Consider the following 55,368-nt stretch of genomic DNA (forward strand, 5'->3'; position numbering starts at 1 on the left):
GCCACCGGCGTGCCTTTCACCTTCCTCGACGTCAAGAGCCAGAGCATCCAGGGGATGATGGTCGACGCCGCCCAGGCCGTGGCCAAGGCCGGCGGCTTCGAGGTGGAGATCCAGCAGACCACCTTCGCCGCGCTGATCCCCTCGCTGACGGCGAACAAGATCGACGTCATCTCCGCCGCCATGCTGCGCACCCCTGCGCGGGAGAAGGTGGTGCAGTACTCCGACCCGGTGTTCAGCTACGGCGAGGGCCTGATCGTCCGCGCCGACGACGCCAGCGCCTATACCCGCATGGAGGACCTCGCGGGCGAGGTGGTGGGCGCCCAGGTCGGCACCGTGTTCATCGACGAGCTGAACAAGCGCGGCATCTTCAAGGAAGTGCGCGGCTACGACTCCATCGCCGACCTGATGCGCGACCTGGCGCTGGGGCGGATCAAGGCCGGCTTCGCCGACCGCCCGATCCTCGCCTACCAGCTGGCCCAGCGCACCCAGGACAAGGTGCGCCTGGTGCAGGGCTACCAGCCGGTGATCATGGGTGATGTCTGCCTGATCGTGCGCAAGGGCGATGCCGCGACCCTGGAGCGGGTCAACATGGGCATCGCCGCGATCAAGGCCGATGGCTCGCTGGACCGCATCATCGCGAAGTGGAAGCTCGACTGACCGCGCTCGCGGCCCGCCGTCGCGGCGGGCCTTTCCCTGAACCCATCCACGGGTAGCCTCCATGTTTCTCCAGAACGCTCTGGACTTCCTCCCCATTCTGCTGAAAGGGGCGGTGGTCACCGTGCAGGTCACGGCCGGGTCCTTCCTGCTCAGTTCCATCATCGGCCTGGTCTTCGCCCTGATGATGGTGTCGAAGGTCCGCGCCATCTCGCTGTTCGCCATCGCTGTGGTCAACGTCATCCGTGGCCTGCCGATCATCGTGCAGCTCTTCTACATCTATTTCGTGCTGCCGGACTTCGGCATCCAGCTCAGCGCCTTCCAGGCCGGCGTCATCGGTCTCGGCATCGCCTACTCGGCCTACCAGGCGGAGAACTTCCGCGCCGGCATCCAGGCCATCCACCAGGGGCAGATCGAGGCGGCCGAATCCCTCGGCATGCGCGGCGCCATGGTGATGCGCCGGGTGGTGCTGCCCCAGGCCTTCCGCATCGCCCTGCCGCCGTACGGCAACACCCTGGTGATGATGCTCAAGGACTCCTCGCTGGTCTCCACCATCACGGTGGCCGAGATGACCCGCGCCGGCCAGCTGATCGCCTCCTCGACCTTCGAGAACATGACCGTCTACACCCTGGTGGCGCTGCTCTACCTGGCGCTGAGCCTGCCGCTGTCCTACGGCCTGCGCCGGCTGGAAGCGCGAATCGGCAAGAGGAGCAAGCCATGATCGAGATCAAGCAGCTGCACAAGAGCTTCGGCAGCCTGGCGGTGCTCGAAGGCATCGACCTGAACATCGAGAGCGGCGAGGTGGTCTGCCTGATCGGCCCCTCGGGCTCCGGCAAGTCCACCCTGCTGCGGTGCATCAACGGCCTGGAGACCCACGACCGGGGCGAGATCCTGGTCAGCGGCCAGCCGGTGGACCGCCATCACGACAGCATCCATGAGATCCGCACCCAGGTGGCCATGGTGTTCCAGCGCTTCAACCTGTTCCCCCACCGCACGGCTGTGGAAAACGTGATGGAGGGGCCGATCTACGTGAAGAAGGAAGACCCCCGCGAAGCCCGGCGCCAGGCCGAGGCGCTGCTGGAGAAGGTCGGCCTCGCCCACCGCATGAACGCCTACCCGGACGAGCTTTCCGGCGGCCAGCAGCAGCGCGTGGCCATCGCCCGCGCCCTGGCGATGAAGCCCAGGGCGATCCTCTTCGACGAGCCCACCTCGGCCCTGGACCCCGAGCTGGTGGGCGAGGTGCTGGCGGTGATGCGGCGCCTCGCCGACGAGGGCATGACCATGATCGTGGTCACCCACGAGATGGGCTTCGCCCGCGATGTGGCGGACAAGGTCTGCTTCCTCCACAGCGGTCGCATCGTCGAACAGGGCCCGGCCCGCGAGGTGCTGAGCACGCCGAGCCACCCGCGCACCCAGGATTTCCTCAAGCGCCTGCTGAACAGCGGCGAGGTGCCGGCATGAACGCGCCCCTGGTGCCCGCGCTGCCGTCCTCGCTCTGGGCGGCCACCGCGAAACCCGCTGTCGCCACCCCGCCCTTGAACGAGAGCACCCAGGCCGACGTCGCCATCGTCGGCGCCGGCTACACCGGGCTGGTCACCGCCCTGCACCTGGCCGAAGCGGGCGTGCGCGTCTGCGTGCTGGATGCCGGCGAGCCGGGCTGGGGCGCTTCCGGGCGCAACGGCGGGCAGGTGATCCCCGGCCTCAAGTTCGACCCCGAGCAACTGATCGCCAAGTTCGGCGCGGCTCGTGGCGAGGCGATGATCCAGGCCGCCGGTGGCGCCGCCGACGAGGTGTTCGCGCTGATCGAACGGCTCGGCATCGACTGCGATGCCACGCGCAAGGGCTGGATCCAGCCCGCCGCCTCGGCCGTGGCCATGCGCGGCCTGGAGCAGCGCGCCGGGCAATGGCGCGCGCGCGGCGTGGAGGTGGAGCTGCTGGACGAGCCGGCCGTGGCGCGGCGCATCGGCAGCGTCAATTACCTCGGTGGCTGGGTCGACCCGCGCGCCGGCAGCGTCCAGCCCCTGAGCTACGCCCGTGGGCTGGCGCGTGCGGCAATCGAGCGGGGCGCGATGATTCATGGCCACAGCCGGGTGACCGGCCTGCGTCGCGAAGAGGGCGGCTGGATGTTATCCACAGCCGCCGGCGCCCAGGTGCGGGCCGAGCGCGTGCTGCTGGCCGGCAACGGCTACACCGACGGCCTCTGGCCCGGCCTGCGCCAGACGCTGATCGCCGCCAACAGCTTCATCGTCGCCACCCAGCCGTTGCCGGCGCACCTGCGCCACAGCGTACTGCCGGGTGGCGAAGTCTGTTCGGATGCGCGGCGCCTGTTGCTGTACTTCAAGCAGGACGCCCAGGGGCGCCTGTTGCTGGGTGGGCGCGGTCCCTTCCCCGAGCCGCGCCAGGCCAGCGACTGGGCGCATCTGGAACGCTCGCTCACCGGGCTGTTCCCGCAGCTCGCCGGGGTGCCCATCGAATACCGCTGGAGCGGGCGCGTGGCGCTGACCCAGGACTTCCTGCCCCATGTCCACGAACCGGCGCCGGGGCTGTCGATGCTGCTGGGCTACAACGGTCGCGGCATCGCCCTGGCCACCTGCCTGGGGCGGCACATGGCGGCGCGCCTGGCGGGGCAGGGCGGGGATTTCCCCTTCCCGATCACGCCGCTGCGGCGCATTCCCCTGCACGGCCTGCAGCGCCTCTACCTGGGCGCGGGGATCGCCTGGTACCGCCTGCTCGACGCCCTGCTCTGACCGGCCGGTGGCTGTCGCAGGACGGTCATCGGAGCTTCACGACCCTGCCGTCAAAGCGTCATGCCGCTGGCCGATGCTGGTGCTCCCCGCACTTCGTCCTGGGAGACCTGACATGCCTCGACACCATGCACAGCGTTTTGACGAGCCGGCCATCGACAGCAAGACCCGGCGCAAGCTCGAAGACCAGCGCCGGATGCAGTTCCGCCGCGCCATCGAGGAGCGCGCCGAACAGCGCCGTCTGCTGGCGGACCTGGATGACTATCCCGACCTGATCGCGATCAACTACCTGTTGTCGTCAACGGCAGAGCGCCGTCGAACCGCTGGGAAAGCGTGCTGATCTGGGCGCGTTCTTCGCGGATAAAGGCCATCAACGCCTGGGCGACCGGTGACAGCCGCTTGCCCTTGGCGTGGACCACGCACCAGCTGCGGTAGAGCGGCAGCTCCTCCACGGGCAGCTCGCGCAATACGCCGGTGGCCAGTTCCAGGCTGACCGCGTGGCGGGGCAGCAGGCCCAGGCCGAGCCCGGCCACCACGCATTCGCGCAGGGCATCCAGGGAGGCGACTTCCTGGGTCTGGGCGAAATGCGCGCGCTTCTGCTGGAAGTATTCCTCGCAGGCCTTGCGGGTGCCCGAGCCGGCTTCGCGGATCAGCAGCGGGAAGGGCTCCAGGTCCTTCAGCGTCAGGCTGCGCGCGTGGCACAGCGGGTGGTCCGGCGGCGCCACGGCGATGATCGGGTTGTTGAGGAACGGCAGGAACTCCAGGGCCATGTCCTGGGGCACCAGGGACATGATCACCAGGTCGTCGCGATTGTCCGCCAGGCGCTTGATCACCTGGGCGCGGTTGACCACGGTCAGGTGCAGGCTGACGTCCGGGTGGTGCTGCTTGAAGGCGGCGAACAGGTGAGGCACGAAATACTTGGCGCTGGATTCCACCGCCAGGTTGAGCTGGCCCTGCAGCGAGCCCTGCAGATCCGAGAGCTGCATGTCGAGGCTGGCCAGGCGCTGGAAGATGTCGCTGCTGGCCACGTACAGCGCCTCGGCGGCATCGGTCTGGTAGAGCTTCTTGCCGACGTATTCGAACAGCGGCTGGCCCACCAGCTCCTCGAGCTGGCGGATCTGCAGGCTGACGGCCGGCTGGGTCAGCGCCATCTCTTCCGCCGCTCGGCTGTACGAGCGGCTCTCGAACACGGCACGGAACACCTGGAGCTGGCGCAGCGTCATGCGCAGCAGGGTCTTGCGCATAGGTGGAAGCCTCGGAAAAGGGGATCGCGGCGCCGACTATAAGGCTTTCCTAATGGATACCCCAATAATTATTGATTTGGGTTATCCCAGGGCTGGGCGTAGGTTAATCACGCACCGCTACAGCACCGGCGGTCACTCGCCGAACGGCCCGCCGTTCGCCTGCCCACTTGGTCGAGGGAACGCTCGTGATCAAGAAAATCCTCATCGCCAACCGGGGTGAGATCGCCGTCCGAATCGTGCGCGCCTGCGCCGAGATGGGCATCCGCTCGGTGGCCGTCTACTCCGAGGCCGACCGCCACGCCCTGCACGTCAAGCGTGCCGACGAGGCCCACAGCATCGGCGAGGACCCGCTGGCCGGCTACCTCAACCCGCGCAAGCTGGTGAACCTGGCCGTGGAGACCGGTTGCGACGCGCTGCACCCCGGCTACGGCTTCCTCTCCGAGAACGCCGAACTGGCAGAGATCTGCGCCGAGCGCGGCATCCGCTTCATCGGCCCGTCGGCGGAAGTGATCCGCCGCATGGGCGACAAGACCGAAGCCCGCCGCAGCATGATCAAGGCCGGCGTACCGGTCACCCCGGGCACCGAAGGCAACGTGGCGGACCTCGAGGAGGCCCTGCGCGAAGGCGAGCGCATCGGCTACCCGGTGATGCTCAAGGCCACCTCCGGCGGTGGCGGTCGCGGCATCCGCCGCTGCAACAGCCGCGAGGAGCTGGAGCAGGCCTACCCGCGCGTGATCTCCGAGGCGACCAAGGCCTTCGGCTCGGCGGAGGTGTTCCTGGAGAAGTGCATCGTCAACCCGAAGCACATCGAGGCCCAGGTGCTGGCCGACAGCTTCGGCAACACCGTGCACCTGTTCGAGCGCGACTGCTCGATCCAGCGCCGCAACCAGAAGCTCATCGAGATCGCCCCCAGCCCGCAGCTCACCCCCGAGCAGCGCGCCTACATCGGCGACCTCTCCGTGCGCGCCGCCAAGGCGGTGGGCTACGAGAACGCCGGCACCGTGGAGTTCCTGCTCGCCGAGGGCGAGGTGTACTTCATGGAGATGAACACCCGGGTGCAGGTGGAGCACACCATCACCGAGGAAATCACCGGCATCGACATCGTCCGCGAGCAGATCCGCATCGCCTCCGGCCTGCCGCTCTCGGTCAAGCAGGACGACATCATCCACCGCGGTTTCGCCCTGCAGTTCCGCATCAACGCCGAGGACCCGAAGAACAACTTCCTGCCCTCCTTCGGCAAGATCACCCGCTACTACGCCCCCGGCGGCCCCGGCGTGCGCACCGACACGGCGATCTACACCGGCTACACCATCCCGCCCTACTACGACTCGATGTGCCTGAAGCTGATCGTCTGGGCGCTGACCTGGGAAGAAGCCCTCGACCGTGGCCTGCGAGCGCTCGACGACATGCGCGTGCAGGGGGTCAAGACCACCGCCGCCTACTACCAGGAGATCCTCCGCGATCCCGAGTTCCGCAGCGGCCAGTTCAACACCAGCTTCGTCGAGAGCCACCCGGAGCTGACCCAGTATTCGATCAAGCGCAACCCGTCGCACCTGGCCATCGCCATCGCGACCGCCATTGCCGCCCACGCGGGCCTGTAAGGGAAGGATGCAGAACATGAGCAAGACCCCGGAAGCCAAGAAGATCACCGTCACCGACACCATCCTGCGTGACGCGCACCAGTCCCTGCTGGCCACCCGCATGCGCCTGGAAGACATGCTCCCCATCTGCGACAAGCTCGACCAGGTCGGCTACTGGTCGCTGGAAGTCTGGGGCGGCGCCACCTTCGACGCCTGCGTGCGCTTCCTCAAGGAAGACCCGTGGGAGCGCCTGCGCAAGCTCAAGGCCGCGCTGCCCAACACCCGCCTGCAGATGCTCCTGCGCGGGCAGAACCTGCTGGGCTACCGCCACTACAGCGACGACGTGGTCAGGGCCTTCGTGGCCAAGGCGGCGGTCAACGGCATCGACGTGTTCCGCATCTTCGACGCGATGAACGACGTGCGTAACCTGCGCGTCTCCATCGAGGCGGTGAAGGCCGCCGGCAAGCACGCCCAGGGCACCATCGCCTACACCACCAGCCCGGTGCACACCGAGGCCGCCTTCGTCGCCCAGGCCAAGGCCATGCAGGCGATGGGCGTGGACTCCATCGCCATCAAGGACATGGCCGGCCTGCTCACCCCCTTCGCCACCGGTGACCTGGTCAAGGCCCTGAAGGAGAGCGTCGACCTGCCGGTGTTCATCCACTCCCACGACACCGCCGGCGTCGCCAGCATGTGCCAGCTCAAGGCCATCGAGAACGGCGCCGACCACATCGACACCGCTATCTCCAGCATGGCCTGGGGCACCAGCCACCCGGGCACCGAGTCCATGGTCGCTGCCCTGCGCAACACCCCCTACGACACCGGCCTGGACCTCGCGCTGATCCAGGAGATCGGCATGTACTTCCACGCCGTGCGCAAGAAGTACCACCAGTTCGAGAGCGAATTCACCGGCGTCGACACCCGCGTGCAGGTCAACCAGGTGCCGGGCGGGATGATCTCCAACCTCGCCAACCAGCTGAAGGAACAGGGCGCCCTGAACCGCATCAACGAGGTCTTCGAGGAGATCCCCAAGGTGCGCAAGGACCTCGGCTACCCGCCCCTGGTGACCCCGACCTCGCAGATCGTCGGCACCCAGGCGGTGTTCAACGTGCTGGCCGGCGAGCGCTACAAGACCATCACCAACGAGGTGAAGCTCTACCTCCAGGGCCGCTACGGCAAGGCGCCGGGCGAGATCGACGAACAACTGCGCCGCCAGGCCATCGGCAACGAGGAAGTCATCGACGTGCGCCCGGCCGACCTGCTCAAGCCCGAGCTGGACAAGCTGCGCAAGGAGATCGGTGCCCTGGCCAAGAGCGAGGAGGACGTCCTCACCTTCGCCATGTTCCCCGACATCGGGCGCAAGTTCCTCGAAGAGCGTGAAGCCGGCACCCTCAAGCCCGAGGAACTGCTGCCCATCCCCAACGGCCAGGGTTCGGCCCCGGTCGGCGGCGAGGGCGTGCCCACCGAGTTCGTGGTCGACGTGCACGGCGAGAGCTACCGCGTGGACATCACCGGGGTCGGCGTGAAGAGCGACGGCAAGCGCCACTTCTACCTGTCCATCGACGGCATGCCCGAAGAAGTGGTGTTCGAGCCGCTCAACGACTTCGTCGCCGGCAGCAGCAGCAAGCGCAAGCACGCCAGTGCGCCGGGCGATGTCAGCACCACCATGCCGGGCAACATCGTCGACGTGCTGGTCAAGGAAGGCGACAGCGTCAAGGCCGGCCAGGCCGTGCTGATCACCGAAGCCATGAAGATGGAAACCGAGGTGCAGGCGCCCATCGCCGGCACCGTCAAGGCGATCCACATCGCCAAGGGCGACCGGGTCAACCCGGGCGAGGTCCTGATCGAGATCGAGTGATCCCGAACCAGAAGTCCCCTGGGGAGCCCTCGGGCTCCCCTTTTTTGTCTTTGCCCGGGCCGTAATATTTTCAATGGCCGCCATGCAGATAGCCGTCTGGCCGGGCCCTGGCCGCCGACGTCATGCTGGGCGCCCATCAGGTTCAACCCAGGAGGATCACCGATGAAGACCGTTGCCCAGATGCTCCACGCCAAGCCGCTGCAGCAGGTGCACACCGTCGGCGCCGAAGTGCCGATGCTCGACGCCCTGCGCCTCTTGGCCGAACACAATATCGGCGCCTTGCCGGTGGTCGAGGATGGCCGCCTGGTGGGCATCGTCAGCGAGCGTGACTACGCCCGCCGTGGCGTATTGCAAGGGCGCTCGTCGGTGGTCACGCCGGTGCGCGAATTCATGACCGAGGCGGTGCTCACGGTGAACGGCCGGCAGAGCATCCGCGAATGCATGGCACTGATGACCGACCGCCACCTGCGCCACCTGCCCGTGGTGGAGGACGGCCAACTGGTCGGCCTGCTGTCCATCGGCGACCTCGTCAAGGAAGCCATCGCCGAGCAGGACGCGCTGATCCAGCACCTGGAGCAGTACATCCGGGGTGAGGTGACCTGAGCCGTGTCGCCGGAACGTTAATGGTCACGCCCCGTCTTCACGGTGACGCGGCACGTCCTGCATTTCGGGTGCCTTGGACCCCAGGGCGGCGAGGCGTTTCCCTGCCTGGACGCGTACGAAGGTCCTGACGACTTCGTGGAAGATATCGGCCTCGTCCATATCCGGATCGGCCATTTCCAATGCCTGCTGGTAGAGCGTGTCGTCGAGGGTGACGGTGATCCGCATGTCTCGGTCTCCCATCCGTGTGTAGGGTGGATGACGCCTTTTTCATCCACCGGCGGTGTCGCCTGGAGCTCCGCAACGGTGGACCGGTGAAGCGGGGTCCACCCTACGCACGCCGGTTAGGTCGTGCGGGCGGTGGTTGGGGCCGCGGCGCGGCCCCTGGCGACTGGAGTCGCCCCTGCAGGTCCGTCACTCCACCCGTTCGCCGCACAAATCCAGGGCGAACCAGCGCTCGACGTCGGTAGGGGCGAGGCCGGCGCCGATCAGGGCGAACAGCTTGGCCAGGGCGGCTTCGCGGGTCATGCCCCCGGCCGAGACCAGGCCGCTGGCCGCCAGTTGGCTGCCGGCGGCGTAGACGCCGAACTCGACGTGCCCGGCCGGGCACTGGCTGATCGCCGCCAGTACCACGCCGCGCTGGTGCGCGGCCTTGAGGACGGCCAGCAGCTCGGTGTTGTCCGACGGGCCGGTGCCGCTGCCAAAGCACTCCAGCAACAACCCCTGCACGCCGCAGTCCAGCAGCGCCTGCACGTGGCTCGCCTGCAGGCCGGGGAACAGCGGCAGCACCGCCAGGTTCACCGGTACGCGGCGGGTGTTGAAGCCGAGCAGGGCGGGCAGGGCGTCGGCGCGCTCGCCGCTGCGCTGGCGCGGCAACACGGTGAAGGCATCGAAGGCATCGCTGCGCAGCTTGCTCACCCGCGCGCCATGCATCAGCTCGCCATTGAAATACAGGTGCACGCCCGGTTCGACGCCCGCCTGCAGCGCGGCCAGGGCGCCGCACAGGTTGGGCCAGGCGTCGCTGCCTTCGGCGCCGGCCGGGAGCATGGCGCCGGTGAGCACCACCGGTACGCCCAGGCCCAGCAGCAGGAAGCTCAGGGCGGCGGCGCTGTAGGCCAGGGTGTCGGTGCCATGCAGCAGCAGCACGGCGTCATGGCCGCCTTCGACCACCGCCTCGACTATGCGGTCGCGCATCGCCAGCCACTGGGCCTGGGTCATGTTGGCGCTGTCGAGCAGCGGCAGCATCTCCTGGAAGGCGAACTGCGGCGCCGGCGCACCGCTGCTGGCCAGGTGCTCGCGCATGCGTGCCTCGAACCCGCCGGCGGGCGCCAGGCCCTCGGCCGTCTGCAGCATGCCGATGGTGCCGCCGGTATAGAGGACGAAGAGGTTGTTGACTGCGCTCATGCCGTGCCCTGCTCACTCGGGAATAAAACGGTGGGCCAGCATAACGCTGAATCAGGCTGCCATCGCGAGCCGATCCCACCAGAAAAACCTTTGCCTGATACGAAGATGCCGCTTCCCCGCAGGGCGGAGAAGCGGCATCCGGTGCAGCGCGAAAGAGCGCTTAGCGGTGGCTTTCCGCCAGGCCGGCGGGGGCCTGCTGCGGCGCACTCTCGGACGCCTTGGCGACCGGCCAGGCGGCAGGGTCCAGGTCCAGGTCGGCGAACTTGCTGGTGTCGAACACCGGGGTGTCGATGCCGGCCTTGACCTGGGCGTCGTAGTCACGCATCAGGCGCATGCCGACCTTGAACAGCAGGGTGATGGCCACCAGGTTGACCACCGCCAGCAGGCCCATGGTGACGTCGGCGAAGCCGAACACGGTGGACAGGTCCTGCATGGAACCCCACAGCACCAGGGCCATGACCAGCGCGCGGTAGACGATCAGCAGGGCGCGCTTGGAGCTGAAGAAGCTCAGGGCGTTCTCACCCAGGTAGTAGTTGTAGACCAGGGTGGTGAAGACGAAGAGCAGCAGCGCCATGCTCACGAAGATGCGGCCCCACTCGCCCACTTCGGCCGCCAGGGCCGCCTGGGTGAGGACCACGCCGGCCATTTCGCTGCCCGGCTGGTAGACGCCGGAGAGCAGGATGATCAGCGCGGTGCTGGTGCAGATCAGCAGGGTGTCGATGAACACGCTGAGGGACTGCACGATGCCCTGCGCGGCGGGGTGCTTGACCTCGGCGACGGCCGCCACGTTGGGCGCGCTGCCCAGGCCGGCTTCGTTGGAGAACAGGCCGCGCTTGACGCCCATGATGATGGCCGCACCGACGCCACCGGCGAAGGCCGGCTCCAGGCCGAAGGCGCTCTTGACGATCAGGGCCAGGGTGGCGGGAACCTCGGACAGGTTCATGCCGATGATCACCAGGGCCATGAGGATGTAGCCGCCGGCCATCACCGGAACCATCACGTCGGCCATGCTGGCGATGCGCTTGATACCGCCGAAGACGATCATCCCGATCACGCCGACCAGGGCGATGCCGCTGATCCAGGTGGGCAGGCCGAAGGTGTCGTGCAGCGAAGTGGCCACGGTGAAGGACTGCACGGCGTTGAAGCCGAAGCCGAAGGTCACCAGCAGCAGGAACGAGAAGATCACCGCCAGCCAGCGCTGGCCGAGGCCGTGCAGGATGTAGAAGGCCGGGCCGCCACGGTAGGTGCCGTCCGCTTCGCGGCGCTTGTACAGCTGCGCGAGGGAGCACTCGAAGTAGCTGGTCGCCATGCCCAGCAGGGCCACCACCCACATCCAGAAGACCGCGCCGGGGCCGCCGAGCATGATGGCCACGGCCACGCCGGCGATGTTGCCGGCGCCGACACGACCGGCTACGGAAAGCATCAGGGCCTGGAACGAACTGAGCTGGCCTTCCTTGCGCTGCAGCGCCTGGCCGAAGATGCGGAACATGTCGCCGAAGTAGCGCAGCTGGACGAAGCGGGAGGCGAGGGTGAAGAAGAGTCCGAGGCCCACGAGGACCACGATCAGCAGCTTGCCCCAGAGGAAGTCATTGAGCAGATCGAGCATGGCGTTTCACCTGATCCAGTTTGTTGTTGTTCGGAGCGGCAGTGGATACGAACGTCACTGCGCCTGGAGGGTGGGCATGTTTGAGGAAGCACCCCGCCCGGGGCAATTTCGCAGCTTGTAACCACTTGTTGCGAGTTGACGCTATAATCGCGCCGCTCGCGTCAACTGGAGGGCCGGGAATTGTCGAACAATCTAGGTGCCAACCTCAAGTTGCTGTGCAGCCATTACCGCTCTATCTCCGAGGTTTGCCGCAAGCTTTCGATCAATCGGGCGCAGTTCAACAAGTACCTCAACGGCCAGAGCGTACCCACGGCTTACAACCTCAAGCGCATCGGCGATTTCTTCGGCGTCGAGGACTATGAACTCGGTATGCCGCCCGAGCCGTTCGCTCGCCTGATCGGCGCGCGCCGTCCCCACGACAGCAGTGTGCCCAGCGACGACCCGTTGTTGCAGCTGCTGCGGCCGCTGCGCGAGGAGTCCGGCAACCTGTCGCGCTACTGCGGCTACTACTTCGAATACTCCAACTGCATGTCGGTGCCCGGCACCATCCTGCTGTCGCTGGTGCATCTCTGGGAGGAGCGCGGCACCTTCCTCTTCGAGCGCCAGGAACGCCAGGAGCGCTCCAGCAGCACCGACGTGCAGGCCGAGGACTGGGTGCGTTGCCGCTACCTGGGCGCCGCCTTCCAGCTGCAGGACCGGGTGTTCCTGATGGACTACGAGTCGCTCACCGTCAACGAGATGAGCCAGACCATCCTCATCCCCAGCTTCAAGAGCCGCATCACCCGCCTCAACGGCCTGAAGACCGGCGTCTCCAGCGGCGACCGGCGCAACCCCGCCTGCACCCGCGTGGTGTGGGAATACCTGGGCCCGGAGATCAACCGGGTCAGCGCCTACCGCCAGGTGATGCTGTACCGCCCCGACGACCCGCGCATCGACGCCGACATCCGCCAGCGCCTGGATGTCGCGCCGTTGAAGAACGGGCTGTTCGAGATCGAGTGAGCGCAAGACCGCGGCACCGATGGACCGTCCATTTTCCGATCAAGGACCGAACCTCATGATTTCGCCTTCCCCCTCTGCCGCGCGCGGCGCCCTGCTGGCCTTCCTCCTGCTGGGGCTGACCGGCTGCGGCAGCCTCACCGGCAAGGGCTACCTCTTCACCCGCGACAGCCAGCCCCTGCAACTGAGCGAGGACGCGCAACTGCGCCAGGGCCACATCGAACTGGAGTTCCACCCCGACCCGATGTGGTCCGCCGACCTGCGGTTGCACAACGAACGCAGCGACTTCAGCGTCAGCGTGCCGTCGAGCGCCTATCAGGGCCGGTCCTTCTTCCTCGCCAGCCGGGAGAGCGGCCTGCGCTACGACATCCAGGCGCGCTGGCGCGAGTCGAAGGAGGACAAGGTGGAGCGCGACAGCAGCGAGAACTGCGTCGCTCCGGGCTTCTGCAGCAAGACGGTGCGCCGCCTCAAATGCGCCGGCAAGACCTACCGCAGCGGCACCGATCGCTATGAGAAGCACCTGGGTGACGAAGGCTGCCAGGAGGTGCTGGTGACCGAGAACGGCAACTTCCCCGACTGCCCGGGCACGCGCTCCGTGCGCAACCGCTATCAGATCTACCGACTGCTGGTGAGCCTGGAGTTCACCGAGCCGGCCAACAAGCGCCAGCCGCTGGCCGAGTTCGACGGCGAAAGCCAGCGCAAGGAACGCCTGCTGGAGACCGTGGCCCAGGGCGCCTGCCGCACCTATTGAAGAAAGCGCTTCGCGGGTTGTAGGGGCTCGAGCCGCATTCCGAGGCACGCCGCACCCGGCGACCGTAGGGTGGACCCCGCTTCACCGGTCCACCGTCGCGGTACTTCAGGATGCCTCCCTGCTCGGCCAGTGCGCAGTGCCCCCTGTGGGAGCGGCTTCAGCCGCGAAGAATCTGCCACCCGAACAGCGTGGCAGGTGGCGATTGACTCCATTGCGAATGAATTCGCCCCCACGGGATTAGCAGTGGTGCTGGGTTGGGCTCCGCTCGGTGGATAAAAGAGCGTTATCCACCCTACCCAGCGGGATGCTCCTCGGTTCGGGCGACGCTCGAGGCCACCTGTGGAAGCGGCTTCGCCTTCAGAACCCCATCTGCCACTGGGCGACGATGGCGTGGTTCTGCGCGTTGCCGCCCAGCTCGCCGCTGTAGCCCAGGCCCACGCTCTGGGTGCTGCTCAGGCCGATGTCGAAGCCGGCATCGAGCAGCAGGCTGTTGCGGTCCAGGGCGCTGCCCTCGACGCTGAAGGCGCTGCCGCCGCTGAGGAAGGACTGGCGGGTGCTGCTGTCGACGTTGCCGTACACATGGCGCCAGGCCACCGACAGGCGTGGGGTGAAGGCCATGCCGTTGTCCAGGGTGTCGAGGCGGGCGATGCGCACGCCGAAGGTGCTGGTGAGGTTGCCCTGGTCCTGGTCGTCCACGTGCAGGGCCGCGGCGCCGCCCTTCTCGTCGTAGCTGTCGCGGGCGTAGTACTGGTAGCCGATGCCGGCGAAGGGTTCGGCCTGCACATTGCCGCTGCCCATGGCGTAACCCACCTCGGTGAAGGCCTGGACGCTTTCGGCGTCGTAGTGGCCGCGCAGGTGGTCGGTGAAGCCGCCGAAGGCCACCTCGCGTTTGCTGTCGCCGTCGTGACGGCTGTAGGCGGCGCCCAGGCGCAGGGCCACCGGGCCGTCCTGGCGCAGGCCGTAGACGCCCAGGTGCAGGCTGTCGACGTCGCCTTCGAAGCCGCTGCCGGCCTCCAGGTCGGTACGCGAGTAGCCGCCCAGCACGCCCAGGCGCCAATCGCCGCCCATGGCCCAGTCGGCGCCGACCACGGCGCCACGGGTGTCGCTGTCCAGGTCGTGGCCGCCCTGGCTGCCGTCGAGGTTGCCGTGGCTGCCCAGGGCCTGGACCCAGAGGCGGCCGCGAGCGGACGGGTCGTTGAGGTTGCGGGCATCCGCCGGCACGCCGGTGGCGGCCAGCAGCGGGCCGTCTGCGACGTTCAGCGAACTCTGCAGGTTGCCGCCGAGGCCGCCGCTGAAGGATTGCAGGGCGCCGAGCATGGCGCCGCTGACCTGGCTGGTGCTGCCCAGGGTGCTGCCGGCGAGGCTGGCGTTGTTCGGTGCAGCCAGCTGGTTGAGCGCGTCGCGGGCTTCGCCGGCGCTGCTGGTGACCAGGGCGTTGTACAGCTGCGGGTTGCCCTGGGCGCTGATGCTGCCGGCGGCATTGGCACCGTTGCCGTTGCCGGCCATGTCGGCGAAGGCGACGTCGTTGCGGGTCAGGTCCAGCTCCACGCCGTCGGCTTCGTAGCGCAGGGTCGGGGTGAGGAAGGCGAAGTTGCTGGTGACGCCGGCGAAGCGGCCACTGACGCCGTCGGCGGCCTGGATCACCTGGTAGTGGCGGGTGTTCGGGTAGGTGCCGGCGCTGGCGCGCACCTCCAGGCGGGCGCCGTCGAGGGCCACGTGCCCGTCGGCCAGCAACGGGCTGTGGCTGCCGTCGGCTGCGACGGCGAAGGCCAGGGTGGAGCCGGCGGCCAGGTCGAGGTTATCCACATGGCCGCCGCCGGCGTAGGTGGCGCCCGAGGCGACGCTCAGGGTGCCGCCGATGCGGCCGAGGTTGACCAACTCGGCGCCGGCGAGCACCTCGCCGCCTTCGCTGAAGTCTTGCGTATCCAGGGTCCAGCGGCCGGCGCTGACCTTCAGCCATTCGAAGTGGGCGCTGTTGCCGAAGCTGCCGCCGTCGACGTCGTCCAGGGTCAGCACGTCGCGACCGGCGCCGCCGTCCACCAGGCCGACGAACTGGCTGCCGCTGCGCAGGGTCAGGCTGTCGGCGCCGCCGCCCAGGTCCAGGGCCACGCCGCCGGTGCTGCTGATCAGGCCGCCGTTGATCACGGTGTCGTTCCTGTCGCCGATGATGCGCACGGCATCGCCGCCCAGGCCGAGGATCTGTCCGAAGTTCTCCAGGTAGGTGGCATAGGGCGCGCCGCCTGTGGCGCTGTCGTCGATGAGGATGGCGTTGGCCGCGCCGCTGATGGTGGCGCCAGCGCGGTTATAAATGGTGCCGCCGCCCATGGCGATGCCTTCGCTGGTGTTGGCTGCGCCGTCCTTGAAGCCGCCGGCGCCGGTGCCTTCGATGATGCCGTGGTTGTCGATCCAGCCTTCGCCGTCGATGTCCACGCCATCGCCGTCACCGTCGGGCACCAGGCCGCTGTAGGCGCCGGTGATGCGCCCGTAGTTGGTGACGCGACCATTGCCGTCGGAGCCGAAGCCCGAGCCGTTGCGGCCGATGACCACGCCGCCCGCGTAGTTGATCAGCTCGGCGCCGACATCGGTGGTGATGCCGTGGCGCCCGCCGGAGAGGGTGCCGTGGTTCTCAACCTTGCCGCCGGTGGAGGCGTCGAAGTCGATGCCGTCGAACTTGGCGTCGGCGTTGGTCATGTCACCGCTGCTGATCTCGCCATAGTTGGTGATGGTGGCGTTGTTGCCGACGCGCATGGCGTCTTCGCGCACGCCGCGGATCAGGCCGGTGGCGCGGTTGGTGATGTCGATCTGCACATTGGTCTTGAGGTCCTTGAGCATGATCGCGCGGTCGGTCTGGGAAATGAGGGTGCCGGCGTTATCGATGGTCACGTGGGTACCGGCCAGGTCGCCGCTGATGCGGATGCCCTGCTTGGAGGCGTCGATGGTGGCGCCTTCGCGGTTGATGATCTGGTAGGTGCGCGAGGGGTTGCTGCCCGAGCTGTCGAGGCCGCGATCGCCCGTGGACTTGATCAGGCCGCTGTTGTCGACGACCACGCCGGCGCCACTGGTGGCGTTCTTCAGCTCCACGCTCTTGCCGCTGGTGGTGATGCTGCCGCTGCTGCCCACCTGCAGGGTGGTTTCCCCGGTGAGCACCTGGCCGGTGGTGGTGGCGGTGTCCACGTTGACGGTGGCGGCACCGGCGAAGGAGGAGAAACCGGTCAGGGCGAGGGCGACGCAGCGGGCGAGCGGAGACAGCGTGCGGTTCATGGCGGCAACCTTGTTCGTGATCTTGTTGGTTGGCCGCTGTTTATAAGGAAGAAGTCTTACGGTTTCGTAACAGAAGGGTTACGGGAATAAGGGAGCTTTTTCTTGATGGGCTCCCGTTTACGTGGGGGCTGATTCGAATGGGCTGGGCGGCGAAGCGAAACCCTTGTGCATCAGGTGCGCAGGTTTTCGTGTTCGTAGGATGGGTAGAGCGAAGCGAAACCCATGCGGGTATGGGGTACTCCGCAATGATGGGTTTCGTACCTCTACCCATCCTACGAGGCGTGGCCCGCCGTTAGGATTTTCTGAAGTCCTCCAGGCGGCGCTTCTGCCGGCCGTCGGCATCGAAGTTATCCACAGCCAGCCAGGCCTCGAAGGCATCGCGTATCGCCGGCCATTCCTTGTCGATGATGGAGAACCAGGCGGTGTCGCGGTTGCGGCCCTTGATCACCATGTGCTGGCGGAACAGCCCCTCGTAGGTGAAGCCCAGGCGCTCGGCGGCGCGCATGGAGCGGGCGTTGAGGGCGTTGCACTTCCATTCCAGGCGGCGGTAGCCGAGCTCGCCCATGGCCAGGCGTGCCAGCAGCCAGACCGCCTCGGTGGAGGCGGGCGAGCGCTGCATGGGGGCACCGAAGGCGATGTGGCCGATCTCGATGCAGCCGTCGTTGGGGGCGATGCGCAGGTAGCTGAGCAGGCCCACGGCGCGGCCGCTGGTGCGGTCGATGACGGTGAAGAACAGCGGGTCGGCGCTGGCCTGGTTGCCCGCCAGCCAGGCGTCGAAGGCCGCGCGCTCGGGGAAGGGGCCGTAGGGCAGGTAGCTCCACAGCGCCGGGTCGTGGCCGGGCCCTTGCAGGGCCTGCCAGAGGTCGTCGCCGTGACGCGCGGGTTCCAGTGGCTCCAGGCCTACGTAAAGGCCCTCGAGCGGGGCGCGGGCCGGGGCGGGTACGGGGTGCCAGTCGAGTTGCGCTTCCTGGGTCATGGGAGGGGCCTCAGAGGATCTTGCGGTATTGGAGGAAGCCGGAACGGTCGGCGATGCGGTCGTACAGCTGCATGGCGTCGGTGTTGGTCTCGTGGGTCAGCCAGTGCACACGCGAGGCGCCGGCGGCACGGGCCTGGGCGTAGACGTGCTCGATCAGCGCGCGGCCGATGCCGGCGCCGCGCAGGCCTTCCTGCACGTAGAGGTCCTGCAGGTAGCAGTAGTCGCCCACCGTCCAGCAGGAGCGGTGGTAGATGAAGTGCACCAGGCCCACGGCGCGGTCGCCCTGCCAGGCCAGGGCGGCGTGCATGGGTTCGGTGCCATCGAGGAAGCGCCGCCAGGTCTGCCCGGTGGTGTCGGCGGCGATCTCGGTCTTGTAGAAACGCTGGTAGCCCTGCCACAGCGGCAGCCAGGCTGCATGGTCGGCGACGCTGGCCGGGCGGATTTCGAGGGACATGCTGCTTCCTTGTCGTGGTGGGTCAGAGTGAGGGGGCCATGCGCCGGGCCAGCTCGCGATCACGCTCGTCGGCGCTGCCGGCCAGGCCTTCGCGCACGCCGGCCTGGTCGGCCTGGCTGCGGTTCTGGCCGAGCTTCCATTTGCCTTCGATACGGCGGATGGGCAGGGCGAAGCCGACGATGGCGCGCAGCATGGCGTCGATGTAGTCGCGGGGTGCGTCGCCGAGCGCCCAGGGCTGCGGGCGCCCGGCCTCGTGCTGGTCGCTGAGGCGGCTGACCAGGTGCAGCAGGCGCTCGGCGTCGTCGAACACCTCGGCCTGGCCGTAGGCGTGCACGGCGATGTAGTTCCAGGTCGGCACCACCTTGCCGTGCTCGGCCTTGGCGGCGTACCAGGCGGGGCTGACGTAGGCGTCCGGGCCGTTGAACACCACCAGCGCCTCGGCGCCGTCGGCCAGCGCGCGCCACTGCGGGTTGGCCCGGGCGATGTGACCATGGAGGGTGCCGTACTCGCCGTCGCCGGTTTCCAGCAGCAGCGGCAGGTGGCTGGCCACCAGCCCGTCGGCACCCTGGCACACCAGGGTGGCCAGGCGGCTCTGGCGCATCTGCAGGTGCAGTTCGGCGAGGTCTTCCCGGCGGAAGGAGGCGGGCAGGTACATGGCGAATCTCCTGGCGTGATGGACGCATCCTAGGCAGGATATTGGCCCGTTGTAAGATCCATTTCCTGCCACTTCCATAGGTCCAATCCATGCCGATTGCCGTGCCGCTCCCCGTCGATCTTTCCGGCATCCGCCTCGATGCGCGCCAGGGCCTGGCCCGCCAGCTCTACGAGGGGCTGCGCGAACGCATCCTCGATGGGCGCCTGCAAAGCGGCACGCGGCTGCCGGCGAGCCGGGACCTGGCGGCCTTGCTGGGCATCTCGCGCAACACCGTGACCCGCGCCTTCGACCAGCTCTACGCCGAGGGCTACGTGGAGGGCCGCATCGGTGATGGCACCTACGTGGCGGAGTTATCCGCAGCCCCGCGCGCTGCGCCGCCCCTGCCGGTGCGGGCGGCTGCCAGCGGGGCGTTGTCACGCCTGGACACGCATCACCTGAAGCCCCCGCTGAGCGGGCCGCCACGGGCCTTCCGCGTCGGCGTGCCGGCCTTCGACCTGTTCCCCTTCCAGACCTGGGCGCGGCTCTCGGCACGCTTCTGGCGCAAGCCCTCGCCCGCGCGCCTGGGCTATGGCGACCCCGCCGGTGACTGGCAGCTGCGCGAGCTGATCGCCGCCTACCTGCGCAACAGCCGTGGGCTGCATTGCGACCCGGCGCAGGTGATCGTCACCTGTGGCGCCCAGCAGGCCATCAGCCTCTGCGCGCAGCTGCTGGTGGAGCCGGGGGACCGGGTGGCCATCGAGAACCCCGGCTACCGCGCCGCCGGCCATGCCTTCGCGGTGGCCGGCGCGCAGCTCGCCGGCATCCCGGTGGACGCCGAAGGGCTGGATACCGCCGCCCTGGAGCGGGCCGGGGATTGCCGCCTCGCCTACGTCACGCCGTCCCACCAGTACCCCACCGGGGTGACCCTGTCCCTGGCGCGGCGCCTGGAGCTGCTGGACTGGGCCGAGCGCCACGATGGCTGGATAGTCGAGGACGACTACGACGGCGAGTACCGCTACAGCGGCACGCCCCTGGCCCCCCTGGCGGCGCTGGACCGGCAGGGCCGGGTGCTCTATGTCGGCACCTTCTGCAAGATCGCCTTCCCGGCCTTGCGCCTGGGCTACCTGGTGCTGCCGCCGGCCCTGGTGGAGCCCTTCGCCCGGCGCCGCGCGCTGGACATGCGCCACTCGGAGATCGGCACCCAGGCGGTGATGGCCGAGTTCATCGCCGCGGGGCACTTCCAGCGTCACATCCGCCGCATGCGTGCCGCCGCCCTCAGCCGCCGCGACGCGCTGCTGGCCGGCTGGCCTGTGGATATCCCCGGTTGCGCGCCGATGCCGGCGGTGGACGCCGGGCTGCACCTGTGTGTGCGGGTCGGCAGCCTGGCCCGCGAGCATGAGCTGATCGCGGCGGCCGACGAGGCCGGGGTCGAACTCACCGGGCTCAGCAGCTACTGGCTGCCGGGGGACGAGCCGCCTGTGGATAACCGCGCGGGACTGGTGCTGGGCTTCGCCGCCGTGCCCGAGGCGGAGATCGCCAAGGCGCTGGCGGCGTTGCGCAAGGCGTGGAGGCTGTAACCGGCAGGTGTGGGGGGCACTTGTGGGAGCGGCTTCAGCCGCGAAAAGGCTTGCAGCCCGCTGGATAGCCCCAGGTGGCTGCGGCTTCGTCGCGAATGAATTCGCTCCCATGGGGTGGGCAGTGGTGCTGGGATCGGCCCCGCTCGGTGGATAAAAAGAGCGTTATCCACCCTACGCAGCGGGATGGTCCGTGGGTGCGCGATGCGGCCGGTGGGTAGGGTGGACCGCGCTTCATCGGTCCACCGTTCGGGGTTGGGGTCGGCTCCGATTCCGGCCCTCGCTGCGCTTGTCGTGGGAGTGGCTTCAGCCGCGAAAAGGCGTGCAGCCGGCTGGATAGCCCCAGGTGGCTGCGGCTCCATCGCGAATGAATTCGCTCCCATGGGGTGGGCAGTGGTGCTGGGATCGGCCCCGCTCGGTGGATAAAAAGAGCGTTATCCACCCTACATCCGGAGAGGAGGGGTGCCGGTAGACGGCTTGTGGATAACTGCTTTTTCCACAGGCAAAAAAAAGGATGGCGGGCGCCATCCTTGAAGGATGAAGGGGCTGGGCCCCTCCTGGTGAGTCGGGTGTCGCGTCAGGCCTTCAGGGGCACCAGGCGCGGGGCGATCATGTTTTCCGGGCGGAGGATGTCGGCGAGCATGGACTCGTCCAGCAGCTTCTCCTCGCGGACCAGTTCCAGCACGCCGCGGCCGCTGACCAGCGCTTCCTTGGCGATGCGGGTGGAGTTCTCGTAGCCGATGTAGGGGTTCAGCGCGGTGATCAGGCCGATGGAGTTCTCCATCAGCGCGCGGCAGTGGGCTTCGTTGGCGGTGATGCCGACGATGCAGTGCTCGCGCAGCATGTCCATGGCGCGTTGCAGCAGGCGGATCGAGTCGAAGATCTTGTAGGCGATCAGCGGCTCCATCACGTTCAGCTGCAGCTGGCCGCCCTCGGCCGCCAGGGTCAGGGCGAGGTCGTTGCCGATCACTTCGAAGGCGACCTGGTTGACCGCCTCCGGAATCACCGGGTTGACCTTGCCGGGCATGATCGAGCTGCCCGGCTGACGGGCCGGCAGGTTGATCTCGTTGATGCCGGTGCGCGGGCCGCTGGAGAGCAGGCGCAGGTCGTTGCAGATCTTCGACAGCTTGACCGCGGTGCGCTTGAGCATGCCGGAGAAGAGCACGAAGGCACCCATGTCCGAGGTGGCCTCGATCAGGTCGGCGGCGGGTTTCAGCGGCTGGCCGCTGATGGCGGCGAGGCGCTCGACGGCCAGGTGCTGGTAGCCCGGGTCGGCGTTGATGCCGGTGCCGATGGCGGTGCCGCCCAGGTTCACTTCGGTGAGCAGTTCCGGCGCCAGGCTGCGCAGGCGGCCGAGGTCTTCGCCCAGGGTGGTGGCGAAGGCGTGGAATTCCTGGCCCAGGGTCATGGGCACGGCGTCCTGCAGCTGGGTACGGCCCATCTTGAGGATGTGCGAGAACTCGACGCCCTTGGCGGCGATGGCCTGGATCAGGCTGTCGAGGCTGGCCAGCAGCGCGTCGTGGCCGAGCAGCAGGCCCAGGCGGATGGCGGTCGGGTAGGCGTCGTTGGTGGACTGCGCCATGTTCACGTCGTTGTTCGGGTGCAGGTACTTGTACTCGCCCTTCTGCTTGCCCATCGCCTCGAGGCCGATGTTGGCGATGACCTCGTTGGCGTTCATGTTGGTGGAGGTGCCGGCACCGCCCTGGATCATGTCCACCACGAACTGGTCGTGGAAGTCGCCACGGATCAGGCGGGCGCAGGCCTCGCTGATGGCGGCGTGCTTATCGGCATCGAGGTGGCCGAGCTGCTTGTTGGCATCGGCGGCGGCCTGCTTGACCATCGCCAGGGCGATCACCAGCTTCGGGTAGTGCGACAGGGGCACACCGGAGAGACGGAAGTTCTGCACGGCGCGCAGGGTCTGGATGCCGTAGTAGGCATCGGCGGGGACTTCGAGGGTGCCGAGCAGGTCTTTTTCGACGCGGAAGGATGCAGCGGAGGACATGATGTAATACATCTCGGGAAGGACACGGCCAGTGCCGCGATGCCCAATAGACTAAGCCTCCAGCCGTTCGTCGACCAATGCTGTTATCCGCTGGGTCATGCATAAACGGCATAATGCGGCCGTGACCCGCTTCGTTCGGGAAGCGTGTGCACCAAAATCGGGCAAGGGGATCGAGATGAACCTGGAAACCAAATGGCTGGAGGACTTCGTCGCCCTGGCCGCCACCCGCAGCTTTTCCCAGGCGGCGGAGAAGCGCTTCGTCACCCAGCCGGCTTTCAGCCGGCGCATCCGCAGCCTGGAGTCGGCCCTGGGGCTGACCCTGGTGAACCGCTCGCGCACGCCCATCGAACTGACCGAGTCGGGCCAGCTGTTCCTGGTCACGGCGCGCAGCATGGTCGAGCAGATGGGCGAGGTGGTGCGCCACCTGCACCACCTGGAAGGCCAGCAGGGCGAGGTGCTGCAGTTCGCCGCGGCCCACTCCCTGGCGCTGGGCTTCTTCCCGCAGTGGATCGCGCGGCTGCGGGGCGAGGGCCTGAACATCGCCAGCCGCCTGATCGCCACCAACGTCGGCGATGCCGTGCATTCCCTGCGCGAGGGCAGTTGCGACCTGATCCTGGCCTTCTACGATCCGGATGCCTCCCTGCAGATGGACCCGGAGATCTTCCCCTCCATGCACCTGGGCAGCACCGAGATGCTGCCGGTGAGCGCCGTGGATGCCCATGGCGAGCCGCTCTACAGCCTGGAGAACGGGCAGAGCGTGCCGTTGCTGGCCTACACCGCGGGGGCCTTCCTCGGGCGCTCGGTGAACCTGCTGCTGCGCCAGCGTGCGCTGCGTTCCACCACCGTCTACGAGACGGCCATGGCCGACAGCCTGAAGAGCATGGCCTTGCAGGGCATGGGCGTGGCCTGGGTGCCGCGCCTGAGTGCCCAGGCCGAGCTGGCGCGCGGGGAGCTGGTGGTGTGCGGGGGCAGCCAGTGGCATATCCCGCTGGAGATCCGCCTGTACCGCTGCGCCCTGGTGCGCAAGGCGTCGATCCGCCTGCTGTGGCGCAAGCTGGAAGGCGGGGCGGGCAGCGAGGGCGCGACCCCGGCCTGAGCCGGGGCCGCGGGGCGGTCACATCTGCAGGACGACGCGGCCTTCGATCTGGCCGGCGCGCATGCGGTCGAGGATGGCGTTGATGTTGTCCAGGCGGTCGGTGCTGAAGGTGGAATGCACCAGGCCTTCGCCGGCGAAGTCCAGCGCCTCCTGCAGGTCGGCACGGGTGCCGACGATGGAGCCGGTGATGCTGATGGCCTTGAGCACCACGTCGAAGATCGGTGTGGGGAAGTCGCCCGGCGGCAGGCCCACCAGCGCCACGGTGCCGCCGCGACGGGCCATGCCGATGGCCTGGCCGAAGGCGCTGTTGGACACGGCGGTGACCAGCACGCCGTGGGCGCCGCCGATGTCGCGCTGGATCACCTCGGCGGGGTTCTCGTTACGGGCATTGACCGTGAGGCTGGCGCCGAGCTTGCGGGCCAGCTCCAGCTTGGTGTCGTCGACGTCGATGGCCGCCACGTGCAGGCCCATGGCGCGGGCGTACTGCACGGCCACGTGACCGAGGCCGCCGATGCCGGAGATGGCCACCCACTGGCCGGGGCGCGCGCCGGTCACCTTGAGGCCTTTATAGACAGTGACGCCCGCGCAGAGGATCGGCGCGATCTCGGCGAAGCCGACGTTCTTCGGCAGCAGCCCGACGTAGTTCGGGTCGGCCAGCACGTATTCGGCGTAGCCGCCGTTCACCGAGTAGCCGGTGTTCTGCTGCCCCTCGCAGAGGGTTTCCCAGCCGGTCAGGCAGTGTTCGCAGCAGCCGCAGGCGGTGTACAGCCAGGGCACGCCGACGCGGTCGCCTTCCTTGACGCGGGTGACCCCGGCGCCCACCGCCGCGACGTAGCCGACGCCCTCGTGCCCGGGAATGAAGGGCAGGGCGGGTTTCACCGGCCAGTCGCCCTCGGCGGCGTGCAGGTCGGTGTGGCAGACGCCCGATGCCTCGATCTTCACGAGGATCTGGCCGGGGCCGGGCAGTGGCACTTTCACCTCTTCGATACGCAGCGGTTCGCCGAAGGCGTGGACGACGGCGGCTTTCATGGTCTGGCTCATGGCATGCACCTCCTGGAAACGGAGCCTGGAGTGTGCACCCGCAGGCCGGGCTGCCCCTTGCTCCAGGGCAATTTCCGGGCGCCTTGGCGAGCCGCTGGACGGACGGTAGGCAAGGGCGGGCTTTGCGTTATACTGCGCGGCCTTCGGCCGGCAGCGCACGCCGGCCCACATCGCAGACAAGCCACGCACTATGCGTGGCTTGTTGGTTTTTCGACCCTTGATGAGGCACGACGATGAGCGCACTGGTAGGCGTGATCATGGGCTCCAAGTCCGATTGGAGCACCCTCAGCCACACCGCCGAGATGCTGGACAAGCTGGGCATCCCCTATGAAGTGAAGGTGGTCTCCGCCCACCGCACCCCGGACCTGCTGTTCCAGTACGCCGATGAAGCCGAGGCCCGTGGCATCCAGGTGATCATCGCCGGTGCCGGCGGCGCCGCCCACCTGCCGGGCATGTGCGCGGCCAAGACCCACCTGCCGGTGCTCGGCGTGCCGGTGCAGTCGTCCATGCTCTCGGGGGTCGACTCGCTGCTCTCCATCGTGCAGATGCCGGCGGGCATCCCGGTCGCCACCCTGGCCATCGGCAAGGCCGGCGCGGTCAACGCCGCCCTGCTGGCCGCCAGCATCCTCGGCCACCAGCACCCGCAGTACCACGCGGCGCTGAAGGCCTTCCGCGACGAGCAGACCCGCTCGGTGCTCGACAACCCGGACCCGCGTGAGGCCTGACAGATGAAGATCGGCGTGATCGGTGGCGGCCAGCTCGGCCGCATGATGGCCCTGGCGGGCACCCCGCTGGGCATGGACTTCGCCTTCCTCGACCCGGCCCCCGACGCCTGCGCCCAGGCGCTCGGCGAGCACATCCGCGCTGACTACGGCGACCAGGACCACCTGCGCCAGCTGGCGGACGAAGTGGACCTGGTGACCTTCGAGTTCGAGAGCGTGCCGGCCGAGACCGTGGCCTTCCTCTCCCAGTTCGTGCCGGTCTATCCCTCGGCCAATGCCCTGCGCATCGCCCGTGACCGCTGGTTCGAGAAGTCGATGTTCAAGGACCTGGGCATCCCCACGCCCGCGTTCGCCGACATCCAGTCCCAGGCGGACCTGGACGCCGCCGTGGCCGCCATCGGCCTGCCGGCGGTGATGAAGACCCGCACCCTGGGCTACGACGGCAAGGGCCAGAAGGTCCTGCGCAGCCCGGCGGACGTGGCCGGTGCCTTCGCCGAGCTGGGCAGCGTGCCCTGCATCCTCGAAGGCTTCGTGCCCTTCACCGGCGAAGTGTCCCTGGTGGCGGTGCGCGCCCGCGACGGCGAGACGCGCTTCTACCCGCTGGTGCACAACACCCACGAGAACGGCATCCTGCGCCTGTCCATCGCCAGCACCGACCACCCGCTGCAGGCCCTGGCCGAGGACTACGTCGGCCGCGTGCTGCGCGAGCTGGACTACGTCGGCGTGCTGGCCTTCGAATTCTTCGAGGTGGACGGCGGCCTGAAGGCCAACGAGATCGCCCCGCGCGTGCACAACTCCGGCCACTGGACCATCGAAGGCGCCGAGTGCAGCCAGTTCGAGAACCACCTGCGCGCCGTCGCCGGCCTGCCGTTGGGTTCCACCGCCAAGGTGGGCGAGAGCGCCATGCTCAACTTCATCGGCGACGTGCCGCCGGTGGAGAAGGTGATCGCCGTCGGCGACTGCCACCTGCACCACTACGGCAAGGCCTTCAAGGCCGGGCGCAAGGTCGGCCACGCCACCCTGCGCAGCGCCGACCTGGCGACCCTGAAGGCGCGCATCGCCGAGGTCGAGGCGCTGATCGCCGGCTGAACCCCGGTCGCTGCTTCCAGTCTGAAAAAGGGCGTGTCCACGGACACGCCCTTTTTTCATTCAGGAGTAAATGCCATGGGGCTCATCGGAACCATCTTCATCGGCCTGATCGTCGGTCTGGTCGCGCGCTTCCTCAAACCCGGCGACGACAGCATGGGCTGGATCTGGACCATCCTCCTGGGGATCGGCGGTTCCGTCGCCGCCACTTATGGGGGCCAGGCCCTGGGCATCTATCACGCCGGCGAGGGTGCCGGCTTCATCGGTGCCGTGGTCGGTGCCGTCATCCTTCTGGTGATCTACGGCGCCATCAAGAAGAGCTGAGGGAGCTGGGAACGGGCCCGGCGAGGACTCCGTTGAAAAACGTGGACGAGGCAGGCGATGCAAGGCGAAAACGGCCGTAGCGGCAATGCAGTCAGTTTTTCAACGGGCTGTTAGTCTTGGCGCCTGTTTCTCTACCTGAGTCCTGCACGATGCGCCGCGCCCTGCTTCTCTCCCTGCTGCTGTGCAGCACCCTGGCCCATGCCCGGCTGGAGCTGCCGGAAACCGACTGGCTCGAGCTGATGCCACCCGAGGACCGCAAGGCCCTGGAGGAGATGCCCGAGATCAGCCACGACACCCCGGAGGCGGATGGCACCTTCGGCAACAAGGGTGGCCTCAAGCAGCAGGACAAGGACCTGCCGGCGGTGATGTATTCGGCGAAGACCGTGGCCAGGCTCAATGGCAGGAAGATCCGCATCGGTGGCTATCCGGTGCCCCTGGAGACCGACGCCAAGGGGCGCGGCACGCTGTTCTTCCTGGTGCCCTACCCGGGCGCCTGCATCCACGTTCCGCCGCCGCCGCCGAACCAGATCGTGCTGGTGCGCTACCCCAAGGGCGTCGCCCTCGACGATATCTACACCCCGCTCTGGGTCACCGGCACGCTCAAGGTGGAGTCGGTCAGCAACGACCTGGCCGACGCCGCCTATGCGCTGGATGCGGGCGAGGTGAGGGTCGTGCAGGACGAGGATATCCAGTGAGGCGGCGTTCGGGTGGCGCGCCCCGCCACTACCGGGTCGAGGCATCAAATGTGCCGCGTTCGGCTCCGCCTGGTGGAGGTAAAAAGCGACCTCCACCCTACACAACGGTCATGTCCGAGCCTGGGTAGGGGCGACTTTAGTCGCCAAGCGCTTCGCTCCACAGGCTGACGGCCATGCCATGGCTGGCGCCGGGTTGCAGCAGCAGGGCGTCGTCCAGTACACGGGCGGTTTCGATGCAGAGCATGCGCTGCCAGGCGTCGTCGGCGAACTGGGAGAGGCGGGCGGCCTTGTCGATCCAGGGGTTCCACACCACCGCCGAGGCGGAGTCGCTGGCTTCGATCAGCACCCGGCGCTGCCAGGCCTGGTCACGGATGGCCAGACGCGCCGGGGTGCCCAGGTAGATGCGGTCGGTCTCGCCGGTGAAGCCGACATCGCCTTGCTGGATGCGGCGCTCCCAGCCTTCCAGGGTCTCGATGTAGTCGCAGCCGTCCAGGCCTTCCACATGCACCTGGTGGATATCGCCGACGGCGAAGTAGCTGTGCAGCGCCTGGGTCAGGGCCAGGGGCGCGGTGCCGCGGTTGCGGGTTTCCAGCCTCAGGTGCAGGCGCTGGTCGAGGCGGATCTCCAGGCGCAGCTCGGCGTCGCCGTTCCAGCCGGGCAGGGGCGTGCGGCGGCTGTCCCAGGACAGCACCAGGCGCGCCGCGCCCTCCAGGGCCTCGACGCTTTCCAGTTCCCAGTCGAGGCTGCGCACGCCGCCGTGGGCCGGGGCCTCGCCGTCCGCCGGGTAGTGCGCCTGCACGTCCAGGGGGTTGCGCCGCAGGTCGCCGAACCAGGGCCAGCACACCGGCACGCCACCGCGCACCGACTGGCCGCGCTTGAACGCCGCCTGCTCGCTGAGCCAGATCAGTGGCTCTTCGCCGTTGCGCTGGTAGCTCAGCACCTGGGCGCCCTGCTGGGCCACCAGCAGCTCCGAATCGGCGGTGCGCAGGCGCCAGCACGCCAGTTCGTCCATCTCGATCCGCTCGATCTGCGGAACCTTGCTTTCGCTGTTCATCCGGGGGCTCCTGGGCCTGTGGCTGCTTGCCGTCTGCATTGGGCAGGGGCGGGCCGGCGGGGTTCCCCCGAAACCGGCGAATGCGTGAGCAATATCAGGAAGAAGGGGCGTTCGCGGCTGCGGCGCCCCTCGTGGCGGCTCAGCCGCGGCGCGGCGGAACGGGGCGGGTGCGACCGCTGCCGTCGATGGCGACGAAGACGAACACCGCTTCGGTGACCTTGCGCCATTCACTGGAGAGCGGGTCGTCGCTCCAGACCTCGACCAGCATCTGGATCGAGCTGCGGCCGATCTCCAGTGCCTGGGTATAGAAGGAGAGCTGGGCGCCCACGGCCACCGGGACGAGGAACGCCATGCGGTCGATGGCGACGGTGGCGACGCGGCCGCCGGCGACCTTGCTGGCCATGGCGGTGCCGGCGAGGTCCATCTGCGAGACCAGCCAGCCGCCGTAGATGTCGCCGAAACCGTTGGTTTCGCGCGGCAGCGCGGTGATCTGCAAGGCCAGGTCGCCCTGGGGAGTCAGGTTTTCTTCTTCTTCGATCTCGATCATGCCTGGGGTGCCTCTGCCCCTGTGCTGCTCTGGATGGCTTCAATGGACGGGGAAGGGCAAGGTGCCCTGCAAAGTTCCCCCTGCGCCCGCCGACCCACTGCATGTCGCCCGCGCGCAACAGCGCGCAGTATATAGCTCGCCGCGACGGGCGACGACCGCCGGGTTTCGCTTTTGACCACCCATACGTCAGAGATTGTGTGCGCCCGGCGGCTTTTTGCTATTTTGCGGACCGGCCCGCCGCCAACGCAGCGGCGGGGCATGCCCTGCCTGCACTGACAAGAGACCTTCCATGTCCACCGTTACCGCCTCCGAGGCCCCCGCGCGGCCGTTGACCCGCAGCGACTACAAGACCCTCTCCCTGTCCGCCCTGGGCGGTGCCCTCGAGTTCTACGATTTCATCATCTTCGTGTTCTTCGCGGCGGTGGTCGGCAAGCTGTTCTTCCCCGCCGAGATGCCCGAGTGGCTGCGCCAGTTGCAGACCTTCGGCATCTTCGCGGCCGGTTACCTGGCGCGGCCCCTGGGCGGCATCGTCATGGCGCACTTCGGCGACCTGCTGGGGCGCAAGCGCATGTTCACCCTGAGCATCTTCCTCATGGCGGTGCCGACGCTGATCATGGGCCTGCTGCCCACCTACGCGCAGATCGGCATCTGGGCGCCCCTTGCCCTGCTGTTGCTGCGGGTGATCCAGGGCGCCGCCATCGGTGGCGAGGTGCCCGGTGCCTGGGTGTTCGTCGCCGAGCACGTGCCGGAGCGGAATATCGGCTACGCCTGCGGCACCCTGACGTCGGGGCTGACCTTCGGCATCCTGCTGGGCTCGCTGATGGCGACCCTGATCAACAGCATCTATACCCCGGCCGAGGTGCAGGACTGGGCCTGGCGCATCCCCTTCCTGGTGGGCGGGGTGTTCGGCCTGTTCTCCGTGTACCTGCGCCGCTGGCTGCACGAGACCCCGGTGTTCGCCGAGCTGCAGCAGCGCAAGGCGCTGGCCGAGGAAGTGCCGCTCAAGGCGGTGCTGCGCGAGCACCGTGGCGCCATCGCCATCAGCATGCTGCTGACCTGGGTGCTGTCGGCGGGCATCGTGGTCGTCATCCTCATGACCCCCACCGTGCTGCAGACCGTGTACGGCTTCGCGGCCGCCACCGCGCTCAAGGCCAACAGCCTGGCGATCGTCTGCCTGACGGTCGGCTGCATCGCCTCCGGCGCCATCGCCGATCGCTTCGGCGCGGGCCGTACCTTCCTGGTGGGCGGGCTGTTGCTGGCGGCCAGTTCCTGGACCTTCTACACCAGCCTCAAGGCGCACCCGGACTGGCTGTTCCCGCTCTACGCGCTGACCGGGCTGTTCGTCGGCACCATCGGCGCGGTGCCCTATGTGATGGTCAAGGCCTTCCCGCCGGTAGTGCGCTTCTCCGGCCTGTCGTTCTCCTACAACCTGGCCTACGCCATCTTCGGTGGGCTGACGCCGATGATCGTCTCCCTGCTGATGAAGTGGGACCCGCTGGGGCCGGCCTACTACGTGGCGGCGCTGTGCGGGCTGGCGATGGTCATTGGTCTGTACCTGATCGGCAAGAAGCGCTGATCGGCTCCATCACAGTGGGGAGCTCCGCGGTGATGGGGTTCGCGGAGCTCTACCCATCCTACGGTGCCGTGGCCGGGGAACGGGGCTGCACACCGGGCCTCACTTGACGGTCGAGGTCACCCGCCAGACCTTGTTGCCCACGTCGTCGGTCACCAGCAGGGCGCCCTGGGCGTCGAGCATCACATCCACCGGGCGGCCCTGGGCGTTGCCGTCGGCATCGAGGAAGCCGGTGAGCACGTCCACCGGCTCGCCATTGGGCTTGCCGTCCTTGAAGGGCACGAAGATCACCTTGTAGCCGCTGTGCGGCTTGCGGTTCCACGAGCCGTGCTGGCCGACGAACAGGCCGTCCTGGAAGTCCGGCAAGGCGCTGCCACGGCCGAAGGCGATGCCGAGGGAGGCGGTGTGCGGGCCCAGGGCGTAGTCGGGCACCAGGGCCTTGGCGACCTTCTCCGGGTTGGCCGGCTGCACGCGCTCGTCGACGTGCTGGCCGTAGTAGCTCCAGGGCCAGCCGTAGAAGCCGCCGTCCTTGACCGAGGTGATGTAGTCGGGCACCAGGTCGCTGCCGATCTCGTCGCGTTCGTTCACCGCCGTCCACAGCGTGCCGGTCTCGGGCTCCCAGGCCAGGCCGTTGGGGTTGCGCAGGCCGCTGGCGAACAGGCGCTTGGTGCCGCTGGCGCGGTCCACTTCCCAGATCGCCGCGCGGCCTTCTTCCATCTCCAGGCCGTTCTCGCCGACGTTGCTGTTGGAGCCGACGGTGACGTACAGCTTGCTGCCGTCGCGGCTGGCGATGACGTTCTTGGTCCAGTGGTGGTTGATGCCCGCCGGCAGGTCGGTGACCTTCTGCGGCGTGGCCTCGATGCGCGTCTGGCCTTCCTGGTAGGGCACGCGCACCAGGGCGTCGGCGTTGGCGATGTAGAAGTCCCCGCCCACCAGGGCCATGCCGAAGGGGGAGTGGAGGTTTTCCAGGAAGGGCGTCTTCAGGTCGGCCACGCCGTCGCCGTCGTTGTCGCGCAGCAGGGTGATGCGGTCGGCGCTGGGGGTGCGGGCGCCGGCCTTCTCCATGACCTTGCCGGCGATCCAGCCCTTGAGGCTGAAGCCGCCATCGGATGCCGGGGCGTTGCTCTCGGCCACCAGCACATCGCCATTGGGCAGCAGGTAGAGCCAGCGCGGGTGGTCCAGGCCCTCGGCAAAGGCCTTCACCTGCGTGCCGGCAGTGGCGGTCGGCAGGCCGCCTTCGGGCCAGCCCTTGGCCGGGGCCACGTTCACCGTGGGCAGCAGGGTCTTGTTCGGCGGCGGCAGCCGGGGGTTGGCGCCGGTGCCGTCGCTGACCTCGAGGGTGGCCTTGTCGCCGCAGGCCGTGCAGGCGGCGAGGAGGGCCGCCAGGGGCATCAGTCGTAGGGGGTGCATGGTCGTTCTCCTGGGGGTGCGGGCTCATTCAAGCAGGTTTGGACCGTCATGATGGCCATTCATCCAATTGTCATATTCGGTTCATAGAGTGTTCATACGGCCTGCAGATACTGGCCACCGATTCATCCAACCCGATCCTTTGCTAGGAGCAAGGCATGAAACTGAAGCGTTTGATGGCGGCCCTGACTTTCGTCGCCGCCGGCGTAGCGACCGCCAGCGCGGTTGCCGCTGTCGACCCGTCCATCCCGTCCTACACCAAGACCACTGGCGTATCCGGCAACCTCTCCAGCGTCGGTTCGGACACCCTGGCCAACCTGATGACCCTGTGGGCCGAAGCCTACAAGCGTGAATACCCGAACGTGAACATCCAGATCCAGGCCGCCGGTTCCTCCACCGCGCCGCCGGCTCTGACCGAAGGCACCGCCAACCTGGGCCCGATGAGCCGCAAGATGAAGGACGTCGAGCTGCAGGCCTTCGAACAGAAGTACGGTTACAAGCCGACCGCCGTCCCGGTCGCCGTCGACGCCCTGGCGATCTTCGTGCACAAGGACAACCCCATCAAAGGCCTGACCATGCAGCAGGTCGACGCCATCTTCTCCGCCAACCGCCTGTGCGGTGGCAAGAGCAACATCAAGACCTGGGGCGAGCTGGGCGTGACCGGCGACCTGGCCGAGAAGCCGATCCAGCTGTTCGGCCGCAACTCGGTATCCGGCACCTACGGCTACTTCAAGGAAGAAGCCCTGTGCAAAGGCGACTTCAAGGCCAACGTCAACGAGCAGCCGGGTTCGGCTTCCGTCGTCCAGTCCATCAGCCAGTCCCTCAACGGCATCGGCTACTCGGGCATCGGCTACAAGACTTCCAGCGTGAAGACCGTCGCCCTGGCCAAGAAGGAAGGCGGCGAGTTCGTCGAAGACAACGAGCAGAACGCCCTGAACGGCAGCTACCCGCTGTCCCGCTTCCTCTACGTCTACGTCAACAAGGCCCCGAACAAGCCTCTGGCCCCGCTGGAAGCCGAGTTCGTGAAGCTGGTGCTGTCGCAACAAGGCCAGCAGGTCGTGGTGAAGGATGGCTACATCCCGCTGCCGGCCAAGGTCGCTGAAAAAGCACTGAAGGATCTGGGCCTGTAATCCAGGACAGATGAAGGGGGCGGCCGCTTCGCAGGCCGCCCCGCAAGGACGCGACGATGGCGGGAGACCCCCGCCATGGAGGCCCGCCCCCGGCACCATGCCCAGGGTGGGCCTCGTTGCGTCACCTCGCTGTAATCTTTCTGTCATACGAAGGCTTTAGGGTGTGCCCATGAATGATCTGGCCAGTTCCCCCATGACCTCGACGAATCCCCCCGAGCGCATCGACTTCAACACGCCGGCGCTGCAGCGCAAGCGTCGCATCCGTGCGCTGAAAGACAACCTGACCCGCTGGTACGTACTGGTGGGCGGCCTGGCCGTTCTCGCGGCCATCACCCTGATCTTCTTCTACCTCGCCTACGTGGTGCTGCCCCTGTTCCAGGGCGCCGAGCTGACCGCGAAGAAAGTGCAGAGCCCCGCGTGGCTCCAGCAGGACGCCGGCAAGCCGCTGCTGCTGACCATCGAGGAGCAGAACCAGGTCGGCATGCGCATTTCCGACAAGGGCGAGGCGGTGTTCTTCGCCACCAAGGACGGCGCCGAGCTCAAGCGCACCCCGCTGCCGCTGCCCGCCGGTGCGAGCGTGGTGTCCATCGGCCAGGACCAGCCCGGTAGCCCGCTGGTGGCCCTGGGCCTCTCCAATGGCCAGGTGTTGCTGTTCAAGCACAGCTACGCGGTGACCTACCCGGACAACAAGCGGGTGATCACCCCGCAGATCGACTTCCCCTATGGCGACAAGCCCCTGGTGCTGAACCAGGACGGCGGCGCGCTGGAGCACGTGGCGGTCAACCACAACGACGAGACCCTGCTGCTGGCCGGTTCCACCGGCAACCAGCTGCACGTGCAGGAGCTGGTCAGCGAAGAAAACATGCTCACCGGCGAGACCACCGTCGAGCAGAACGCCATCGACCTGCCGCAGATGACCGAGCCGATCAAGGCCATCTACGTCGACCCGCGCCAGCAGTGGCTGTACGTGGTCAATGGCCGTGCCCAGGTGGACGTCTTCAGCCTGCACGACAAGAGCCTCAACGGTCGCTACAAACTGTTCGAGGAAGGTGATCGCGAAGTGTCCTCCAGCAACCTGCTGCTGGGTGGCATCTCCCTGATGATCGGTGACTCCAAGGGCGACGTGAGCCAGTGGTTCATGGTCCGTGGCGCCGACGGCGAAGCCCGCCTGACCCACATCCGCAGCTTCCAGCTGGGCCAGGCGCCGGTGGTGCAGATCGCCCCCGAGGAGCGTCGCAAGGGCTTCCTCGCCCTGGATGCCAGCGGCAAGCTCGGCGTCTTCCACAGCACCGCCGAGCGCACCCTGCTGATCGAACAGGTCACCGACGGTGCCGGCCTGATGGCCTTCTCGCCGCGCGCCAATCGCGTGGTGATCGAAGAGGGCGGCCAGCTGCTGCCCTTCAGCCTGCGCAACCCGCACCCGGAAGTCTCCTGGAGCGCGCTGTGGGGCAAGGTCTGGTACGAAAGCTACGACGCACCCAAGTACGTCTGGCAATCCACCGCCGCCAACACCGACTTCGAGCCCAAGCTGAGCCTGGCGCCGCTGACCTTCGGCACCCTCAAGGCCGCCTTCTACGCCATGCTGCTGGCCGCCCCGCTGGCCATCGCCGCCGCCATCTACACCGCCTACTTCATGGCGCCGAGCATGCGCCGCAAGGTCAAGCCGGTGATCGAGCTGATGGAAGCGCTGCCGACGGTGATCCTCGGCTTCTTCGCCGGCCTGTTCCTGGCGCCCTACGTCGAGGGGCACCTGCCGGGCATCTTCAGCCTGCTGCTGCTCACGCCGATCGGCATCCTGCTCGCCGGCTTCCTCTGGAGCCGCCTGCCCGAGTCGATCCGCCTGCGCGTGCCGGACGGTTTCGAAGCGGCGATCCTGATCCCCGTGGTGCTGCTGGTGGGCTGGTTCGCCCTGGGCATGAGCCCGCTGCTGGAAGCCTGGTTCTTCGGGGGCGACATGCGCCTGTGGATCAGCAATGACCTGGGCATCACCTACGACCAGCGCAACGCCCTGATCGTCGGCCTGGCCATGGGCTTCGCGGTGATCCCGAACATCTTCTCCATCGCCGAGGACGCCATCTTCAGCGTGCCGCGCAGCCTCACCTACGGCTCCCTGGCCCTGGGTGCCACGCCCTGGCAGACGCTGACCCGCGTGGTCATCCTCACCGCCAGCCCGGGCATCTTCTCCGCGCTGATGATCGGCCTTGGCCGTGCGGTGGGCGAGACCATGATCGTGCTGATGGCCACCGGCAACACCCCGGTGATGGAAGTGAACATCTTCGAAGGCATGCGCACCCTGGCGGCCAATGTCGCGGTGGAGATGCCGGAATCCGAGGTGGGCGGCTCGCATTACCGCGTGCTGTTCCTCGCGGCCCTGGTGCTGCTGATGTTCACCTTCGTCATGAACACCCTGGCAGAGCTGATCCGTCAGCGCCTGCGCAAGAAATACGCCTCGCTTTAAGGTGGAGAATTCCGTGAAACAGGTTTCCCTCAAATACTGGTTCAAAAGCGGCGCGCCAGGTGTGTGGATGAGCGGTGGCGCGGTTTCCATCGCCGTCATCATGACCATCGGCCTGCTCTCGGTGATCGCCGTGCGTGGCCTCGGCCACTTCTGGCCGGCCGACCTGATCGAAGCCCAGTACAGCGTCCCGGGCCAGGCGCCCAAGGCGCTGATCGGCGAAGCGGTGCAGATCGAGGAAGTATCCCGCGCGCGCCTCAAGGGCGCCGGCCTGCCGGTGCCCGAGGAGGGCCCCGAGTTCATGACCCGCGAGCTGGTCAAGGTGGGCAACCGCGAGGTCTACGGCAGCGACTTCACCTGGGTGGTGGGCGAATGGCTGCAGGACCAGAAGAAACCCGCCGAGCTGGTCGCCATGGAGCGCCGCGAGTGGGGCAACTTCTACGGTCGCCTGGTGAGCGTGAAGGAAAACGGCCAGGTCGTCGCCGAAGGCGAGGCCGCCATGGCCGAGCTGCAGAAGCGCCTGAAGCGCGTCGACGACCTCTACGCCCAGCTCTACAAGCTGGAGAAGAAGGACATCGGTGCCATCAACCACGGCCTCGAGCGCCTGCGCCTGGACGGCCGCAAGCTGGAGCTGGACGGCAAGCTGGACGCCGCCGCGCAGGCTGACCTGGCCGCCGCGCGTGCCGAGCTGGAGGCCCGCTACAAGGGCCTCGAAGCGCAACTGGGCGGCCTGCACGAAGCCTTCAACCGCGACAGCGTGGTGGTCCGCGAGGCCGGTGGCCAGGAGCAGGAGATCTCCCTGGGCAAGGTGGTGCACGCCTACCAGCCCAACTCGATGGGCCTGTTCCAGAAGCTCGGCTTCTACTTCGCCAAGCTGTGGGAATTCCTCGCCGACGACCCGCGTGAGGCCAACACCGAGGGCGGCATCTTCCCGGCCATCTTCGGCACCGTGATGATGACCCTGATCATGGCCGTGATCGTCACCCCCTTCGGCGTGGTGGCGGCCATCTACCTGCGCGAATACGCCAAGCAGGGCCTGCTGACCCGCATCATCCGCATCGCCGTGAACAACCTGGCCGGTGTCCCGGCCATCGTCTACGGCGTGTTCGGCCTGGGCTTCTTCGTCTATGTGCTGGGCGGCTCCATCGACCGCCTGTTCTTCCCCGAGGCCGCCCCGGCGCCGACCTTCGGCACCCCGGGCCTGCTGTGGGCCTCGCTGACCCTGGCGATCCTCGCGGTGCCGGTGGTGATCGTCGCCACCGAGGAAGGCCTGGCGCGCATCCCCCGTGCGGTGCGCGAAGGCTCCCTGGCCCTCGGCGCGACCAAGGCCGAGACCCTGTGGAAGATCGTCCTGCCGATGGCCAGCCCGGCCATGATGACCGGCCTGATCCTCGCCGTGGCCCGCGCCGCCGGCGAAGTGGCGCCGCTGATGCTGGTGGGCGTGGTGAAGCTGGCCCCGAGCCTGCCGGTGGACGGCAACTACCCGTACCTGCACCTGGACCAGAAGATCATGCACCTGGGCTTCCACATCTACGACGTCGGCTTCCAGAGCCCCAACGTCGAGGCCGCCCGCCCGCTGGTGTACGCCACCGCGCTGTTGCTGGTGCTGGTGATCGCGCTGCTGAACCTCTCGGCCGTGGCCATCCGCAACCACCTGCGCGAGAAGTACAAGGCGCTGGATAACTGAGTCAGCCCCGAGCGGCGTGCAGCACGCCGCTCCGCTTGAAAACTTAAGCTTGTAGCCTGGCGCTACGAACGGAGTGAAACCATGCAACACGAAAGCCACAGCCACGGCGTCAACATCTCCGCCCTCGGCCGCAGCAAGCAGAGCCTGAGCCTGGCCGAGGAAACCGTTGCCCTCGAAGTGCCCGGCCTGAACCTGTTCTACGGCGAGAAGCAGGCGCTGTACGACGTGCAGATGAACATCCCGAAACAGCGCGTGACCGCCTTCATCGGCCCGTCCGGCTGCGGCAAGTCCACGCTGCTGCGCTGCTTCAACCGCATGAACGACCTGGTGGACGGCTGCCGCGTCGAGGGCGAGATCCGCCTCGACGGCAACAACATCTACCGCAAGGGCGAGGAAGTGGCCGAGCTGCGCCGCCGCGTCGGCATGGTGTTCCAGAAGCCCAACCCCTTCCCCAAGAGCATCTACGAGAACGTCGTCTACGGCCTGCGCATCCAGGGCATCAACAAGAAGCGCGTGCTCGACGAAGCCGTCGAGTGGGCCCTCAAGGGCGCGGCGTTGTGGGAGGAGGTCAAGGACCGCCTGCACGAATCCGCCCTCGGCCTCTCCGGCGGCCAGCAACAGCGCCTGGTCATCGCCCGCACCATCGCGGTCGAACCCGAAGTGCTGCTGCTCGACGAACCCTGCTCGGCGCTGGACCCGATCTCCACCCTCAAGGTGGAAGAGCTGATCTACGAGCTCAAGAGCAAGTACACCATCGTCATCGTCACCCACAACATGCAGCAGGCCGCGCGCGTCTCCGACTACACGGCGTTCATGTACATGGGCAAGCTGATCGAATTCGGCGATACCGATACCCTGTTCACCAACCCGGCCAAGAAGCAGACCGAGGACTACATCACCGGTCGTTATGGCTAGTCGCGCGAGCGCCAGCTTGAAGCGGGAAGCTTGAAGCTGGAAGTTGAACGACGGACACCGATTAACAGGCTTCAAGCTTCTGGCTTCAAGCTTCCAGCTTTCGCGGAGCGAACATGATCGACAAAGACAGCCTCACGCATCACATCTCCCAGCAGTTCAACGCCGAACTGGAGGAAGTGCGCAGCCACCTCCTGGCCATGGGCGGCCTGGTTGAGAAGCAGGTGAACGACGCCGTCACCGCGCTGATCGACGCCGACTCGGGCCTGGCCCAGCAGGTGCGCGAGATCGATGACGAGATCAACCAGATGGAGCGCAACATCGACGAGGAGTGCGTGCGCATCCTCGCCCGTCGCCAGCCGGCGGCTTCCGACCTGCGCCTGATCATCAGCGTGTCCAAGTCGGTGATCGACCTGGAGCGCATCGGCGACGAAGCCTCGAAGATCGCCCGCCGCGCCATCCAGCTCTGCGAAGAGGGCGTCTCGCCGCGCGGCTACGTCGAGGTCCGCCACATCGGTGACCAGGTGCGCCGCATGGTGCAGGAGTCGCTGGACGCCTTCGCCCGTTTCGACGCCGACCTGGCCCTGTCGGTCGCCCAGTACGACAAGACCATCGACCGCGAGTACAAGACCGCCCTGCGCGAGCTGGTCACCTACATGATGGAAGACCCGCGTGCCATCAGCCGCGTGCTCAACATCATCTGGGCCCTGCGTTCCCTGGAGCGCATCGGCGACCACGCGCGCAACATCGCCGAACTGGTGATCTACCTGGTGCGCGGCACCGACGTGCGCCACATGGGCCTGGCGCGCATGCAGGAAGAAGTGAAGGGCACCGCCAACAAGGCCGGCGACACCCCCGCCAGCTGACCCGCCCCGCTTCAGGACGACGCCCGGCCATGCCGGGCGTTTCCGTTTGTGGCTCCAAGCTCTGCTCGCCAAGCGTCTCCTGCCGTGTGGGAGCGAATTCATTCGCGATGCTTTTCATCCGCGGGCGACATCCCGCGAGCCCCGCGAATCCCCTGCTGCCCAAGGCCCCGGCGCCACCTTTCACCCAAAAGGGTGCGCGATGTCGCATTCAGCTTGGCAAAGCGCTATCAGCCGAGGCTATGCTTACGCCCGTTCTCTGAGGAGTGGTCGATGAGCAAGGTGACAGTGCTGGTAGTGGACGATGCGTCCTTCATTCGCGACCTGGTGAAGAAGGGGCTGCGCGACCATTTCCCCGGCATCCAGATCGAAGAAGCGATCAACGGGCGCAAGGCCCAGCAGATGCTGACGCGCACGCCCGTCGACCTGATCCTGTGCGATTGGGAGATGCCGGAGATGTCCGGCCTCGAGCTGCTCACCTGGTGCCGCGCCCAGGACACGCTGAAGACCACGCCCTTCGTCATGGTGACCAGCCGCGGCGACAAGGAGAACGTGGTGCAGGCCATCCAGGCCGGGGTTTCCGACTACATCGGCAAGCCCTTTTCCAACGACCAGCTGGTGACCAAGGTGAAGAAGCAGCTGGCCCGTGCCGGCAAGATGGAGGCCCTGGCCGCCGGCGCACCGCCGAAGATGCTCAGCTCCGGCGGCTTCGCCAACGACTCCCTCGCCGCCCTCACCGGCGGCAAGGCCGAGGTGGTCAAGCCCGCCGCGGCGCCCAAGGCCGCCGCCAAGCCGGCTGCGTCCACCCCCTCGGCCAAGGCTGCCGGCCAGGCGCCGGGAGGCCGTGGGCAAGCCCAGCTGCGCCTGCCCAGCGGCGTGCTGTCCTGCGTCATCAAGACCATCAGCCTCAAGGATGCCCACCTGGTGGTGAAGCGCGGCGAGCCGCTGCCCCAGGTGCTGGAGAGCGCCGTGCTCGACCTGGAGCAGGGCGAGGGCGGCGAGGTGGCGCGCCTCAATGGCTACCTGCACGCCGTCTCGGCCCTCGAACCCAAGCCCGACAGCGAGTGGCTGCAGCTGACCTTCCGCTTCGTCGACCGCGATCCGCAGAAGCTCGACTACCTGTCGCGCCTGATCGCCCGTGGCTCGGCACAGAAACACTTCGTACCCGGCGCCTGAGCCAACCCCGTCACAGCCCGACGGCCGGCGCCTCGCGCGGTGCCGGCGGCGCTGCTAGGCTTGCCAGCTCGAACACCCATAACCACTAGATCCATGCAGTCATGCTAGGGCGCATCCTCCTTCTCTGCGGTTCGCTGGCGGCAGCCCTGCCGGCGAGCGCGCTGACCATCTACAAGTACACCGATGCCAACGGCGTGGTGACCTACACCGACAAGGCCGTCGCCGGTGCGCAGGTGTTCGTCTTCCGTGATCGCATGGTAGAGCGCCTGGACCTCTCGGTGAAGCTGGAGACCCAGAAGCACGATGCCGGCGAAACCCTGCTGGTGCGCAACGACCTCTACGCGCCGGTGGAAGTGGAGCTGAGCCTGAGCAACGTCAGCAACGCCGTGGGCGCGCCGGAAAAGCCCATCCGCTGGGTGCTGCCGCCGCGCAGCAAGATCCGCCTCGCCACCCTGGCCCCGGCCGACGCCAGCAAGGCCATGCGCTACAAGCCGCGCCTGCGCTACGCCCTGGGCGACCCGAGGCAGCAGCCCTCGCTGTATCGCTACCCGCTGCCCTGGGTGGGCGGCCCGTTCCGCCTGACCCAGGGCGCCAACGGCCAGTACAGCCACTTCACCCCCAAGGGCCGCTACGCCCAGGACGTGGCCATGCCCGAAGGCACGCCCATCGTCGCGGCGCGGCCCGGCATGGTGGTGAAGATCGAGAACCAGCAGAGCGGGCGGGGCAACAACCCCTCCGGCAACTTCGTGCGCATCCTTCACAACGACGGCACCATGGGCGTCTACCTGCACCTGATGCGCGGCTCGGTCAGGGTCCAGGAGGGCCAGCGCGTCGCCATCGGCGAGCAGATCGGCCGCTCCGGCAACACCGGCAACAGCACCGGCCCGCACCTGCACTTCGTCATCCAGCGCAACGTCGGCCTGGCGCTCGAATCCATCCCCTTCCAGTTCGCCCAGCCGGTGGACACCCTGCCCAACTTCGCCGTGGGCGGCGACGAATAGCCCCGGCTAGCGCGCGAAGTAGCACCCCGGTGTCACCCCGAAATGGCGGCGGAACATGGCGATGAAGGCGCTGACGTTCTCATAGCCCGTCTCCAGCGCCACCCGCGTCACCGCATCGCCCGCCGCCAGGCGCTCCAGGGCCCGCAACAGGCGGGCGCGCTGGCGCCACTGGCCGAAGGCGAAGCCCGTCTCCTCGACGAAGCGCCGGGCCAGGGTCCGCGATGAGACCCCCGCCCACAGCGCCCAGGCCGCCAGGCTGCGGTTGTCCGCCAGGTCATCGGCCAGCGCCTGGCAGACCCTCAACAGCCTCGGGTCCACCGGTAGCGGCAGGCCGAGGGGCTCCTCCGGCAAGGACTGCAGCTCGTCGAGGATCACCTCGGCGATGCGCAGCCTGCGCTCATCCAGCAGCCCTTCGTCCCAACTCGAGGCCCGCAGCACCGCCTCGCGCAGCAGCCCCGAGGTGGCGATGATCCGTGGCGCCTGCGGCAGCCCCCGGCAGGCTTCGGGCCTGACGTAGACGCTCCAGCCATCGAAGGGCCCGTGGGAGCGCAGGGCGTGTTCACAACCGGGCGGCACCCACACCGCGTGGGTGGCGGGCACCACCCAATGGCTGTGGGCCGCCGCCACCGACAGCAGGCCGCGCCCGGCGCCGAGCAACTGGCCACGGGCGTGGGAATGCAGGGTGGTCCGCCGCTCGCCGGGGCCGTGTTGCCACACCGCGACCAGCAGCGGGCCCCCGTCGGCCTGGGCGAGGGAGGGTGAAACCAGGGGCTGTGACATTGGCATTTTCACGTTATCGATCGGCACGGATAAGGCAGTTTAGCCAAGTCGCCTGGTCGCAGAATGAGCCCTCATCCACAGGAGGACATCCCCATGCGCGCCGAAGACCTGCTCCCCGATCATCTCGACCACTGCGACTTCAACGGCACCCGCGTGCGCAAGGGCACGGTGGGCGCCTTCCTGATCAACGCCCGGCGCTGGTGCGACCCGGCGGCAACGGCGGAGCAGCGCCACGCCGCCGAGCGCGAGCTGCTGGCGGCCCTGCCGGCGCTCCAGGCGCTGGGGCTGTTCGAGCTGCTGCAGGTGCGCGACCCGGCCCTGCGCGCTTTGTGCGGGCAGTCATGACCTCGACACGACGGGATTGCGCGGCGGCGCGGATCGGCCTAGGATCCGCGCCTTCTTCCCCCCACAACCGACAGCAAAAGGAGGTCCATCATGCAAACACTGATCACCCTTTGCAGGTCGCGCCTGGCTTAAACGCTTCTTCCGTCCTTCTTCGCGACGGTTCCGCACTGCCCGACCCAGACCTGCCAAATCCAAGCATTTTTCGTTTCAACCCATTTGGATTGGACCATGGGCACTTGCATTCGCAATCTGGCCGACGGCATCACCCTGATCGCCGCGGACGACACCTGGATCGAAGGAAAAGCGATCCAGCAACTTGAAACCACCGCCCGCCTGCCGGGCATGCAACGGGTGGCCGGCATGCCGGACCTGCACCCGGGACGTGGCTACCCGGTGGGCGCCGCGTTCTTCTCCAGCGGCCGCTTCTACCCGGCGCTGGTGGGCAACGACATCGGCTGCGGCATGGCCTTCTGGCGCACCGACATCCCCGTCGCCAAGCTCCACCTCGACAAGCTGGAGAAGCGCCTGGGCTCCCTCGACGCACCGCTGGACGACAACTGGCAGGAGGCGATCGCCGCCTTCGGCCTGCCGCCCTGCGGACACGAGCGCTCCCTGGGCACCATCGGCGGCGGCAACCACTTCGCCGAGCTGCAGCAGCTCGACGAAGCCTATGACGAGGAGGCCCTGGCGGGCCTGGGCATCGACCGCAAGCACCTGCTCCTGTTGGTGCACAGCGGCTCGCGCGGCCTGGGCGAAGCCATCCTGCGTGAGCAGGTGGACCGCTTCAGCCACGCCGGCCTGGAAGCCGGTAGCCTGGAGGCCGAGCACTACCTGGCCCGCCACGACGGCGCTTTGCGCTTCGCCGAGGCCAACCGGCAACTGATCGCCCGACGCATGCTGGACCGCCTGCGCGCCGACGGCGAGCAACTGCTGGACGTGAACCACAACCTCGTCTCCGCCGCGACCATCGGCGGCGTCGACGGCTGGCTGCACCGCAAGGGCGCCACGCCGGCGGACCAGGGCGTGATGGTCATCCCCGGCTCCCGGGGCGACTACAGCTACCTGGTGGCACCGGTGGCCGACGAGCGCAGCCTGCTCTCGCTGGCCCACGGCGCCGGGCGCAAATGGATGCGCAGCGAGTGCAAGGACCGCCTCGCCAAGCGCTACAGCGTCGAGCAGCTGGAACGCACCGCCCTGGGCAGCCGGGTGATCTGCGCCGACCGCGCGCTGATCTACGAGGAAGCGCCGGAAGCCTACAAGGCCATCGACTCGGTGGTCGGCGCCCTGCGCGATGCCGGGCTGGTGCAGGTGCTGGCGCGGCTCAAGCCGGTGCTGACCTACAAGACGCGCGGAGGGTGCTGCTGATGATCCTCCTGCAACTCTCGGCGGCCCAGGGGCCGGACGAATGCGCCCTGGCGGTGGCCAAGGCGCTGCAGCGGCTGCTGGACGAAGCCACGCAGCGGCAGGTGCGCGTCCAGGTACTGGAGCGGGAGGAGGGTGCGCGTCGCGGCACGCTCGCTTCCGTGCTCCTGGCCCTGGAAGGCGCGCATTCGGACGCGCTGGCCGGGCGCTGGGAAGGCTCCCTGCAATGGACCTGCCCCAGCCCCTACCGGCCCAACCACGGGCGCAAGAACTGGTTCTTCGGCGGGGCGCGGTTCGCCGCGCCACCGGCCAGCCTGGAAGGCGAGATCCGCTTCGAAGCCCTGCGCGCCTCCGGCCCCGGCGGGCAACACGTCAACACCACCGACTCGGCGGTGCGCGCCACCCACCTGGCCAGCGGCATCAGCGTCAAGGTGCAGAGCGAGCGCAGCCAGCACGCCAACAAGCGCCTGGCCATCCTCCTCATCGGCCAGCGCCTGGCGCAGCGGGCCGAAGAGGCGGACGGCGCCCTGCGTGCGGAACGTCGCCTGTTCCACCACCGGGTGGAACGGGGCAACCCGGTGCGCTGCTTTCGAGGCGAACGCTTCGAACCGGTGTGAGCCGGCTTCTACCCACCCACAAAAAACGGGGCCATTCGGCCCCGTTCTCGTTTCAGCTGGCGGTCACGCCCGTGCTTATTCCCCCGGGATGTCCTTGCGCAGCTTGACCGGGTCTTCCTTGCGCCCGCGTGCGGTGCGCATGCGGATGTTCAGCGCTTCCACGGCCAGGGAGAAGGCCATGGCGAAGTAGACGTAGCCCTTGGGCACGTGGACTTCGAACGACTCGGCGATGAGCACGGTGCCGACCACCACCAGGAAGGACAGCGCCAGCATCTTCAGGCTCGGGTGCTTGTCGATGAAGTCGCTGATGGTGCCGGCGGCGGCCATCATCACCAGCACGGCGACGATGATCGCGGCGACCATCACCGGCACATGGGAAACCATGCCCACGGCGGTGATCACCGAGTCCAGGGAGAACACGATGTCGATGATGGCGATCTGGATGATGGTGCCGATGAAGTTGCGCGCGACGCCGCCGGCCTGCGGCTGCTCGGTTTCATCCTCGCCTTCGAGGCTGTGGTACATCTCGGTGCTGCTCTTCCATAGGAGGAACAGGCCGCCGAAGAACAGGATCAGGTCGCGTCCGGAGATGCCCTGGCCGAAGATATGGAACAGGTCGGCGGTGAGCCGCATGATCCAGGTGATCGACAGCAGCAGGAGGATGCGGGTGACCATCGCCAGCGCCAGGCCGAAGAAGCGGGTGCGCGCCTGCATGTGCGGCGGCATGCGGCCCACGAGGATGGCGATCATGATGATGTTGTCGATGCCCAGGACGATCTCCAGGGCGGTCAGGGTGAAGAAGGCGACCCAGATTTCCGGGCTGGTCAGCCATTCCATGATGCGGATTCCTCGTGTGTTTCAGCGGTCAGGGGGTTGGAGCACGACGAAGCCGGAACGTGCGCAGGCGCATTTCCGGCTTCGGCGAGGGCGCGTCGCCTGCGGTTCAGTGTGTACCGAACAGCGGGAACACGCCGAGTAACAGTGCGGCGAGCAGGATACACAGACAGATCATCACCGCCCACTTCAACGTGAAGCGCTGGTGGTCGCCGAATTCGATCTTCGCCAGGCCCACCAGCAGGTAGGTGGAAGGCACCAGCGGACTGAGCAGGTGCACCGGCTGGCCTACGATGGAGGCCCGCGCCATCTCCACCGGGCTGATGCCGTAATGGGCCGCCGCCTCGGCGAGCACCGGCAACACGCCGTAATAAAAAGCGTCGTTGGACATGAAGAAGGTGAAGGGCATGCTCACCAGCGCCGTGATCACCGCCATGTAGGGCCCGAGGGAGGGCGGGATCACCGCCAGCAGGCTCTTGGACATGGCTTCCACCATGCCGGTACCGGTGAGGATGCCGGTGAAGATGCCGGCGGCGAAGATCAGCCCCACCACCGCCAGCACGTTGCCGGCATGGGCCGCGACGCGCTCCTTCTGCTGCTGCAGGCAGGGGTAGTTGATGATCATGGCAATGCTGAAGGCGATCATGAACAGCACCGGCAGCGGCAGCAGGCCGGCGATCAGCGTCACCATCAACGCGGCCGTCAGCGCCGCGTTCACCCACAAGAGTTTCGGCCGGCGCGCTTCCGGGTACTGGGAGACGCTGATCTCGTCGTGGGCGGCCGGCTCGTCCGGCAGCTGCAGCACGCCGAGGCGCGCGCGCTCGCGCTTGCCGTAGGCCCAGGCCAGGCCGAACAGGGCCAGGGAGCCGGCGATCATGGCCGGGATCATCGGCACGAAGATGTCCGACGGGTCCACGTGCAGGGCGCTGGCGGCGCGGGCGGTGGGGCCGCCCCAGGGGGTCATGTTCATGATGCCGCCGGCGAGGATGATCAGCCCCGCCATGATCAGCGGGCTCATGCCCAGGCGGCTGTAGAGCGGCAGCAGGGCGGCCACGCAGATCATGTAGGTGGTGGCGCCGTCACCGTCGAGGGAGACGATCAGCGCCAGGGCGGCGGTGCCCACCGAGACCTTCAGCGGGTCGCCCTTGACCAGGCGCAGGATGGCGCGCACGGCGGGGTCGAACAGCCCGGAGTCGATCATCAGGGCGAAGTAGAGGATGGCGAACATCAGCATCACGCCGGTGGGCGCGAGCTTGCCGATGCCCTCCAGCATCATCGGGCCGATGCCGGCCGCGAAGCCGCCGAGCAGGGCGAAGGCGATGGGGACGATGATCAGCGCGATCAGTGCGGACAGGCGCTTGGTCATGATCAGGTACATGAAGGTCATGACCATGGCGAAGCCGAGGAAGGTCAGCATGGGAATCTCCGGACGAGGGCGAGGGCGGGGCTGGATCAGCGCGCGGGTCGGGTACGGAGAGGGGGCGGAACGAGGCCGTGGAGGCGGCAGGAGCGGAGCATGGCAATCACCCATCTTGTTGTTGTCGGGGTTGCCGGGCGTAGCGGATGCAGCGCCCGGCGGCCGGTCTTCGCCGGCGGTGGGGCGATGCTAAGGGGCGAAGCTTTCAGCCAGCTTTCGCGGCGAACGGGCGGTGAACGTGCCGCGAAATCCGGACGGGCGGTCAGCCCGGCCCAGCCTGCAGCAGCGCCAGCACGGCCACCAGCGTGGCGCCGGAAAGCAGCGTCTGCAGGGTGATGATGCCCGCCATCAGGTGGCCGTCGCCGCCCAGCTGGCGGGTCAGCACATAGGCGGTGGGTGCCGTCGGCAGGGCGAAGAACAGTACCAGGATGCTGCTCTCCATGGCCGGCAGCCCGAGCAGGTACGCCACGGCGAAGGCCAGGGCGGGCATGGCCAGCAGGCGCACCGCGCAGTTCCAGCCCAGGGCGGGCAGCTCGCCGCCCAGCTCGCGGGGCTGCAGCGCCGCACCGACGCAGAGCAGGCCCAGGGGCAGGCTGGCCACCGCCAGCAGGTTGAGCAGCCGGTCTATGCCGCCACCCAGGCCCAGGCCGGCGAGGTTGTAGGCGGCGCCGGCGAGGCAGGCGAGGATCAGCGGATTCTTCACCATCGGCAGCAGCAGGCCCCTGGCGCTGACGCCGCGCTCGGCGGTGAGCGACCACACCGACAGCAGGTTCACCGTCGGCACCATCAGCGCCAGCATCAGGGCGGCGATGGCCAGGCCCTCCTTGCCGAACAGGCTGCCGATGGCCGCCAGCCCCAGGTAGGTGTTGAAGCGCAGCACGCCCTGGGTGATGGCGCCGAAGCGTGCCGCCGGCCAGCCCATCACGCGGCGGGCCAGGAGCAGGGCGACCCAGCCGACGCCCAGGCCCAGCAGCACCGCCAGGGCCAGGCGCGGCAGCGCGGGGTTGTCCAGCGGCGCCGTGGCCAGGCTGCTGAACAGCAGGGCGGGGAACAGGATGAAGTAGTTCAGGCGTTCGGCGGCGGGCCAGAAGGCATCGCCGGGGAAGCCCTTCAGGCGTAGCGCGTAGCCGCCGACGATCAGGGCGAAGAGGGGCCAGAGGGCTGCCAGCAGTGTGGTCACATCGGGTTCCGGTGGTCCGGTCGGGAGGCGGCCATCTTGTGCAACGCCGCGCACATGCGCAAGCCGACCATTGGCCGAGGCGCTCTCCAGCGTCTAGGTTTTCCCACTGCACAGGAGGACGTACCCATGACCCAGGTCCATATGGGCGGCTGCCATTGCGGGCGGCTGCGCTACCGCTTCGACGCCCCGCTCACCGATATCGCCCACTGCCACTGCTCGGACTGCCGGCGCACCAGCGGCGGCATCGTCACCACCTGGATCAGCGTGCCGCTGGCGTCCTTCACCTGGACCCGTGGCGAGCCGGCGCAGTACCACTCCTCCCCCGGCTGCTCGCGCTATTTCTGCGGTGGCTGCGGCTGCCTGCTCGGCCTCTTCACCCAGCAGGCCCCCGGCACCATGGACGTGACCATCGCCACCCTGGACGACGTGGCCGAGGCCCTGCCGGACCGGCACATCTGGGTGCGCAGCCGCCTGCCCTGGCTGCACCTGGACCCGGGCCTGCCGGAAGAGCAGGAAGAAACCCTGTAGCCGGCCCATGCCGCCCCTGTGGCTAAACAACGGGGTCACGGAACAATCGGGCCGAGCGGATACAAAGCCGCCCTGGACGCCTTGCGCTTGGGGGATGTCCCTCATCGCATTCACCATCGTGGTGATGGGTATCGCTTCGCTCAACCCATCCTACGGTGTGGTCATCCGTCACGGCAGCGCCTGCGCAGGGCGGGTGAAACCCACGAAGGTTCTGTGCACGAAACGCCGGGTTGCCCCCGACCTGCGGGGTTCATGCCACGGCGTGGCCCCGCCAGGTAGGGTGGGTAGAGCGGAGCGAAACCCACGCGGATGGTTTCCGGCGCAAGTCATTCCCTATCGGCCTGCGCCTTGATCGTAGGGTGGGCTTCAGCCCACCGGTGGGGTTAGACGCGGGGAAAACCGTCAGGGCAGCTCGAGCCCGCCGGCGTCCTTGTGCAGCTGGCGCAGGTGTGCGCTGAGCTGGTCGAGGTTGAGTTGCACGGCGTCCAGTTCGGCGAGGATGCGCGGGTCGATCAGGTGGCGCACTTCGCGGTCGAGGTCGTCGGTGAGGCTGCGCAGCTTCTGCTGGCGGCTGTTGCTCTCGGCCTCCAGGCGCTGCCACTCGCTGGCCTGGGGCAGGCCGTAGCCGCCTTCGAGCATGTCCGCCGGGCGGCTGAGGAAGCCGCTGTTGGCGAGGATCTGCTCCAGGGTGCCGCCGGCCCGGGAGAATTCGGCATTGCCTAGCTTCTCGCGACTGTCGAGGTAACGGCGCTTGAGTTCGTCCTGGGCCAGCAGCATCTGCTTGCGCATGGCCGCCTGCTCCAGCAGCAGCAGGGCGGCGCTGGCGCGCAGGTCGGCGTCGGCGATCCAGGGGCGGCGTTGGTCGCCGGGCAGGTCGAGCCAGGTTTCCACGTCGGCTTGCGGCAGCTTCAGGCGCTCGCGGGCAATGCTGAACATGGCCTGGTAGCGGTCGCGGAAGGAGTCGAAGCGGTAGCCCAGGCGCAGGGCTTCCCTCGGGTCGCGCAGCGGTTCCGGGTCGGCCACGCCGCGCCCTTCCAGCAGGGCCAGCAGGCCGTTGGGCATGATGCTGTCGAGGTCGCTCAGGCGCGGGTCGTCGGTGCCGCTGCGTAGCAGCTTGAGGGTTTCCACCGCGCAATTGTTGGAGAGGAACCAGTAGTCGCCGTCGTAGCTCCAGTGCATCTCCGCGGCGCGCTCCACCAGTTGCTCCACCTGCTCGCGGTCGAGCTTGAGCGGCACCGAGGCGAGGCTGCGCATTTCCACCTTGGTGTATTCGTCGATCACCTGGGACAGCGGTAGCACGAAGAGGCGCGAGGGGTAGGCGCCGGTGAGGCCGTCCCAGCTGGAGAGCTGCACGTCGCCGACGAAGGCGCGGTAGGACAGCACCAGGTGCTGGTCGAGGTCGAGGCGGCAGTCGGGACCGCGTGGCCGGCCGGGGGCGCAGATGACCAGGCGCAGCATGCTGTGGCCCCAGCGGCTGACCCAGTTGTCGTTGGCTTCGGCGAACAGGTAGTCCACTTCATAGACCCGCTCGGGGTCGAGGCGCCCCAGGGGTTCGCGCCCGAAGTCGCGTCCGGCGTTGAGGTAGGCCAGCTCCCCGGCGCACTCGGCCTGCTGCGCGGGGGCCCAGCCGAAGTGCTGGCGCAGGTAGCGGTACAGCGCCGGGCGGCGGCAGGCGAAGGCGGGGTCGAGAAGGAAGTACTCCATGTTCACCGCGATGAATTCGCGCGGGTTGCTCAGCTCGTAGAGATCCGGGCTGCGCGCGACCTGGTGGTTCTCCGCCTCGCGGTCACCGCGCCGGCCGACCCGTTGCGGCCAGCCGGCGAGGTCGAGCAGGCGCGGGTCGTCGCTGAGGCTGGAGCGCCGCGCCACCTGCCCCCGGCATTCGCCGCGCTGCCCCACCAGGCCGGTGCTGCCGGCAGACAGGCCACAGCGGAACTGCAGGCTGCGCTCGGCCGGGGTGCGCCAGCGGGCGCGGTCGTAGAGGTGGGTGAGTTCATGGAGGACGGTGGCCAGCAGTTCGCGGCGCACGGTGCCGTGGGGGCGGTGGGTCTTCTCGGTGGCGGCGCTGCCATCGGCCAGGGCCGGCAGCAGGGCGCGGTTGAGGTCGAGGGCGTCGATGCGGGTGGCGCGGCCGTAGGCGTTGTCGGGCAGGTCATCGGCCCAGGCGACCTCGACGCGGCGGTCGAGGCGCTGGACGAAGCTCGGTGGCAGGGCGGCGAGGGCTTCATCCAGCAACGCTTGGCTGGCCTGGCGCTGGGGCGCGCTCAGGCCGTCACTGTTCAGGTCCAGTTGCAAATCGGCCCGAACTGTTGCGCTCGCCAGCAACCCCGCCAGGCAAACCCGGCGCAGGACAGTGGGCAGGCGCACGGCCAAGACGGCGGTCAGAGCGCGAGGATGGCCTGGGCCAGGGTCTCGTCGCTGGCGTCGCGGGCCTCCGGCAGGCGCTCGCGCAGGGTGTTGAAGGCGGCTTCCAGCTGGACGCCGCGGATGTCGCCCGCGCTGGCGACGAAGCTGGCGGCGTCGTCGCGGGCTTCGCGGATCACCTTCATGTCGCGGATTGAGGTGGTGGTATCGGAGGTGAAGTCGATGCTGCGGCCGAAGGCGCGGACGATGATGTTGCTGGTGGCAACCAGGGTCTGTGCCTGGACGGCGCCGGCGACGAGGGTGAGGGCGGTGGCGGCGGCAATCAGCGTGCGACGCATTGGATCTCTCCGAAGGTGAAAACTGTACGGGTCATTGGACGGAAAACCCCAGGCGCAGTTCAAACCGAGCGAAGCGGCGCAGGGGGGCGCCGGGCCCGGGGCGCGGCGGGCGCCAAGGCTAGCGGAATGCGGGGTTCACGGCCAGGGCCGGCAGGCGCGGGGAGCGCCCGCCGGGAAGGGCGTCACAGGGCGAGGATGGCCTGGGCCAGTTGCAGGTCGCTGGCCTGCAGCTGCGGCTGGAGGCTGCGGATGTGCACGAGTGCGGCTTCCAGGCGTGCGCCACGGATGTCGCCTGCGCTTGCGACGAAGCTGGCGGCGTCGTCACGGGCGGCGAGGACGAGCTTGTCGTCGCGCAGGGAAGAGGTGACGTCCGAGGTGGCATCGAAGGTGGCGCCGAGGGCACCGACGACGGCATCGGTGGTGACCACGAAGCTGGTGGCCGAGGCGCTGGTGGCCAGGGCCAGCAGTGCGGCTGCGCCGAGCAGGCGGGAGAGGGGCATGGGGATAACTCCTGTGCGGGACGAAGGGCGCTGCACGCGCAGCGCCCCGTGGCGTAGAGCCTAGCGAAGCGGCGGGAGTCGTTCCAGTGGCGGCAGCGCCTAGCGCCAGAAGGGCTTGTCCAGCTCCTGGCTGCGGTCGCACTCGCTGAGCCCGATATCCGCCAGTTGCTGCGCGTTCAGCTGTGCCAGTTGATGGCGGGTGCGCATGTTGCGCTGCCATTCGGCTACGCGGGCGAACAGGCGGATGGCCAGCGGGGTGCGCTGCCGGGGGGATTCGGCGGGGGCAGGGGAAACGAAGCTGCGTTCCATGGCGGTCTTCCTTCCCGCTCCAGGGCGGGTTCGGGTTATGGGAGACCATGTTCGCGCGCCGCAGCGCTTGGCGGCAGGGACAGCGGGGCGCAATTGTATTGGGTCAGTGGCTGCGTGGCGGCAACTGTATCGGCCTTATTGCGCCGGGCTGTTCCGTTCGCGTTTCGAGGCCCCGAAAAAACGAAACCCGCCGGCGATACCTCTGCGGCGGGTTCTGTCAGGTGTTGCAGTGCGGCTGGCGCCGCTTCGGGCTTAGCGCCAGAAGGGCTTGTTCAGCTCCAGTTCGCGCTGCGCCTCGCTGATGCCGGCATCGGCCAGCAGGCGGGAGTCGAGCATCGCGAGCTGATGGCGGCTGGAGATGCGACGCTGCCACATCAGCAGGGTGGAGATGACGCGCAGCGGCCAGGAGGCCTTGGCGCTGGATTCGGAGGAGCTGAGGATCAGGTCGGAACTGAGGGTACGTTCCATGGTGGCGCTTCCTTCCCGCTTGTGGCGGGGCTAGAGGGGTTTGTCTGGTGCCTATTTTCTGTCCAGAACAAACGACCCAGTAGTCACAGCTGACTGAAATTGTACGGGTGGTACTGAGCAAGCTAACTAACTGTGCCTGCGAAATTTCGATCAGCTGTATTGGTGCCCCGTTGAAACCCTCGGCGAACGACGGGAAACCGGATTTTTCACTGCCGAAGCGAACTTCGGCAGGGATTGGCAGCAGTACAGTTGGCCTTTTACCGGGAGCTGTTTTTTGACCTGTTCGTCAGCAAAAAGTCCGCTGTACCGATTCAGCTGGCGAGCATGCGCCCGGTTTCTTCCAGGTTGATGTGCCAGTCCATGGCTTCGCGCAACAGATGGGGGGTGTGCCCGCCCTTGGCGCAGGCGCGCTCGAAGTAGTCGTCCAGTGCCGCACGGTAGTCCGGGTGCACGCAGTGGTCGATGATCGCCCGGGCGCGTTCGCGCGGGGCCAGGCCGCGCAGGTCGGCCAGGCCCTGTTCGGTGACGAGGATGTCGACGTCGTGCTCGGTGTGGTCCACGTGGCTGACCATGGGCACGACGCTGGAGATGGCGCCGCCCTTGGCGATGGATTTGGTGACGAAGATGGCCAGGTGGGCGTTGCGGGCGAAGTCCCCCGAGCCGCCGATGCCGTTCATCATCCTGGTGCCGCCGACGTGGGTGGAGTTGACGTTGCCGTAGATGTCGAACTCCAGGGCGGTGTTGATGCCGATGATGCCCAGGCGCCGCACCACTTCGGGGTGGTTGGATATCTCCTGCGGGCGCAGCACGAGCTTGTCCTTGTAGCGCTCGAGGTTGCCGAAGACATCGGCGTTGCGGCGCGCGGAGAGGGTGATGGAGCTGCCGGAGGCGAAGCGCAGCTTGCCGGCGTCGATCAGGTCGAAGGTTGAGTCCTGCAGCACCTCGGAGTACATGCTGAGGTCTTCGAAGGGCGAGTCGATCAGCCCGCACATCACGGCGTTGGCGATGCTGCCGATGCCGGCCTGCAGGGGCGCCAGGCTGTTGGACAGGCGCCCGGCCTCGACCTCGCGGGCGAAGAAGCCGATCAGGTGGTCGGCGATGGCCTGGGTCTCGGCATCGGGCGGCAGCACGGTGGAGAGCGAGTCCGGCTGTTCGGTGAAGACGATGGCGGCGATCTTCTCCGGTGGGATCGGGATGGCGGTGGTGCCGATGCGGTCGTCCACGCGGGTCAGCGGGATGGGCGTGCGGGTCGGCCGGTAGGTAGGGATGTAGACGTCGTGCAGGCCTTCGAGGTTGGTGTCGTGGGCCAGGTTGATCTCGACGATCACGCGCTTGGCGAAGATGGCGAAGCTGGCGGAGTTGCCCACCGAGGTGGTGGGCACGATGTGGCCCTCCTCGGTGATGGCCACGGCTTCGATCACGGCGATGTCCGGCAGCTTGAGCTGGTGGTTGCGCAGCTGTTCGACGGTTTCCGACAGGTGCTGGTCGATGAACATGACGCTGCCATCGTTGATCGCCTTGCGCAGGGTGCTGTCCACCTGGAAGGGCATGCGCCGGGCCAGCACGCCGGCTTCGGTGAGTTGCTTGTCGAGGTCGTTGCCCAAGCTTGCCCCGGTCATCAGGGTAATCTGCAGCGGCTGCTGCTTGGCGCGCTCGGCCAGCGCGCGCGGCACGGCCTTGGCCTCGCCGGCGCGGGTGAAGCCGCTCATGCCGATGGTCATGCCGTCTTCGATGAGGGATGCGGCATCGGCCGCACTCATTACCTTGCCCAGCAGCGAGGGCAGGCGTACGCGATCAGGGTGCATGGGGGAACCTCGGGCAACGGGGGAGACGAGCCGCGCAGTCTAGGGGCTCTCCGGGCCGGCGCCTTCTATACCAAGGTCGAAGAGCGCGCGCATGAATGGAGGGTACGAAAGGAGGTAGGAGCGAATTCATTCGCGATTCGGCACGGCTTGGCGATGGCTTTCGCTTCGCTCTACCCATCCTACGGTGTGGTCTCTTGCTCCCTGGGGCTCATGAAAGAAAACCCCGGCGCGTGGCCGGGGTTTTCGGTGGTGCGGGGCAGGGGTCAGTCGACCGCCTTGACCATGTCTTCGATGACCTTCTTGGCGTCGCCGAAGACCATCATGGTCTTGTCGAGGTAGAACAGTTCGTTGTCCAGGCCGGCGTAGCCGCTGGCCATCGAGCGCTTGTTGACGATCACGGTCTTGGCCTTGTAGGCCTCGAGGATCGGCATGCCGGCGATCGGCGACTTCGGATCGTTCTTCGCAGCCGGGTTGACCACGTCGTTGGCGCCGAGCACCAGGACCACGTCGGCCTGGCCGAACTCGGAGTTGATGTCTTCCATCTCGAACACCTGCTCGTACGGCACTTCGGCCTCGGCCAGCAGGACGTTCATGTGGCCCGGCATGCGGCCGGCGACCGGGTGGATCGCGTACTTCACGGTCACGCCACGGTGGGTCAGCTTCTCGGCCAGTTCCATCAGCGCGTGCTGGGCACGGGCCACCGCCAGGCCGTAGCCGGGAACGATGATGACGGTGTCGGCGTTGGTCAGCAGGAAGGCCGCGTCGTCGGAGGAGCCCGACTTAACGGGGCGCTGCTCCTTGCTGCCGGTGGCGGCGCCGGCATCCGCATCGGCACCGAAGCCGCCGAGGATGACGTTGAAGAACGAGCGGTTCATCGCCTTGCACATGATGTAGGAGAGGATCGCGCCCGAGGAGCCCACCAGCGAACCGGCGATGATCAGCATCGAGTTGTTCAGCGAGAAGCCGATGCCGGCGGCCGCCCAGCCCGAGTAGCTGTTGAGCATCGACACCACCACCGGCATGTCGGCGCCGCCGATCGGGATGATGATCAGCACGCCGATGACGAAGGCCAGGGCCACCAGCAGGGCGAAGGCGCGGATGTCACCGGTGAAGGTGAAGTACAGGCCCAGGCCGAGGATCGCCAGGCCGACGGCCAGGTTGACCATGTGCTGGCCCTTGAACACCACGGGGGCACCCTGGAACAGGCGGAACTTGTACTTGCCCGAGAGCTTGCCGAAGGCGATCACCGAACCGGAGAAGGTGATGGCACCGATGGCTGCACCGAGGAACAGTTCCAGGCGGTTGCCCTTGGGAATGGCGTCGCCCAGGGTGGCGACGATGCCCAGGGACTGGGGTTCGACCACGGCGGCGATGGCGATGAACACGGCGGCCAGGCCGATCATGCTGTGCATGA

Annotated in this window: 52 protein-coding genes (2 of these 52 cut by a window edge); 28 read left to right on the forward strand and 24 right to left on the reverse strand. The window is 67.8% G+C overall.

All coding sequences use genetic code 11. From position 1 onward, the window contains the following. The 5 genes from ACYJSS_RS24180 to ACYJSS_RS24200 form a co-directional block, all read left to right on the forward strand. Positions 1-657, forward strand: the 3' portion of a protein-coding gene (locus ACYJSS_RS24180; RefSeq protein ID WP_236205116.1) for an ABC transporter substrate-binding protein. Its footprint begins 102 nt before the window's first position; the window shows 657 of its 759 coding nt (coding positions 103-759); its start codon lies beyond the left edge, outside the window; the stop codon is at positions 655-657. 61 nt (positions 658-718) lie between these two features. Beyond that, positions 719-1,375, forward strand: a complete 657-nt coding sequence (locus ACYJSS_RS24185; protein ID WP_111259174.1) for an amino acid ABC transporter permease — start codon at positions 719-721, stop codon at positions 1,373-1,375. Then, positions 1,372-2,115: an amino acid ABC transporter ATP-binding protein gene (locus ACYJSS_RS24190; protein WP_236205117.1), complete on the forward strand. Its 744-nt coding sequence runs from the start codon at positions 1,372-1,374 to the stop codon at positions 2,113-2,115. The genes ACYJSS_RS24185 and ACYJSS_RS24190 overlap by 4 nt, the downstream gene beginning before the upstream one ends. Beyond that, complete coding sequence (locus ACYJSS_RS24195; protein ID WP_111259172.1) at positions 2,112-3,401, forward strand: NAD(P)/FAD-dependent oxidoreductase; 1,290 nt, start codon at positions 2,112-2,114, stop codon at positions 3,399-3,401. Before ACYJSS_RS24190 ends, ACYJSS_RS24195 begins: the two co-directional genes overlap by 4 nt. A gap of 112 nt (positions 3,402-3,513) precedes the next feature. Continuing rightward, positions 3,514-3,738: a PA3496 family putative envelope integrity protein gene (locus tag ACYJSS_RS24200; protein ID WP_111259171.1), complete on the forward strand. Its 225-nt coding sequence runs from the start codon at positions 3,514-3,516 to the stop codon at positions 3,736-3,738. Here ACYJSS_RS24200 and ACYJSS_RS24205 read toward each other — a convergent pair. Then, the gene (locus tag ACYJSS_RS24205) at positions 3,680-4,627 is read right to left on the reverse strand and encodes a LysR family transcriptional regulator (protein WP_111259375.1); all 948 of its coding nucleotides are present in this window, start codon (positions 4,625-4,627) and stop codon (positions 3,680-3,682) included. The two genes, ACYJSS_RS24200 and ACYJSS_RS24205, sit on opposite strands and share 59 nt — an antisense overlap. A gap of 200 nt (positions 4,628-4,827) precedes the next feature. Between ACYJSS_RS24205 and ACYJSS_RS24210 the strand changes: the two genes are divergently transcribed. The 3 genes from ACYJSS_RS24210 (at position 4,828) to ACYJSS_RS24220 (ending at position 8,683) form a co-directional block, all read left to right on the forward strand. Continuing rightward, positions 4,828-6,243 (forward strand): acetyl-CoA carboxylase biotin carboxylase subunit, encoded by a 1,416-nt coding sequence (locus tag ACYJSS_RS24210; RefSeq protein ID WP_111259170.1) that lies wholly within the window; start codon positions 4,828-4,830, stop codon positions 6,241-6,243. Positions 6,244-6,259: 16 nt separating this feature from the next. Continuing rightward, on the forward strand, positions 6,260-8,080 hold the full coding sequence (gene oadA, locus ACYJSS_RS24215) for a sodium-extruding oxaloacetate decarboxylase subunit alpha (protein WP_236205118.1): 1,821 nt from the start codon (positions 6,260-6,262) through the stop codon (positions 8,078-8,080). Positions 8,081-8,242: 162 nt separating this feature from the next. Further along, on the forward strand, positions 8,243-8,683 hold the full coding sequence (locus ACYJSS_RS24220; RefSeq protein ID WP_111259168.1) for a CBS domain-containing protein: 441 nt from the start codon (positions 8,243-8,245) through the stop codon (positions 8,681-8,683). A gap of 24 nt (positions 8,684-8,707) precedes the next feature. Here ACYJSS_RS24220 and ACYJSS_RS24225 read toward each other — a convergent pair whose 3' ends face one another. From ACYJSS_RS24225 to ACYJSS_RS24235, 3 genes are all read right to left on the reverse strand, one after another. Then, on the reverse strand, positions 8,708-8,908 hold the full coding sequence (locus ACYJSS_RS24225) for a type II toxin-antitoxin system VapB family antitoxin (protein ID WP_236205119.1): 201 nt from the start codon (positions 8,906-8,908) through the stop codon (positions 8,708-8,710). A gap of 186 nt (positions 8,909-9,094) precedes the next feature. Further along, complete coding sequence (locus tag ACYJSS_RS24230; protein ID WP_236205120.1) at positions 9,095-10,084, reverse strand: asparaginase; 990 nt, start codon at positions 10,082-10,084, stop codon at positions 9,095-9,097. 160 nt (positions 10,085-10,244) lie between these two features. Continuing rightward, a complete protein-coding gene (locus tag ACYJSS_RS24235) occupies positions 10,245-11,690 on the reverse strand; it encodes an alanine/glycine:cation symporter family protein (protein WP_236205121.1) in 1,446 nt (481 codons plus the stop codon). A gap of 180 nt (positions 11,691-11,870) precedes the next feature. On the opposite strand from ACYJSS_RS24235, the gene ACYJSS_RS24240 reads away from it, so the two are divergent. After that, positions 11,871-12,689, forward strand: coding sequence for a helix-turn-helix domain-containing protein (locus ACYJSS_RS24240; RefSeq protein ID WP_111259165.1), 819 nt, complete (start codon positions 11,871-11,873; stop codon positions 12,687-12,689). Between the two features lie 55 nt (positions 12,690-12,744). Continuing rightward, positions 12,745-13,437: a hypothetical protein gene (locus ACYJSS_RS24245; protein WP_236205122.1), complete on the forward strand. Its 693-nt coding sequence runs from the start codon at positions 12,745-12,747 to the stop codon at positions 13,435-13,437. Positions 13,438-13,794: 357 nt separating this feature from the next. On the opposite strand, the gene ACYJSS_RS24250 is transcribed toward ACYJSS_RS24245, so the two are convergent. The 4 genes from ACYJSS_RS24250 to ACYJSS_RS24265 form a co-directional block, all read right to left on the reverse strand. Beyond that, on the reverse strand, positions 13,795-16,698 hold the full coding sequence (locus ACYJSS_RS24250) for an autotransporter family protein (RefSeq protein ID WP_236205123.1): 2,904 nt from the start codon (positions 16,696-16,698) through the stop codon (positions 13,795-13,797). A 292-nt stretch (positions 16,699-16,990) separates the two neighbouring features. After that, on the reverse strand, positions 16,991-17,674 hold the full coding sequence (locus tag ACYJSS_RS24255; protein ID WP_236205124.1) for a GNAT family N-acetyltransferase: 684 nt from the start codon (positions 17,672-17,674) through the stop codon (positions 16,991-16,993). A 10-nt stretch (positions 17,675-17,684) separates the two neighbouring features. Continuing rightward, a complete protein-coding gene (locus ACYJSS_RS24260; protein WP_236205125.1) occupies positions 17,685-18,128 on the reverse strand; it encodes a GNAT family N-acetyltransferase in 444 nt (147 codons plus the stop codon). A gap of 22 nt (positions 18,129-18,150) precedes the next feature. Next, entirely contained in the window at positions 18,151-18,783 is a 633-nt protein-coding gene (locus tag ACYJSS_RS24265; RefSeq protein WP_236205126.1) for an FMN-binding negative transcriptional regulator, read from the reverse strand. A gap of 89 nt (positions 18,784-18,872) precedes the next feature. Between ACYJSS_RS24265 and pdxR the strand changes: the two genes are divergently transcribed. Further along, on the forward strand, positions 18,873-20,339 hold the full coding sequence (gene pdxR, locus ACYJSS_RS24270; protein ID WP_111259159.1) for a MocR-like pyridoxine biosynthesis transcription factor PdxR: 1,467 nt from the start codon (positions 18,873-18,875) through the stop codon (positions 20,337-20,339). Between the two features lie 574 nt (positions 20,340-20,913). Here pdxR and ACYJSS_RS24275 read toward each other — a convergent pair. Beyond that, the gene (locus ACYJSS_RS24275; protein ID WP_111263336.1) at positions 20,914-22,338 is read right to left on the reverse strand and encodes an aspartate ammonia-lyase; all 1,425 of its coding nucleotides are present in this window, start codon (positions 22,336-22,338) and stop codon (positions 20,914-20,916) included. Between the two features lie 175 nt (positions 22,339-22,513). Here ACYJSS_RS24275 and ACYJSS_RS24280 point away from each other — a divergent pair, with 175 nt between their 5' ends. After that, positions 22,514-23,434, forward strand: a complete 921-nt coding sequence (locus ACYJSS_RS24280) for a LysR substrate-binding domain-containing protein (RefSeq protein ID WP_111263331.1) — start codon at positions 22,514-22,516, stop codon at positions 23,432-23,434. 18 nt (positions 23,435-23,452) lie between these two features. Here the strand turns inward: ACYJSS_RS24280 and adhP are convergent, their stop codons facing one another. Next, positions 23,453-24,475 carry an alcohol dehydrogenase AdhP gene (adhP, locus tag ACYJSS_RS24285; RefSeq protein ID WP_111263330.1) on the reverse strand — a complete coding sequence of 341 codons (1,023 nt, stop codon included), beginning with the start codon at positions 24,473-24,475 and terminating at the stop codon, positions 23,453-23,455. Between the two features lie 233 nt (positions 24,476-24,708). On the opposite strand from adhP, the gene purE reads away from it, so the two are divergent. The 4 genes from purE (at position 24,709) to ACYJSS_RS24305 (ending at position 27,302) form a co-directional block, all read left to right on the forward strand. Next, the gene (gene purE, locus ACYJSS_RS24290; RefSeq protein ID WP_111263329.1) at positions 24,709-25,200 is read left to right on the forward strand and encodes a 5-(carboxyamino)imidazole ribonucleotide mutase; all 492 of its coding nucleotides are present in this window, start codon (positions 24,709-24,711) and stop codon (positions 25,198-25,200) included. 3 nt (positions 25,201-25,203) lie between these two features. After that, entirely contained in the window at positions 25,204-26,286 is a 1,083-nt protein-coding gene (locus ACYJSS_RS24295; protein ID WP_111263328.1) for a 5-(carboxyamino)imidazole ribonucleotide synthase, read from the forward strand. A 75-nt stretch (positions 26,287-26,361) separates the two neighbouring features. Then, positions 26,362-26,607: a GlsB/YeaQ/YmgE family stress response membrane protein gene (locus tag ACYJSS_RS24300; RefSeq protein WP_043243057.1), complete on the forward strand. Its 246-nt coding sequence runs from the start codon at positions 26,362-26,364 to the stop codon at positions 26,605-26,607. Positions 26,608-26,756: 149 nt separating this feature from the next. Next, complete coding sequence (locus ACYJSS_RS24305; RefSeq protein ID WP_111263327.1) at positions 26,757-27,302, forward strand: DUF3299 domain-containing protein; 546 nt, start codon at positions 26,757-26,759, stop codon at positions 27,300-27,302. A 136-nt stretch (positions 27,303-27,438) separates the two neighbouring features. Here ACYJSS_RS24305 and ACYJSS_RS24310 read toward each other — a convergent pair whose 3' ends face one another. Both ACYJSS_RS24310 and ACYJSS_RS24315 read right to left on the reverse strand, forming a co-directional pair. Beyond that, entirely contained in the window at positions 27,439-28,356 is a 918-nt protein-coding gene (locus ACYJSS_RS24310) for a D-hexose-6-phosphate mutarotase (RefSeq protein ID WP_236205127.1), read from the reverse strand. Between the two features lie 139 nt (positions 28,357-28,495). After that, positions 28,496-28,903: an acyl-CoA thioesterase gene (locus ACYJSS_RS24315; RefSeq protein ID WP_111263325.1), complete on the reverse strand. Its 408-nt coding sequence runs from the start codon at positions 28,901-28,903 to the stop codon at positions 28,496-28,498. 289 nt (positions 28,904-29,192) lie between these two features. Here ACYJSS_RS24315 and ACYJSS_RS24320 point away from each other — a divergent pair, with 289 nt between their 5' ends. Next, a complete protein-coding gene (locus ACYJSS_RS24320; RefSeq protein WP_111263324.1) occupies positions 29,193-30,479 on the forward strand; it encodes an MFS transporter in 1,287 nt (428 codons plus the stop codon). Positions 30,480-30,578: 99 nt separating this feature from the next. Here the strand turns inward: ACYJSS_RS24320 and ACYJSS_RS24325 are convergent, their stop codons facing one another. Beyond that, positions 30,579-31,886 (reverse strand): PQQ-dependent sugar dehydrogenase, encoded by a 1,308-nt coding sequence (locus tag ACYJSS_RS24325; protein WP_111263323.1) that lies wholly within the window; start codon positions 31,884-31,886, stop codon positions 30,579-30,581. Between the two features lie 155 nt (positions 31,887-32,041). On the opposite strand from ACYJSS_RS24325, the gene ACYJSS_RS24330 reads away from it, so the two are divergent. From ACYJSS_RS24330 to ACYJSS_RS24360, 7 genes are all read left to right on the forward strand, one after another. Then, positions 32,042-33,013 carry a phosphate ABC transporter substrate-binding protein PstS gene (locus ACYJSS_RS24330; RefSeq protein ID WP_111263322.1) on the forward strand — a complete coding sequence of 324 codons (972 nt, stop codon included), beginning with the start codon at positions 32,042-32,044 and terminating at the stop codon, positions 33,011-33,013. A 169-nt stretch (positions 33,014-33,182) separates the two neighbouring features. Next, complete coding sequence (locus ACYJSS_RS24335; RefSeq protein WP_373874588.1) at positions 33,183-35,471, forward strand: ABC transporter permease subunit; 2,289 nt, start codon at positions 33,183-33,185, stop codon at positions 35,469-35,471. Positions 35,472-35,538: 67 nt separating this feature from the next. Further along, positions 35,539-37,155: a phosphate ABC transporter permease PstA gene (gene pstA, locus ACYJSS_RS24340; RefSeq protein ID WP_111263320.1), complete on the forward strand. Its 1,617-nt coding sequence runs from the start codon at positions 35,539-35,541 to the stop codon at positions 37,153-37,155. Between the two features lie 81 nt (positions 37,156-37,236). Beyond that, entirely contained in the window at positions 37,237-38,070 is an 834-nt protein-coding gene (gene pstB, locus ACYJSS_RS24345; protein ID WP_111263319.1) for a phosphate ABC transporter ATP-binding protein PstB, read from the forward strand. A gap of 113 nt (positions 38,071-38,183) precedes the next feature. Then, complete coding sequence (phoU, locus tag ACYJSS_RS24350; RefSeq protein WP_173178196.1) at positions 38,184-38,933, forward strand: phosphate signaling complex protein PhoU; 750 nt, start codon at positions 38,184-38,186, stop codon at positions 38,931-38,933. A gap of 270 nt (positions 38,934-39,203) precedes the next feature. Continuing rightward, entirely contained in the window at positions 39,204-40,106 is a 903-nt protein-coding gene (locus ACYJSS_RS24355) for a response regulator (RefSeq protein ID WP_111263317.1), read from the forward strand. Positions 40,107-40,207: 101 nt separating this feature from the next. Further along, positions 40,208-41,107 (forward strand): peptidoglycan DD-metalloendopeptidase family protein, encoded by a 900-nt coding sequence (locus ACYJSS_RS24360; protein WP_236205128.1) that lies wholly within the window; start codon positions 40,208-40,210, stop codon positions 41,105-41,107. Positions 41,108-41,113: 6 nt separating this feature from the next. On the opposite strand, the gene ACYJSS_RS24365 is transcribed toward ACYJSS_RS24360, so the two are convergent. Beyond that, positions 41,114-41,887 carry an AraC family transcriptional regulator gene (locus ACYJSS_RS24365; protein WP_111263315.1) on the reverse strand — a complete coding sequence of 258 codons (774 nt, stop codon included), beginning with the start codon at positions 41,885-41,887 and terminating at the stop codon, positions 41,114-41,116. Positions 41,888-41,980: 93 nt separating this feature from the next. Between ACYJSS_RS24365 and ACYJSS_RS24370 the strand changes: the two genes are divergently transcribed. From ACYJSS_RS24370 to prfH, 3 genes are all read left to right on the forward strand, one after another. Next, positions 41,981-42,232: a DUF7709 family protein gene (locus ACYJSS_RS24370; protein ID WP_236205129.1), complete on the forward strand. Its 252-nt coding sequence runs from the start codon at positions 41,981-41,983 to the stop codon at positions 42,230-42,232. Positions 42,233-42,460: 228 nt separating this feature from the next. Then, complete coding sequence (locus ACYJSS_RS24375; RefSeq protein ID WP_111263313.1) at positions 42,461-43,597, forward strand: RNA ligase RtcB family protein; 1,137 nt, start codon at positions 42,461-42,463, stop codon at positions 43,595-43,597. Then, positions 43,597-44,211: a peptide chain release factor H gene (gene prfH, locus ACYJSS_RS24380; protein ID WP_111263335.1), complete on the forward strand. Its 615-nt coding sequence runs from the start codon at positions 43,597-43,599 to the stop codon at positions 44,209-44,211. The genes ACYJSS_RS24375 and prfH overlap by 1 nt, the downstream gene beginning before the upstream one ends. 75 nt (positions 44,212-44,286) lie before the next feature. On the opposite strand, the gene ACYJSS_RS24385 is transcribed toward prfH, so the two are convergent. From ACYJSS_RS24385 to ACYJSS_RS24395, 3 genes are all read right to left on the reverse strand, one after another. Beyond that, positions 44,287-45,048: a TerC family protein gene (locus ACYJSS_RS24385; RefSeq protein ID WP_111263312.1), complete on the reverse strand. Its 762-nt coding sequence runs from the start codon at positions 45,046-45,048 to the stop codon at positions 44,287-44,289. Positions 45,049-45,154: 106 nt separating this feature from the next. Continuing rightward, the gene (locus tag ACYJSS_RS24390) at positions 45,155-46,462 is read right to left on the reverse strand and encodes a CitMHS family transporter (protein ID WP_111263311.1); all 1,308 of its coding nucleotides are present in this window, start codon (positions 46,460-46,462) and stop codon (positions 45,155-45,157) included. A 262-nt stretch (positions 46,463-46,724) separates the two neighbouring features. Then, a complete protein-coding gene (locus tag ACYJSS_RS24395) occupies positions 46,725-47,696 on the reverse strand; it encodes an AEC family transporter (RefSeq protein ID WP_373874042.1) in 972 nt (323 codons plus the stop codon). Positions 47,697-47,768: 72 nt separating this feature from the next. Between ACYJSS_RS24395 and ACYJSS_RS24400 the strand changes: the two genes are divergently transcribed. Continuing rightward, the gene (locus ACYJSS_RS24400) at positions 47,769-48,170 is read left to right on the forward strand and encodes a GFA family protein (RefSeq protein WP_111263309.1); all 402 of its coding nucleotides are present in this window, start codon (positions 47,769-47,771) and stop codon (positions 48,168-48,170) included. Positions 48,171-48,572: 402 nt separating this feature from the next. Here the strand turns inward: ACYJSS_RS24400 and ACYJSS_RS24405 are convergent, their stop codons facing one another. The 7 genes from ACYJSS_RS24405 to ACYJSS_RS24435 form a co-directional block, all read right to left on the reverse strand. Further along, a complete protein-coding gene (locus ACYJSS_RS24405; protein WP_236205136.1) occupies positions 48,573-50,531 on the reverse strand; it encodes a DUF7844 domain-containing protein in 1,959 nt (652 codons plus the stop codon). 20 nt (positions 50,532-50,551) lie between these two features. Further along, a complete protein-coding gene (locus ACYJSS_RS24410) occupies positions 50,552-50,872 on the reverse strand; it encodes a DUF2388 domain-containing protein (RefSeq protein ID WP_111263308.1) in 321 nt (106 codons plus the stop codon). A 182-nt stretch (positions 50,873-51,054) separates the two neighbouring features. Beyond that, positions 51,055-51,372, reverse strand: a complete 318-nt coding sequence (locus tag ACYJSS_RS24415; protein ID WP_111263307.1) for a DUF2388 domain-containing protein — start codon at positions 51,370-51,372, stop codon at positions 51,055-51,057. A 99-nt stretch (positions 51,373-51,471) separates the two neighbouring features. After that, entirely contained in the window at positions 51,472-51,681 is a 210-nt protein-coding gene (locus ACYJSS_RS24420; RefSeq protein WP_111263306.1) for a DUF1127 domain-containing protein, read from the reverse strand. A gap of 252 nt (positions 51,682-51,933) precedes the next feature. Then, on the reverse strand, positions 51,934-52,149 hold the full coding sequence (locus ACYJSS_RS24425) for a DUF1127 domain-containing protein (RefSeq protein ID WP_111263305.1): 216 nt from the start codon (positions 52,147-52,149) through the stop codon (positions 51,934-51,936). A gap of 311 nt (positions 52,150-52,460) precedes the next feature. Beyond that, complete coding sequence (locus tag ACYJSS_RS24430; RefSeq protein ID WP_236205131.1) at positions 52,461-53,954, reverse strand: acetyl-CoA hydrolase/transferase family protein; 1,494 nt, start codon at positions 53,952-53,954, stop codon at positions 52,461-52,463. A gap of 263 nt (positions 53,955-54,217) precedes the next feature. Next, positions 54,218-55,368, reverse strand: the 3' portion of a protein-coding gene (locus ACYJSS_RS24435) for an NAD(P)(+) transhydrogenase (Re/Si-specific) subunit beta (RefSeq protein ID WP_236205132.1). It continues 286 nt past the right edge of the window; the window shows 1,151 of its 1,437 coding nt (coding positions 287-1,437); its start codon lies beyond the right edge, outside the window — the gene reads right to left on this strand; its stop codon occupies positions 54,218-54,220.

This window comes from Pseudomonas sp. No.21, from assembly GCF_054558415.1.

What these genes read in the sequence shown, in the direction of transcription:
- oadA (WP_236205118.1), top strand. Translation starts at nt 6,260, where the DNA reads ATGAGCAAGACCCCGGAAGCCAAGAAGATCACCGTCACCGACACCATC.
- ACYJSS_RS24295 (WP_111263328.1), top strand. Translation starts at nt 25,204, where the DNA reads ATGAAGATCGGCGTGATCGGTGGCGGCCAGCTCGGCCGCATGATGGCC.
- ACYJSS_RS24370 (WP_236205129.1), top strand. Translation starts at nt 41,981, where the DNA reads ATGCGCGCCGAAGACCTGCTCCCCGATCATCTCGACCACTGCGACTTC.
- ACYJSS_RS24425 (WP_111263305.1), bottom strand. Translation starts at nt 52,149, where the DNA reads ATGGAACGTACCCTCAGTTCCGACCTGATCCTCAGCTCCTCCGAATCC.
- ACYJSS_RS24250 (WP_236205123.1), bottom strand. Translation starts at nt 16,698, where the DNA reads ATGAACCGCACGCTGTCTCCGCTCGCCCGCTGCGTCGCCCTCGCCCTG.
- ACYJSS_RS24195 (WP_111259172.1), top strand. Translation starts at nt 2,112, where the DNA reads ATGAACGCGCCCCTGGTGCCCGCGCTGCCGTCCTCGCTCTGGGCGGCC.
- ACYJSS_RS24305 (WP_111263327.1), top strand. Translation starts at nt 26,757, where the DNA reads ATGCGCCGCGCCCTGCTTCTCTCCCTGCTGCTGTGCAGCACCCTGGCC.
- ACYJSS_RS24245 (WP_236205122.1), top strand. Translation starts at nt 12,745, where the DNA reads ATGATTTCGCCTTCCCCCTCTGCCGCGCGCGGCGCCCTGCTGGCCTTC.
- ACYJSS_RS24355 (WP_111263317.1), top strand. Translation starts at nt 39,204, where the DNA reads ATGAGCAAGGTGACAGTGCTGGTAGTGGACGATGCGTCCTTCATTCGC.
- ACYJSS_RS24300 (WP_043243057.1), top strand. Translation starts at nt 26,362, where the DNA reads ATGGGGCTCATCGGAACCATCTTCATCGGCCTGATCGTCGGTCTGGTC.
- ACYJSS_RS24260 (WP_236205125.1), bottom strand. Translation starts at nt 18,128, where the DNA reads ATGTCCCTCGAAATCCGCCCGGCCAGCGTCGCCGACCATGCAGCCTGG.
- pstA (WP_111263320.1), top strand. Translation starts at nt 35,539, where the DNA reads ATGAGCGGTGGCGCGGTTTCCATCGCCGTCATCATGACCATCGGCCTG.
- adhP (WP_111263330.1), bottom strand. Translation starts at nt 24,475, where the DNA reads ATGAGCCAGACCATGAAAGCCGCCGTCGTCCACGCCTTCGGCGAACCG.
- ACYJSS_RS24185 (WP_111259174.1), top strand. Translation starts at nt 719, where the DNA reads ATGTTTCTCCAGAACGCTCTGGACTTCCTCCCCATTCTGCTGAAAGGG.
- pstB (WP_111263319.1), top strand. Translation starts at nt 37,237, where the DNA reads ATGCAACACGAAAGCCACAGCCACGGCGTCAACATCTCCGCCCTCGGC.
- ACYJSS_RS24230 (WP_236205120.1), bottom strand. Translation starts at nt 10,084, where the DNA reads ATGAGCGCAGTCAACAACCTCTTCGTCCTCTATACCGGCGGCACCATC.
- ACYJSS_RS24280 (WP_111263331.1), top strand. Translation starts at nt 22,514, where the DNA reads ATGAACCTGGAAACCAAATGGCTGGAGGACTTCGTCGCCCTGGCCGCC.
- ACYJSS_RS24315 (WP_111263325.1), bottom strand. Translation starts at nt 28,903, where the DNA reads ATGATCGAGATCGAAGAAGAAGAAAACCTGACTCCCCAGGGCGACCTG.
- ACYJSS_RS24420 (WP_111263306.1), bottom strand. Translation starts at nt 51,681, where the DNA reads ATGGAACGCAGCTTCGTTTCCCCTGCCCCCGCCGAATCCCCCCGGCAG.
- phoU (WP_173178196.1), top strand. Translation starts at nt 38,184, where the DNA reads ATGATCGACAAAGACAGCCTCACGCATCACATCTCCCAGCAGTTCAAC.
- ACYJSS_RS24375 (WP_111263313.1), top strand. Translation starts at nt 42,461, where the DNA reads ATGGGCACTTGCATTCGCAATCTGGCCGACGGCATCACCCTGATCGCC.
- ACYJSS_RS24320 (WP_111263324.1), top strand. Translation starts at nt 29,193, where the DNA reads ATGTCCACCGTTACCGCCTCCGAGGCCCCCGCGCGGCCGTTGACCCGC.
- ACYJSS_RS24325 (WP_111263323.1), bottom strand. Translation starts at nt 31,886, where the DNA reads ATGCACCCCCTACGACTGATGCCCCTGGCGGCCCTCCTCGCCGCCTGC.
- ACYJSS_RS24415 (WP_111263307.1), bottom strand. Translation starts at nt 51,372, where the DNA reads ATGCCCCTCTCCCGCCTGCTCGGCGCAGCCGCACTGCTGGCCCTGGCC.
- ACYJSS_RS24190 (WP_236205117.1), top strand. Translation starts at nt 1,372, where the DNA reads ATGATCGAGATCAAGCAGCTGCACAAGAGCTTCGGCAGCCTGGCGGTG.
- ACYJSS_RS24365 (WP_111263315.1), bottom strand. Translation starts at nt 41,887, where the DNA reads ATGTCACAGCCCCTGGTTTCACCCTCCCTCGCCCAGGCCGACGGGGGC.
- ACYJSS_RS24310 (WP_236205127.1), bottom strand. Translation starts at nt 28,356, where the DNA reads ATGAACAGCGAAAGCAAGGTTCCGCAGATCGAGCGGATCGAGATGGAC.
- ACYJSS_RS24390 (WP_111263311.1), bottom strand. Translation starts at nt 46,462, where the DNA reads ATGCTGACCTTCCTCGGCTTCGCCATGGTCATGACCTTCATGTACCTG.
- ACYJSS_RS24235 (WP_236205121.1), bottom strand. Translation starts at nt 11,690, where the DNA reads ATGCTCGATCTGCTCAATGACTTCCTCTGGGGCAAGCTGCTGATCGTG.
- ACYJSS_RS24360 (WP_236205128.1), top strand. Translation starts at nt 40,208, where the DNA reads ATGCTAGGGCGCATCCTCCTTCTCTGCGGTTCGCTGGCGGCAGCCCTG.
- ACYJSS_RS24200 (WP_111259171.1), top strand. Translation starts at nt 3,514, where the DNA reads ATGCCTCGACACCATGCACAGCGTTTTGACGAGCCGGCCATCGACAGC.
- ACYJSS_RS24430 (WP_236205131.1), bottom strand. Translation starts at nt 53,954, where the DNA reads ATGCACCCTGATCGCGTACGCCTGCCCTCGCTGCTGGGCAAGGTAATG.
- ACYJSS_RS24220 (WP_111259168.1), top strand. Translation starts at nt 8,243, where the DNA reads ATGAAGACCGTTGCCCAGATGCTCCACGCCAAGCCGCTGCAGCAGGTG.
- ACYJSS_RS24385 (WP_111263312.1), bottom strand. Translation starts at nt 45,048, where the DNA reads ATGGAATGGCTGACCAGCCCGGAAATCTGGGTCGCCTTCTTCACCCTG.
- ACYJSS_RS24265 (WP_236205126.1), bottom strand. Translation starts at nt 18,783, where the DNA reads ATGTACCTGCCCGCCTCCTTCCGCCGGGAAGACCTCGCCGAACTGCAC.
- ACYJSS_RS24225 (WP_236205119.1), bottom strand. Translation starts at nt 8,908, where the DNA reads ATGCGGATCACCGTCACCCTCGACGACACGCTCTACCAGCAGGCATTG.
- pdxR (WP_111259159.1), top strand. Translation starts at nt 18,873, where the DNA reads ATGCCGATTGCCGTGCCGCTCCCCGTCGATCTTTCCGGCATCCGCCTC.
- purE (WP_111263329.1), top strand. Translation starts at nt 24,709, where the DNA reads ATGAGCGCACTGGTAGGCGTGATCATGGGCTCCAAGTCCGATTGGAGC.
- ACYJSS_RS24255 (WP_236205124.1), bottom strand. Translation starts at nt 17,674, where the DNA reads ATGACCCAGGAAGCGCAACTCGACTGGCACCCCGTACCCGCCCCGGCC.
- ACYJSS_RS24275 (WP_111263336.1), bottom strand. Translation starts at nt 22,338, where the DNA reads ATGTCCTCCGCTGCATCCTTCCGCGTCGAAAAAGACCTGCTCGGCACC.
- ACYJSS_RS24410 (WP_111263308.1), bottom strand. Translation starts at nt 50,872, where the DNA reads ATGCGTCGCACGCTGATTGCCGCCGCCACCGCCCTCACCCTCGTCGCC.
- ACYJSS_RS24400 (WP_111263309.1), top strand. Translation starts at nt 47,769, where the DNA reads ATGACCCAGGTCCATATGGGCGGCTGCCATTGCGGGCGGCTGCGCTAC.
- ACYJSS_RS24335 (WP_373874588.1), top strand. Translation starts at nt 33,183, where the DNA reads ATGAATGATCTGGCCAGTTCCCCCATGACCTCGACGAATCCCCCCGAG.
- ACYJSS_RS24330 (WP_111263322.1), top strand. Translation starts at nt 32,042, where the DNA reads ATGAAACTGAAGCGTTTGATGGCGGCCCTGACTTTCGTCGCCGCCGGC.
- prfH (WP_111263335.1), top strand. Translation starts at nt 43,597, where the DNA reads ATGATCCTCCTGCAACTCTCGGCGGCCCAGGGGCCGGACGAATGCGCC.